Source organism: Bacteroides sp. OM05-12 (assembly GCF_003438995.1).
Taxonomy (GTDB): domain Bacteria; phylum Bacteroidota; class Bacteroidia; order Bacteroidales; family Bacteroidaceae; genus Bacteroides.
In genome coordinates, this window is record NZ_QSUN01000012.1 from 1 (window position 1) to 57671 (window position 57671).

Sequence of the window (57671 nt, forward strand, 5' to 3'; positions counted from 1 at the left end):
TGTAGGCTAAGCACCCAGCGCCTTGTCGCATTTCTGCGGTAGGTTTCCGGGCACTCGCCCCCGAACCGGACTTACACCTCTCAGCGTATCCGGCTCTCCACTAATATTGTCAGTCTTACACTTTGCCTAAATGCCTTAACCTATGACAGCTATGACAGAGAGCAACCGTTTTCCTCCGGCGGGCTATCATGTGCAGTTCCCATTTGTCCTTGCCGGGCAAGTCCTTGAGTTTGCGAACATGGTGCATAACCAGATTGTCCGTCGCCCCGCATACCTCGCACTTTTCGGCTTTCAGCCTGTCTATAAGGCTTGTCGCACCCGTGTCCGGCATGTTGTTCGGTAGCTTGTCGAAGTAGGCATCTTCCAAAGGGTTCTTACGTTTGAACCCATCGCTGTAAAAGCACCTTTCAGCCGTTTTGCCATGTTTTAGTGAGTACCTGACGGTAAACACCCCGTTACGCTTGTACTTTTTGCAAATCTTGACAACCGTGGTACGGTATTTCAGGGCAAAGGTTTTGTACATACTGTATTCCATTATGTACTTGAAAGTGTGCATCTCCGAGCAGTTGTTGGCTATCGAGAAGTAGTTGTAAAATCCCCGTATCTCCGCATTGTAGCGGTTAAGGATTTCGAGGTCGTCGTTATTGATGAACTCCAAACGAGCCTTCGGTTTCCATTGCTCCTTACCGTTGTGGGACTTGAATTGAACCACTCCGAGTTCGAGCAACTTCAGTTTCATGGCCTGTGTGGAGAGTTTCAGATACACCTTTTTGTTAAAGGCTCTCTTTAACCGCCCTCGCTTATCCCTCTTGGTCAGGTTGGACTTACGGACGTATATCTCATATCCGAGGAACATGGCCGATTTCTCCGTGTGTGTAATCAGGGTTTTCTCTTCCGACAGTTCGAGGCCGAGTTTATCAGCGAGGAAAATCTTAATATCCTCTTTGATGCGCTTTGCATCCTCTTTACTGCCGATTACCCCGATCAGGAAGTCGTCGGCGTATCGCACGTATTTGAGCCGTCTATATCCGCAGTCCATTTCATCACTGCAAGGAATAAGTGCCCTTTGCTTGTCGAATGCCTTGATCTGTCGGATGACCTCTTTCCTTTCGGATAGGTCAGTTACAGATTTCAGCTTTTGCACGGCAAGTCGTTTCCCATACTCATACTGTATGCGGTCTTTGTTCGGCCCTCTGAAATCCCCTTTGTCGAAGTTGTGGATGTATTCTTTCACGTACTTGTCTAATTTGTCGAGGTATATATTCGCCAGTAGTGGGCTGACGATACCTCCTTGCGGCGTTCCGCTGTAAGTCTTGTGAAATCTCCATTCTTCAACATATCCGGCGTTCAAAAACTTCCGAATCAGTCGGATAAAGCGGTCGTCCGAGATGCGTTCTTTCAGGATGTCGATTAGAACATCATGCTTGATGTTGTCAAAGAATCCTTTAATGTCGCCCTCGATAAACCAACTCGCACCGTTGAAAGTCTTTTGAATCTGGGCAAGTGCGGTGTGGCAACTTCGTTTGGGTCTGAAACCATGCGAGTTGTGTTCAAAACTTCCCTCGTAAATGGCACTCAGAATCATTCTCGTTACCTCTTGCACCAGCTTGTCATTCATTGCCGGTACGCCAAGCGGTCGCATTTTCCCATTTTTCTTCGGGATATACACCCGCCGTGACGGTTGGGGCTGATAGCTTTCGTCTTTCAACGATGCTATCAGTTTTTCAATGCGGTTTAGGCTCATTCCGTCGATGGTCTGACCATCTGCGCCCGGTGTCATGTTGCCCGGCTTCGCATAAATGCGCTCGTAGGCCACATACCACATTTCCTCATTGAACAGAAGCCGGTAAAGACGCTCGTACTTGTAGTTCGAGTCCTTACTATGCTCTGTCAGACTGTTTAATACTCTTGCGGGACTTCTCATAATGTCTCACACATTTTCCGTTAATTGTATTAATAAATATTAGCTGCCGCCCTTCGCCATGTACGAGGCTTTCCCTCGCTCGGACTACTACGGCGGCTCCGTTGCCGTGCCGGATATTCATAGGTCTGCACCTAATAGCCTTTCGGCGTTCCGGTTTAGGCAATCCCCGTTTGCGTGCATAACAACTGTTAGCGTGATAGATTGTCGGATATGGCTTCCGTCCTTTACCGCTTACTGCGGTTGCGCCATGATACGTTCTTGCTCCCTCTCCTCAAGGACTGGAAAAGGAGTATCATGGTACGGCGAGTTCAGCTATCTTACGCCGCAGGTACAACCTGATACCGCTCGGACTACCATTCAATCAATTCGGACTTTATCCTCATATCTATCGTTTCATCATGCTATTCAGTCGCAGTCTCGATAGCTGACTGACTTATAGCTTTTACCGACATGCTACACTCCCTGTCCGGTTTCCCTTTCAGATAAGTCGGTTGATGATAGGTTTTTCAAAGAACACTTACCTAATCTCTTGCTAAAGAGACGTTTGTTATGCCGCCTTGACGGGCGCACCCTTCACCGCGTCAATCTCGAATACGATAAACCGTTTGGAAAGCAGGTCGATATTCTCCGCCGAATTGAGCAGGAAGTCGAAACGCCCGCCCCGGTAATACTGCCTGAGGGTGGTCAGGAAGTTGTCGATATTGAAGTCCTCCCGGCTCACCTTGATCTCCCGCCCGTCCAGTTCCTTGCGGTAATCGTCCCGGATATACTCGTAGAAGGTATTAAAGGACGGCACGATACCACGGTCTGCCGTGATCCGCTGGATATAGGAGGAAACGGCACTGCCGAGTTCCCCGCTCTCGGTCTTGCTTATCCGGTCGTCATCGGATTTCCACAGTGTCAGCAGCAGGGTCTTGATGCTGTCCTTCTTTTCCACGTCGTACTTGTAATCGTCGGTATAGAAAGGGTTAAAACTGATCGGGTTCTCTTCCGTGTACGTGTAATAGATCCCGTCCCGCCCTTTGGTTTTCCGGCGTACCATCTCGCAAAGGCCCTGATACGAGTTACCCGTATCGACCAGGACGACGTGCGTGCCCTGCTCCCAGTATTGTCTTATCATGTGGTTCATGAAAAAGGACTTGCCCGACCCGGAAGGGCCCAACACGAATTTATTCCGGTTGGTGGTTATTCCGCGTTTCATCGGAAGGTCGGAAATATCCACGTGCAGGGGCTTGCCCGAAACCCGGTCGCACATCTTTATACCGAAAGGCGACGGAGAGGACCGATAGTTCGTTTCCTCCGTGAAGAAACATAACGCGGGTTCGATGAACGTGTAAAACGTTTCCTCCGAGGGGAAATCCCCGCCGTTTCCGGGCATACCCGCCCAATAGAGGGTGGCCGCGTCAACGGTATTGTGCCGGGGCTTGCACTCCATCAGTGCCAACTGACTGCCGACATCGTTACGGATATGTTTCAGTTCCTCCGCATCTTCCGACCACGCCATGACATTGAAGTGAGCCCGCACGGAGGTAAGCCCGAAGCTGTGCGCCTCGTTCAAATACTTGTCTATCCATTCCTTATTGATCTGGTTGCCCCGCGAGTAGCGGGAAAGGGAGTGCATATTACGGGCGGATTTCTCAAAACGCCGCAGGTTCTCGGCCGAATCGTCCAGGAAGATGTACTGGTTATAGATATGGTCGCAGGACAGCAGCAGGCCGACAGGCGCGGCGAACGACAAACGGCAGTCGCTCCGGTCGGTGGACAGACGTTCGTAACGCATATCCGTAGCGACCGTTCCCGGCAAGTCCTCCACGTCGGAAACCGTATGCAGGCAGACCTTTTTATCCCCCACCCGCAAACCGTCCGCCCCAAGTTCCATATCCTCCAGGCAGGTCGTGTCATCAAGCGACAGGGCAAAGTATTTTTCCACCAGCCCCGCACTTTCCGGCGTGCCCGTTATTTCCTCTGATGTCAGCCGGGTTAATCTCACAAAACCGCTGTCGTTTACGATACGCTCGAACTGGCCGGACGCCTCCAGGAATCTTACCGTTGTGTCCCTGTTTACCTCCCTGGGGATGATGTTTCCCCGGCAAAGGCTCGAAAAGGAGGACTGCATACGCATCCGTTCTTTTGTCGTCTTTGTCAGGTAGAGGAAACAGGTATGGTTTAAATAGGGCCGCTCGTTAAAATGCCGCTCGAAGCTGCGGGAGAGGAAACTCATATCTCCCTGATCGGCGGCGGGCCGGTAGTTTTCCCGTATAAACCAATCCTGCTTATGGATAACGGTATAATCGGGAAGCACCTTTACGGCCTTGTTCCAGGCGGAGTGTATCGCCTCGTACTCGGCACCGGTCACCGTATAGAGTTCCGGCAGATCCACCCGGTAGGCTACCGTGATGTCCGCGTCCTTGCTGATGATGCAATCCCCCTCGACGACCAGCAGCGGGAACTTGCTCTCGATCGTGGCGGCTTTCATTACGTTACGCATGGGCCGCCTCCTTTCTCTTCGGGCATCGGAACAGGAGGCGTGCGTTGCGCCGGTTGATAAGGTAACGCGGATGACGGCTTTTGGCCATGATCTTCATTAATCCGTGTTCCCCGTACCGGGCGTTCAGGCGGAAAGTAAACCATACCAGCACCGAGGCGGCGACGAGTCCGAAACCGATACATATCCATTGGCCGATACCGATCATGTACATGATGATAAAGACCACGAATACGGATAGCAGGCCTCCCGCGAAGATGAACAGATATTGCGATTTAAGTCCCCTGAACTCGACGCTTTTTCCAATACCCTTATTTACATTATACTCCATAACTTACAGTGTATAATATTGGCTTACAGGAAGAAGGAACGAAGAATCGTTGCCGCTACGATTAAGAAAATACATGCGCCAAACCAACTGGCGGCGGTTTTTGCGGTGTCGGGATCGCCGGACGAGAATTTACCGTAGACCTTGACGCCGCCGATTAAGCCGACGACCGCGCCGATCGCATAGATCAGCTTTGTGCCCGGATCAAAATAGGAGGACACCATATTGGTGGCGTCGGTAATGCCGCCTACTCCGTTGCCTTGCGCGAAGGCGTTCGCCGCGGCAGCCATAAGAACGACCGCCGACAAAAAGAATTTCTTTTTATTCATTGCTTGATTTTTTAAAGGCGGCAGGGGGTGGGATGATTCCCCTGACCGCCGAGATTCTTGTTTACTGATTACTTCTCTGATTTTTTTAATGGTCGAACGGCGCGAGGCTATCCGTAATCTCTCTGTTTCATTGTTTCTTACTTTTTTGATTTTACTTAATTCAGGCAAAGCCGCGCACGTCAAAATCGGCAGGGGCTTTTACCGCCGGTGCGGGGTCGGCTTCCCGCAGGCGGTAGTAGGCGGCGAAGTAGTCGTCCATAAGGGCGGACACCACTTTCTTTTTAGGCTCGTCAGGCGCGATCTGGCCTATTATGTCAGTCATCCGCACCTCGGCAAGTACCCGCCCGGCTTCCTCTCTTTCCCGTGGGGTGGCACACCCGGCGTTCGCCACCATCCGCGCCATTCCCGCCAGTTCCTCGAAGCCGATGCCCGTTGCCCGGCCACCCGCGCTTTCATCCTCCGTCCCTTCGGTTTCCCAAACATCCAAATCCCCTTCTTCCCCGGTATCTGATTCCCCCTCCGGCTCGTTTTCGATAACTATATCTATCTCGCCTGAATCAGCTTCCGAGTTTTCGGGAACAGTGCCCGTTTCACCTGCGGGTCGAAGGACTGCCGCCGGAATGCCCCGCGGGTCGGTTTGCCCGTTATCGCCTGCAAATATAACCGCATTTTCAATCGCTTTTTCATTGATTTCCAAAGTGGTAGCTTGTGGCTGCGAGTGGCGCAGGGTAAATTTGCTTTTTCCGATTATATCCTCTTTCGGGACAGGGTGGAAGAGGTTATAACCCTTTTTTCGTGCGGTGTTCTTCCCGCGCTTTACCTTTCGCTCCCACAACAGGTAAATTACAACCACAAGGGCGTACAACAGAATCGCATAGATGAAATATCGTCCCATGGCTATACATTATTATAACAGGTCGCCCTGACGTTCACGGTACAGTGCGTTGATTTCCTCTTTATGGAGTTGTAGATGTTCATTCATTACCGTATCAATGTAGCCACCGACGGTTATATCATTTCCGGCATCGGCCAAAGCCCTGACAAGTTTCGTGATAACCGAATGTACCTCATGGCTGATATAGACACATTGACGCAACTTCATTTCATTGCGTTTTATGAATGTCTCTTTATAGTTTGCCACCTGGGTGCGTTTACGCTTGGACCGCTCCCGCTCTTTTGCCCCCTCGCTCTCCTTTTCAATCTCCGGCAATGGTTCGGATACCAACTCCGGTTCCGACAGGGGATCCGGAGCCGGCACGGGAGAGGTTACCCGGTTACTCTTTTTGGCCTGACCGATAACCATTGCCGCATCAATACCCGATGTATCCACTTTTTTACTCATGGCAGTCATTTAAAGAGTCCTAAAAGTTCATCTGCCAGTACATCCAGGTTGGACCCTTTCACAAGGGATTTATCTGCCGGGAACAGCGTAGACCGGAATAGGGATTTATGGCTTGCGGATTGTTCGCGCCGAAAGCGTTTGCTGTCCGGGATAAACGTTTTAAGCAAGGGTAAATCCAATTCCTTAATTACCGATTCATAGACTTCGTACAGTTCTGATTTCTCCCTCCCGTCCACAAGATTCCAAAGAAGGTAAATACCCTTAATATTGGATTTTCCGGTATTGACTATGTTATCTCTCACGGAAATAAGATAATCCAGGGTACTTTCCAGCACAAGGCGGTCGGCGGAAATAGGAGCCACGATATAATCCATACTCGCAATAGTACGTACCAGACCTTCGTTATTCAATGTTCCGGGCAGGTCGAAAAATATAAAATCATAATCTCCTTCTTTTATCAGATCCTCGGCTTCATTCAGCGCTTCTTTCGTATCACTTTCAATCACCGGATAGGCTTTCTTTTCTTCCAAACGCAGAAACTGTTCATACAGCATCCCTTTATAATACTCATCATTTTCGCAGGTTTTAAAATCCCGCTCGCGCATTTCGGCGATCGAATGCTGCGGATAATCGCAGTCGATCACGGCTACCGTATAGCCTTTGACATAATGCAGGTAACTTGCAACCAAAACGGTAAGTGTGGTTTTACCCGCTCCACCCTTCTGTGTAGAGAAAGCTACATACATCGGTTCTTTTTTACTTTCTTGATTTTCCATTGTTCCAATGTTTTTAATTGTTATTGAATTATTTTACCGTACCATTCAATCGGCACTTTTTTAAACCAGTTTATAAATAGCAAGACAAGGCTTCATTTATTCGTTTCGGTTCTGACGGACACCCTTTAGCCGATACGACAGTACAGCAGTACGACAATACGACAATACGGGAGTCTGGACTTCAATCTCCAACTAACTGTTTCCCGACCTGTTTACTCATTAATCGCCCTGCCAAATCAAATCATTAATTCATTTCCCAAGGCAAATAAAACACTTCTTTTTGGCACTTTCACTATGTTTTTTTGAGGTGGTCGCTTGTGGCTTTGAGTGGCACACTTCTTTATGATACAGCGTATTAGATAAGCCGATAACTTTGCGGCATGAAACGTTACGGCTAATCGTCCGGGGCATTTTAAGTTGTAGTACCCCTCCCTACAACACCCTTCCCGGAACAAATCTTACCCGTTAATATGAAGGGTAATCTTTGCCCCTCCGCAGGGCAAAATCCATTTGCATTTGGGCAAATAGCAAGATGTGTTATTTGCATCGCAAAACAAGTTTTGCAGCAAATAACCTCTTGCCCCTGCCGGGGGGGCGTCGCTACCTTCCGAAGTCAGTCGCTTGATTGGACGGCCGGGCCGTAACGGATTTATGTATCACTTAAAAAAATCCGTGTTATGAATCAAAAGAATGTACCCCGCAAGCGGGGTAAAGGGGGACGCCCCCCGAAAGACGATCCGGCGTTCCGCCGTCTGACTGTGAACCTGACCGGGCAGCAACACGCCGCTTTTCTCTCCATGTATGAACAATCGGGACTCGCCTCGCTCTCCGCTTTTATCGCCGCCCGTATCTTCGGTGACGAGTTCCGGGTAGTGAAAACGGACGCAACGGCACTGGAATTCGTCACCAAGCTGACCGCTTTTTACGGGCAGATCCGTGCGATCGGGACGAATTACAACCAGGTCGTTAAACAGCTTCACACCGTTTTCGGGGAGAAAAAAGCGTTGTCGTTGCTCTATAAACTGGAGCAACAGACTATCGAACTGGCCGGGATCGGACGCCTAGTACTGGCACTTTGCGAGGATTTCAAAGCCAAAATAGGATAACGGTATGGTGGCAAAAATCAATCACGGGAGCAACTTATACGGCGCGCTGGCTTACAACCAACAGAAAGTGGACGGGGATAAAGGGAAGGTTTTGGGGTGCAATTTAGTCCTGGAACCTGCCGACGGGAAGTTCAACGCGTATTCCTGCGCGGAGGATTTCGAGCGTTTCATGCCTTCGCATATACGAACGAAAAAGCCCGTCGTACATATCTCGCTCAATCCCCACCGGGACGACAAGCTGACCGACGCGCAGCTCGCCGACCTGGGACGGCGGTATCTCGAACGCCTGGGCTACGGTGACCAGCCGTATATGATCTTCAAACATGAGGATATAGACCGCCGGCATATCCACCTGGTCACTACCCGCGTGAAAACGGACGGTTCCCTTGTACCCGACAAATTCGAGAAAGACCGAAGCACCCGGATTGTGGCGCAGTTGGAAAAGGACTTTAGCCTGATACCGGCCAAGGGGCAGAAGCAGGGCGAGGCGTGGCGGCTCACCCCGGTAGACGCTGCGGCGGGGAATCTTAAAAAGCAAATTTCCGGGGTTATAAAGCCGCTTTCGGAAATGTACCGTTTCCAATCCTTTGCCGAATACCGAGCCCTGCTCTCCTTATATAATATAGGTATAGAGAAAGTCGAGGGGAATAACAAGGGGAACAGATACGAAGGGCTGGTTTACTCGGCCCTGGATGCTGACGGAAAACGTGCAGGCAAGCCGCTTAAATCCTCCCTTTGGGGAAAAACGGCAGGCATCGCCGCGCTGGACAAACGTATGAAGGAATCCGGTGAGATGATAAAGTCAGGAAAGGCAGTTGCCGGGACAAAGGCCACAGTAGCCGAGGCCCTGCAAAATGCCCGTACCGAAAGCCAGTTACGGGAAGCCCTGCAAAAGAAAGGTATCGACCTGGTATTGCGTCGAAATGATACGGGCCGCATATACGGGGCTACTTTCATCGACCATAACAGCCGCACGGTGACAAACGGCTCCCGTCTGGGAAAGGAGTTTTCGGCCAATGCCCTGAACGAACGCTTTGCTAATGATACGCACCGTGAGGATCTGCACGCTCCGGCGCGGAAGCCTGCGACCTCCCCCGCCGGTAAGAAGTCCGTAACGGAACTGCCGGACATGATCGCTGCGGGCGGCCTGCTCTCCGTATTTACGCCCGAATTTGAAGGGCAAAATGAAAATCCGCCCGCACCCCGTCGCCGGAAAAAGAAGAAACGGCGGTACGGCAGGCAGATGTAAACGACAAGTATTTCAAACCATTAAAATTTTAAGATTATGCAAAATGAAGATGATCTTCGCGGACTGGCTAAAGTCATGGACTTTATGCGTGCCCTATCCATATTGTTCGTAGTGATTAACGTCTACTGGTTCTGTTACGGGGCCATACATGAGTGGGGAATCAATATCGGGGTAATAGATAAAATCCTGATGAATTTTAACCGTACCGCCGGACTTTTTACCTCAATCCTCTGGACGAAACTTTTCGCGGTGGTTTTTCTCGCGCTTTCCTGCCTCGGGACACGGGGCGTCAAAAACGAGAAGATAACTTGGGCGAAAATTATTGCCGCCCTTACCGCGGGCTTTATCCTGTTTTTCCTGAACTGGTGGCTGCTCTCCCTGCCGCTCCCGCCGGAAGTCAATGCGGGATTTTACGTCTTTACAATGACCGCCAGTTATATCCTGCTGCTCATGGGCGGTATATGGCTTTCCCGCCTGCTGAAAAACAATATGTTCGACGATGTATTCAATACCGAGAACGAATCGTTCATGCAGGAAACGAGGTTGATAGAGAATGAATACTCCGTGAATCTGCCGACCCGGTTCTACTATAAAAAGAAGTGGCACAAGGGTTTCGCCAATGTCGTTTCAATTTTTCGTGCGTCCATCGTTCTGGGAACGCCCGGTTCCGGCAAGAGTTACTGTGTGGTCAATCAGTACATCAAGCAGAATATAGAGAAAGGATTCGCCATGTACATCTATGATTTCAAATATCCCGACCTGTCCACCATTGCCTATAACCATCTTTTGAACAACCGGGAGGGGTACGCCAAAACACCCACGTTTTACGTGATTAATTTTGACGACCCTTCCCGTTCGCACCGCTGTAACCCGATCAATCCCGCCTTCATGGAGGATATTTCGGATGCCTACGAGTCCAGCTATACGATCATGTTAAATCTGAATCGCACCTGGGTAAGCAAGCAGGGCGACTTCTTTGTCGAGTCACCGATCATTTTATTCGCGGCGATTATCTGGTTCTTGCGGATATATAAAGACGGGAAATATTGCACGTTCCCCCACGCAGTCGAGTTCCTGAATAAACCCTATGAGAAAATCTTTCCGATTCTCACCTCATACCCGGAACTGGAAAATTACCTGTCGCCCTTTATGGATGCATGGCTCGGTGGGGCGGCCGACCAGCTCCAGGGGCAAATCGCAAGTGCGAAAATCCCGCTCTCGCGCATGATCTCCCCACAGCTTTATTGGGTCATGAGCGGCGATGAGTTCAGCCTGGATATAAATAACCCGGACGACCCGAAAATACTTGTCGTCGGCAACAACCCCGACCGGCAGAACATATACGGGGCGGCATTGGGGTTATATAACAGCCGTATCGTAAAGCTCATCAACAAGAAAGGACAGCTAAAGTGCAGTGTCATAATAGACGAGCTACCGACTATTTACTTTAAAGGACTGGACAATTTGATTGCCACCGCACGAAGCAACAAGGTTGCCGTGCTACTCGGTTTCCAGGACTTTTCGCAGCTAAAGCGCGATTACGGGGACAAGGAGGCCGCCGTCGTGATGAACACCGTAGGCAACATCTTCTCGGGGCAGGTTGTAGGAGATACGGCGAAAACACTCTCCGACCGCTTCGGGAAGGTATTGCAGAAACGCCAGTCCATGACCATTAACCACAATGATAAATCAACCTCCATTTCCACACAAATGGACAGCCTCATACCTCCGTCGAAAATATCCAATCTGACCCAGGGTATGTTCGTCGGGGCGGTGGCGGACAGCTTTTCGGAGCGGATAGAGCAAAAGATTTTTCATGCCGAGATCGTGGTGGATAATGAGCGGGTAGCCGCAGAGGAAAAGGCTTATAAGAAAATACCCGTCATCACGGACTTTACCGACGAGAACGGCGTGGACAGGATGAAAGAACAGATACAGGAGAATTACGAGCGTATCAGAGCCGAGGCCAGGCAGATAGTCGAGGATGAGATACAGCGAATAAAGGATGATCCGGACCTTTGCCACTTGTTACCGAAAGAGGAATAAAGACAATTAGAGCCGCAAAAATGCGGCTCTAATTATTTTAAGTAAAATCCCTATTATAGTACTTTATCTAATTAACAACAACAGCATTATTAGCCGCTTCATTCATAACTTCCTCCAATGTGCTGGCATTAGACAATTTAGCACGTTCAATCTTTAATTTTTCCAAGAGATATTTTAACCGTCTCTCCACCTCATTAGTTATTTCGCTCCATTTCTTTACATATAGACAATAATTATCGTGTTTACGCAGTAGCCCTGATTCTTGATTTTGAATATCTGCCTTTACTATATTATCATAATCTTGCCCAATAAGATAAAAAGACCAATATTCATTTTGATCATTAAAGGAATCAACATTCAAAATAACATCAATATACTGCTTTAGCTGTGTAACTTCTTTCGATGTGAGTTTCTTAATTGTCGTTGGATTCTTAATCTCAACAATAACATTGTGAGGCTTGCCGTCTCTAAAATCAGTTCCAGCTAAAAATAAATCCATCTCTTTATATTTATCAGGATGATCTATAAATTCTTTTTCTGTAACACCGCGTAGAATATAAACATATTTCCTTAGAGCTTCTTCAAATTTAACCTCTTCAGCACAAACCAGTCTATATTCTTCTCCAAAAATCCAATAATGCTTTTCTATAAATTTTTGAAGATGATCTCTTTCATTTGCTTTCAATTCGTGATTAAAAACAAGTTTCTTCAAAGTTTCAAGAGTCAATAATCTATCCGATATTAGTTTTATAGTGGATATAACTTGCTTAAGACGAGTTGTTTCCAAAATTTTAGCAAACTCTTTTCTGTCATTTGAGTCTAATTCTACGACTGCATCCAATATTTTAAACAAATTATCTCTTTCTCCCGAATCCATTACAAGATTTAGGAGTTCTAAAAATACCCTCTTTTGCTCTTTATTCAATTTCATAAATACAGCAGGCTCAACTTCGTATAAGCCTTTTACTAAATCTTCCAAACCTTGTTTACGAGCTTTATCCCATTCGTTGTCGCTAAATACAGGAAATACCTTTTCTTCCTCATATTTGTTCACTAAAGCAACAGCTTGCTGTCTTAGAAATGGTCGTCTTTTACCTCTAAGAAAATCATTAAGTTTCTCAACCAAATCCTTAAACAATTTCCGATCTGCTACCTCACTAAATAATTTTCTTTGAGCAGTATTTTCATCCTCAATATCACAATTTATTTCATTAAAAAAATCATCAATAACAATTACACTGTGCCAAAATTTATCTCCTTTCTTATTCAATAAGGTGGTTTTTGTATTTTTTAATTCCAAATCATTATTAAGAAAATAGAATCTGGAATATTCATCATTCATTTTTGTATTCCACTGTATATACTTGCAATTGAACGTTTTTTTCTGATTATACAGTCCACTGGCAACGACTGGAAAATTCTCGTTTTTCTCTATTATTGAAGAATAATCTAACTCTGTATCATTAATAAATATTTTATATTCGTCTTTAAGTTCAAGAAACCAAGCAAATTCAGCCTTCAAATAAGGAATAAGGACTTGCTCAATAAAAGAAGTTGAGATAGCTGACGTAATTTCATTAAATATAACACACGTTCCTGTTTCGGGTTCTTGTGATTTAATTGGAATTGTCGGAGTATAATCCTTTAGATTATCGTTACTTATATCTATCTCATATGACATTATGTCATTCCCTTTTTGATAAAAAGTTTGCCATTGGGCGAAACGAGCAAATTTATGGAATGTAAAACGCCCATATCCATTTTTTCCGCGCGTCAAATCGGCATTATTATCATTGGCTATGCTTTTTTGAGATTCATAAAACTGCTTAAACTTACTTGGTAACTCTTCATAACATATCCCTATACCATTATCACAAACTCTGATTTCTTTTACCGTATCAAACTCCTGGTTATCAAATTCAAAATTTATTTTTACAATCGTAGCTTTAGCATCAAATCCATTCCATACATATTCTGAAATAGCACGCTCCGGCGTGTATTTATTCAGCATTTTACGGATTCCATTAGACGTAATCTCTACAGACTCAACAGTTTGTGATTTCATAATTTATAATTTACTAATGAGTTACAAAGATATATGATTTAGTTGAGAATATTAGAAAAACGACAATTCAAGTGGTCTTTTGTTTCAAAACTTTAACGCCACTCCCAGTCACAAGCTGCCACCCTTCAAAACCCTTGCAATCAATTCATTACTAAGCCATATCTTCGTTCCGCATTAATAGTGATGCAGAATTAAAAACCATTTTAATCATGGACGAGAACATCAAAAACGAAGAGCCTAAAGTCTTACTGGCCAAAGGCGAGGACGGCAAGCTGAAAGCCGTCAGCGGAATGGAGAAAGACGGTAAATTGAACACCGTCGATCCCACTAAAGAGAACGCGGACAAATTCTTTCAGATCAATCCCAGCGGAAACCTGATAGAGAATTTCATGCAGAAATTTTCCGGGCAATACCGGCAACCGTCACACACGGGGCTTTATGCCGTTGCCGGGAGCGCGGTCGATAAGATTGCGGCTTTCCTGGACAAGATCATCAAGATGAATCCCGACGACAAGGTGCTTGTACCCTACAAGGTAAAAACCGACGGGCAGATGCAGGAACAGTCCCCGGGAAAGTACCAACCACTCGACCTGAATAAAGTCGACTGGAAGGATGCCGAAAAGCTGGGGCTTTCGGGCGATCAGTTACAGGACACGCTCAAAGCTATGGCATACGGGCATAAATCCCCCGGTCTGGTGGATATTAAGGCCGAGATTAACGGACAGGAAATAACGGTCAAAGCCCGGCTTTCCTTGCAGGAACAACCCGACGGCTCCATCAAGATCCAAACACATCCCTTTCAGGAACAGCCCGATTTCGAGAGTCCCTATATGGGGGTAAAATTCACGCCGGAGGATATAGAGCAGTTCAAACAGACGGGTAACGGCGGACGGGTATTCGATTTGGAGCCCGTACCCGGAGGCGAGAAAATACCCTCGCTTATCTCACTTGACAAGCTGACCAACCGCTTCGAGTACATACCTACTTCCGAGGTCAAGATCGGCCCGACCATAAAAAATGCCGTACTCTCCCAAGAACAGATAACCACATTTGAACATGGCGGAAGTATATTGATAAAGGGCATGGACAAACGGGTAAAACCGGGCGAGGAGCCGTCCAAGATAGACCGTATAGGACAATTCAACGCCGCCAACCGTAACATAGATTTCCGCTTTACGCCTGAACAGATACAGCAGTATCAACAGGAACGGCAGGCCAGACGGGAACAAGCCGAAGAGAATGGCCCGCTGAAAGCCCGTAAAGTCGGGGATATTTGGATTCGCCCTGTTCAGGGCGGCGTGGAACTGACCCGCGAACAGTTCCAAAAAGTTTGTAAAGGCATACCGGTATGGGTGGAAGGTATGCAACAAGCCCCACCCAAACAGAAAGAGGGGGCACAACAGATCGAGACAGCCGACTGGAAAGGACAGAAATACAACGCCTGGGTATGGCCCGACCCGGAAAGGGGGCATGTGCGCCATACCTCGAAACATCCCGACGTATTACGGGCGGGACGCAAGGTCACACCCGCGGACAGCCACAAAACGCAAGTGGCCGTGAACAACGAGGGCAAGACCAACGAAGCCACCAAGCACGCCCAAAGTAAAGGCGAGCCGTTGAAGTCCGGGCAGACTAATCCCACTGCCCGACAAGACGAGAAGAAAAAAGAGCGGGAGCAGAAGCAATCCCCCGCAGCCCCCAAGAAAAGCACGGGCAAGGGACGCAAAATGTAATCCCGATTAATAACCACTAAAAAAATCAGAGAATGAAAGTTATAATAGCAGAAAAGCCCAGCGTGGCGCGGAGTATTGCCGCCATTGTGGGTGCGACCGTCAAAAAGGACGGATATATGGAAGGTGGCGGATACGCCGTAACCTGGGCGTTCGGCCACCTGGTCGGACTCGCCATGCCCGAAGCCTACGGCTTTACGGGTTTCAGACGGGAAAACCTGCCGATACTCCCGAAAGAATTTACCCTTATTCCCCGGCAGGTACGGGAGGGTAAAGAGTATAAGGCCGATTCCGGCGCACTCAAACAGCTAAAGATTATAAAGGGATTGTTCGACCGGGCCGATGAAATTATAGTAGCCACCGACGCGGGCCGCGAGGGTGAGTTGATATTCCGCTTCATATATAATTATGTGGAATGCCGTACCTCCTTTCGCCGCTTGTGGATAAGCTCGCTCACTGACCGGGCCATCCGTGAGGGGATGCAGGCCCTTCGTCCGGGAAGCGATTACGATAACCTGTATCTCTCCGCCCGCGCACGCAGCCAAGCGGATTGGATCGTGGGCATCAACGCCTCGCAAGCCCTCTCCATTTCCGCCGGAAGCGGCGCGTGGTCACTGGGCCGGGTACAAACGCCCACGTTGGCCATGATCTGCTCGCGTTACCTGGAGAACAAGGACTTTATCCCGCAAACCTATTTCAGGCTAAAGGTGCATACCGGGACAGACGCGACGGCGTTTGCCGTTCTTTCGGCGGATAAATATGACAGCCGCGGCGTCGCCGATCAGACGGCCGCCATCGTGAAAGCTGCCGGGGAACTGAGCGTTACGTCCGTCGTCAAGAAGGAAGTCCGGCAGGAGCCGCCGCTCTTATACGACCTTACAACCCTGCAAAAGGACGCTAACAAGCGGCACGGCTTTTCCGCCGACAAGACACTGACCATAGCGCAGGGATTATACGAAAGCAAGTTCATTTCCTATCCACGTACCGGCTCCCGATATATATCCGTCGATGTCATGGAGGAAATACCGCACCTGATCGCAACCCTGCGGGCGCATCCCAAATTCGGCGGCTATATCGACGCACGGCCCGATACCCGGCCGGGGACACGTCCGGTAAACGACGCGAAAGTGACAGACCATCATGCGCTGATTATTACGGAAGATCCCGCGAGGGGATTATCCGAAGATCAGCAGCTTGTTTACGATATGATAGCGGGCCGTATGCTGGAAGCCTTCGGAGAGGGTTGCGTCAAAGAGAACACCGCCGTAACGCTGAAAGCCGGCGGCGTACACTTTGTCGCAAAGGGCAGTATCATGTTACATCCCGGCTGGCGTAATGTTTTCGGAGCCGACCGGGAAGAAACAACGGACGAGGATTTAACCGTACTGCCCGATCTGACGGAAGGCGATAAGCCGGCCGTCCGTGATGTCGAAGTGCAGGAGAGACAGACCAAGCCCAAGCCCCTGCATACCGAAGCCACGTTGCTCTCGGCGATGGAGAGCGCGGGCAGGGAAATAGAGAATGAGGAAGAACGCGAGGCCATGAAAGACGCGGGGATCGGGACACCGGCCACCCGTGCCGCCATTATCGAGACACTCTTTTCGCGGGAATACATCGTGCGGGAGAAAAAAACGCTTGTACCTACCAACAAAGGGCTGACCGTTTATCTGGCTGTACACGACAAGAAGATTGCCGATGTCGCCATGACCGGACAATGGGAAGCGGCACTGGCGAAGATCGGCACGGGAGATATGGATGCCGGAGCGTTCCATCGCTCGATAGAGGTGTACGCCTCACAAATCACAGCCGAATTGCTGGATATGGCTTTCGCACGGCAGGATAACCGGCAGTCATGCCCCTGCCCGAAATGTAAGAGCGGCAACGTGGTTATCTTTAATAAGGTGGCCAAATGTCAGAACGAGGCCTGCGGGCTTACCGTATGGCGCACCATCGCAAAAAAGGAGTTATCCGATACGCAGCTTATATCCTTACTGACAAACGGCAAGACCGGGATCATTAAAGGACTCATTAGCGGCAAGACCGGTAAGCCTTTCGATGCCGCCATAGCTTTCGATGCCGATTATAAGACCGTGTTCGATTTCGAGCAGAAGAAAGGAAAGCCCGGAAGCAAACGTAAATCCAAGTAAATCATTATCTTTGCCACCGAAAGAATCTTTGCGGTTATTGCTGATAGGGATGTTTGCTTTAACTTCACTGATTTTTTTAGTGGTGGCGTCCGGGGCTATGCTTCGGACGCTTTTTTATTTGCCCGTTTCACGGACAAGCCTTGCGGGGACTCATCCGAGAGAAGATTGTCATTGCCTCTTTTCCGGATCGGTACTCCGGGACGACACCATACGTCGGAATCCTCCATATCTTATCGCTTTCCATGGTCAAGGCGATTTTTCAAAAAGTTCCGCATATAGAACGGCTTATGCCGGGTATCAATGTTCGTATGAAACCGTAACAGCCGTCCTTTATATCCATTCCGGCAATCGTCTTGACGCCATATATACCCGTCATATCTTTTCTTCCGTCTCCATAGGCTTCCTTTATAAGCCCTTGAAAGGCAGAATACGTTTTCGTCCCGTTCCCAGCTATAATTTCCTTGAAGGTTATCCCGTGCGCTTTCCCCATTATAGGACGGCAGAGCAATCCCGGATATTCCATGCCCCGGCCTCTTTGCCGCCGAAAGGCAAGCCTTCTTATTACTTCCATCGGTATTTATGGAAAGGTCTTGCCACTTTCCGGAAACCTGTAACAAAACATAAGTGCCGTTTCTCCCTCTTTCTGCCAGTCCATAACCTTATCCGCCTTCCTCCCGGCAAGGGTTGTTATTTCCGCGGGCAAAAGTGCTTACGTGGTCTTAACGGGCAGTAAAGTTCCTTCGGCCGGAGGTTCACCCGAAAAATCTTCCGACATCCCTTCGGGACATGGCGTATTTGTTCGGTGAAAACTTGACAGTCCCTAACCACTGCACCGAAAGAGGGCCCGTAAAAAACAACTGGCCCAAGGGTCGGTACTAAAAATTAAGGTTATGGAGAATTTATCAGAAGCAAGGATTTATGTAGGCACTTATGCCAAGTATAACAACGGTTCCATTTATGGAAAGTGGCTGGACCTATCGGATTATTCCGATAAGGAAGAATTTTATGAGGCTTGCCATGAGTTACACGGCGACGAGCCGGACGCCGAGTTTATGTTCCAGGATTGGGAAAACATACCGTCCTCCCTTATCGGGGAAAGCTGGTTATCGGATAACCTCTTTGAAGTGATCGAGGCCGTCTCGGAATTGGACGAAAATGAACAGGAAGCCTTTTATGTATGGCTGAACGACGGCAACCGTGATATGGATACGGAAGATCTAAACGGACTGATCGATTCGTTCCGCGACGATTACCAGGGTAATTACAAGGACGAGGAGGATTACGCTTATGAGATTATCGAACAGTGCTACGACTTGCCGGAGTTCGCTTTAAGCTATTTCGATTATGAAAAGTTCGCCCGCGACCTGTTTATGACCGACTATTGGTTTGAGGACGGACACGTATTTCGCCGGGCCTGACAGCTTCGATACCAACCGGAAGGCGGGAAATTCCCGCCTTTTTTATGGCATATCCCCTTATTAAAAACGCGTCCCGCCCAATCTCACGACTGTACGGGACGCTGACAAAGCACAAATAAAAACCTATTCCTCCGCGGAATCATCCTCGCAGGTCTCATCGTCGGCTCCATTTTCGCCTTTGGCGAAGTTCGCATTAATGAAAGCCTCCACGTCACTCTCGCGGTAATAGGTTTTATGGTAGATGGTCTGGTAGGGCAATTCGCCCGACGACCGGTAACGTTGCAAGGTACGTTTACTCACATGGAGCAACTGGCACACTTCCTGATTGTCCAGAAAGCGTTCGCCGCCTAAAAAATGATACCTGCCCGACATATTTTCCAAATTGGTGTCCAGCCGGTCAAACCGTCCCATGAAACGTTCAAACCATTCCTGTAACCACGTCGTTAATTCATTCTCTCCCATATCGCACGATTATTTAGAGGTTGTCACTCTTTTCCCTACGGGGAAAGACACGGCCGGCGATAAGCCGCTCGATCTCCGAAAGGCGGTAGCGTACCCGGCCGCCCCGAATTGAATAGGTTACTTCCCCGGCAGAACGCAGGCGTTGGAGGGTACGGGTACTGACCTCCAGTAATTCGGCCGCCTTCGCGTTATCTATCCATACCGTCGAGGGATCGGACGGCACGGCCTGCTTTTCGGTCTGCCGCTCGATATAATTATAAATCCGTTCGATCTTTTCTGCAAGTGACTTATAGGCATCACTGTCAATGGTGATTCGTTTCATATCTGATTCGTTTTTGATTTCGCAAAGGTCGGGAGTTTATAATTACCTTAAACTGTGGCACATATCACTTTTTTATCAATACGTCCGGGAACGGCTTCGGGAGGGGATTCTGAAAGAGGATTTTGTGGAAATTTGCAGTAAAATACACAGAAAAGACACAGTTACCGTTTTTATCAGAGGCGCCGAACGCCTCGTGTTTTTTGGGGATAGCGAGCATTTTTTCCTTACGGCCGAAAAACAGCAAATCCCCGCCGGGCACTCAAAAAAATATTACCGTCCGCATCTTTTATCCTTCACGGGAGTAAAATGCGGATAGTAATAACACGCTTTACAAGACTGTTGTTATGTCCCGGATTCTTTTTAACGAGTCCATAGTCCGTCTCTATGCCGGGAAGTGTATTTTTCCGCATATGCTCGTCGCACGGCGGAGAAGGAACACTGCGAACCTGTAATTATGAGTAAATATTTCCGGGTTTCTAACGAGGCCCGGAGGGATTAAATGTATATTCTATTAAATTCCGGTCTCGGTTAAATATAAAGAGGGGTGCTTACCGGCTAAGTCCGGGGAACGTAACGCATCTGCATCACGCCGTTATCGAAACATTGAAAACAGGCCATATCCCAAGACTGTTCCATCCGGTTACGGCTGAAAAGCGTATATCCGTTTCCGAGTATAACGGGCACTACGTTTACCGTTATCTCGTCTATCAGCCCGCGTTCCATAAACTGGGATAACAGTTCCCGGTCACCGGCCAGCCATATATCCCCGGAGATCTCACGCCGGATCGCCTCGACAGCCTCCACATATCCGAAACCGCTCTCCGGCCTCAAAAGCACAAAATCGGGCCTTTGCCCCGGTGTCAATACGGAGTGGTCCGGTAACAGCACTTTCGTCCGTATTCCTCGTGGAGGCCAAATATCGGTGGCCTGGAGCATTGCATAGTAAATCCCGTTTAAGACGGCACAACCTACCGTCTCGGCAAATCCGCCGAAACCGTAGTCCCTGTCCGAGGAAGGCCGGGGATAGCCGGTAAGCCAGTCGATACTTCCGCCCATCTTTGCCGCATACCCGTCCAACGATACGAAGGAAAAGGTCTTAATTTTACCTGTTTTATCCATTTTTCTGTCAGTTTTCCCCGACGATGTAAAAGAGGCGTGGAAATTACGCCGCCGAATCGGGAGGTACTGACAAATACCTTAAACGAGAACAACGCAACTCCACGCCAAATTAAGCATGAATATCGCGCCATGTTTTCCTCGTTTATCCGTTTAATTGTCAGTTTCCCCGATAAAAAGAATACAGCGTATATTCAGTTTCCGGCATCCGCAGGCGGATAGGCTTCGCAAGATCGGACGCCGACAGTTCATTTTTACCATTTATTACATCATAGGCATTATTCGTTTATATTCTATCCGTTACCACTTACGCGGTATCGTTATCTCCTTCTTTTCGTATGGCTCCGTTCTATCCGGAGCAAAAGCGCGTCTTTCAACAAATCGAAAATCTCCGTTACATTATCCAGGTCTTTTATCTCGGAAAAGACGCTGGTATAATTTCCCAGGTCAATACCCAGCAAGTGCTCCATCGCCTTGACCACCCGGGAAAGGGGTATCTTGCCGAAGGCCCGGAATGAATCCAGGGCGTATAAAAGCACAATGAGGTATTTCTTCTTTGTATTCCAGAGCAGCTGCGGCTTCTCGTCGGGATGTTCCAGTTCGTCCAGTTGGGATTTCAGCAGGATTTCCAGTCGCTCGTTCGCCAGTATCTTCGCCAGCTTGTAATCGCAGTTGGTGGAATATCTCGGCTCACGCTCGCTAAGGGTAGGCTCCAGGTATTGCAACCCGATCCGGAACTTGCCCCGCGTAAAATAGCAGACGTCGTTATGCGTCGAGCCCAGGCGGTAGTAACTGTAAAACTCCGGCCGGCGGTCGATATAGTCCTGCAGGTTCTCCAGTTCCTTGTTCAGGTATTCCCGCTGAATATCCGTGCCGCCATGCGGACGGTTCATTTCGATGTTATACACCTGGCAATGATAGATCAGTTGCGACACAAGCTGCGGCTTGGTCTGCTTGAAGAAATAGATCTCTTCTTCCTCGCTGGAAAACTCATAATCCATTATAAAGGTTTTCAGCCTCGAATTGGCATCCGCCAACGCGAGAGCCGTGGCAAAGGAACGTTTCAGGGTGTCTTTCTCGGTCGCCTCAATTTGTCGTACCTTCGCCGACGTTTCTTTCATCAATTCCGGCAAAAAGCCGTTCATAAATTACTTCTTACGGATATTAGGATGTCAGTTACTGAAATGCTTTTATAATATATCTCCATCATTAATTTGTTTTATATTTCTCCCACCGTTTCGTTCTCATGCAGGAGCGGAAAAAAGAGCGTAGCCAGTTCCCCGGACGTATAAAATGACCGCATAAGCATCAATACCGCGTCATAGACGGCGGGGTAATGACTGTCATCCGTCAAATAGGCGAAAAAACTTTTTAATACCCTTCCCAGCTTTTCACGTATCGGTAGGGAGGTATTTTGCGGTTTCTCCCGGAAAGGGATGTTTCTTAATTCTTCCATGAACGACACGTTACCGTCGGTTTGAAGGCCGGTACAGCCCAATATGACATAATTCGAGGACAGCAGTGTCGCGCAACTTATCTCACAATGCGGGGGAAGCAATATAAATTCCCGCTTGTCAAGCAGGATTCTTCCCAAGAACGCGCCTTTGAGGTATATCTTGCCTTCCAACAGAAAGAACAGGCGGTGGTGATTGCTGCTGCCTATGTATTCCACCCGCCCCTTTATTTGTCCGCGGCAGACCATATCGTTATCCTGATCCGCGTCAAATCCGTTCAGTCGTTCCAATAACATCCTTGTTATTCCTCCCGAACTGTTATATGCAATTTTCTCTTTTAATATATTCATACTGTCTTTTCTTAAGAGGGATAACCCCGTTTATTTTTTCGGCTCCGTTAAATGTCTGCCTCTGTTTCCCTATGCGTCCATCCGTTGACGGTTAGGCCGATAACGGAAGATGCTTTTTCCAGCATAATCTCAATATCGGACGATCCGGCTTTCAATAGCCGCGTACAGTTTCCAACCCACAGGTAGGGATTGTCACCTGCCCGGGCGGTGGCCGTTACCTCACAGTAATGCGTTTTCCCCGGCTTAAAGACCTGAGGGGTTATGGTATAGTCCTCCGTGTTTATGAAAACAAGGATATAGTGCGTTCCGCTTTCGGTATTCAACCTGATGCCGTTACCAGTTATTTGGTCGGTATAGCGGCTCTCAAAATAACCGTCAGCGTCGAACAGAAGTATCTCCGATGTTCGGGTATCATACTGTTCGGTGGCTCGCAGGGATACATTTACCGCTGCGGGTAAACGTTCCTCCGCTTCTTTGTCTGTGCAGGAACAAAGCAGGAACGCTAATACAGAAAATGTTATTATGCCTTTTTTCATAATTTATAAATTATATTCCGGCTGTTAATACCGGTATGACTTGTTCTGTTACCGCGTCCCGAAGCAACACCCGTTTATTCCTGTCAAGCAGATACAGCGAAGGGATTGCACGGATAGCGTACAGTTTACTTTTTATTTTTTTCGCCGCCGTACCGTCGCAGGCGTTCAACCATGTGGGAGGGATAGCAGACCGGTAGGCTTTCCAGGTTTCTATATCCTCATCGGGATATAGGGCAAGAATCTTTAGTTTTCCACTATTTACCAAATCTGTGACTTGCTCCGATTGCTGCAAGAATTCCCGTGTATGCCGACAGTCCGGACACTCCGGGTCATAGAAGAATAAAAGCGTATAATCGGCTTTTATCCCGTGGAGTGTTCCTTTTTTGCCGTTGGCAAGGGTGTAGGTAAAATCCGAGGCCACGTTGCCGGGGCGGTTCTTGTTTATCTGTTCCAGTTGTGCCTTAGGGCGGAGTTTATAGATTTCGTCCACGTCCGGGCTGTTTATGATATGTTCTACGACTACTGCATAACATTCTTCGTCACGAAACGGGGAATTGACGTCGTAGAGGTATTTGTCGAACATACCGGTAAACCAATTAAAAATGCTTTGCTGTGCGAGGGATTTATCCAATATTCCGCCGATTGAAGCAGTTGCTACTTTCGGTGTGGTATGCGACAGAAGGGAAAGGTAATCCGAAAATGCCTGCTCTATCTGATCTGGGTTTGCCAGCCAGGTAGTATCGGCAAAAGAGAAGTTATCCCAATAGTGCGATATGAGATATTCGGCCCTCTCTCCGGGATTGGTTATTGTAGCGGGGATTTCAGGTAGTGTAAAGGGCTTGTGAGCTATTTGAGTTGCTTGCTTTGCACTCACTTCGGGTTGCTTCGCTCTAATACGGGTACAACCTGCTGCTAATAGCGTACCGACTCCGAACAAACAAATGAAGCATCCGGCAAGCATTACCGACCATCCGCAGATTATATCCCAGCGGTATTTTCTTAGTATGTTTCCTATTACTTTCATTTACTGTTTAGTTATTCATCTTTACTATTTTTGTACATAAGTCCAGATGGTACTCCGAATCGGCGTTTTACTTGCAACCACAAGGGAATGAGCATCACCGGAGCGAGAATAGCTGACAGAGGACTGCCGAGTGGTATTCCTTCATACAGCGGCAAACTCCTGCACCACGCGGCAATCGCTCCGACATACTTTTCTTTGAAACTGCGCGGTACGTACCGCAGATTCAATAGATCCCGATAGGCTAACTGACAGCCTGCGATAATATCCCGATGGGACACCGACGGATAGAACCGTTTGATGTCCGTGCGGATGAAACAAGGGTATTTTACCTTGTGTCTACGGACAAAATTCACAATGAAGTCGTGCCAGTATCCGCCCAAGTGATGTCCGGGTAGCAGGCGTTTGACTTTGGGGACAAACTCCCGTCGCAGAGCTGCCGCAAGGCGATAATCATCGGGGCTTCCGGCACTGTTAAAGTAGGGAAGCGGACGAATTTGCGACGGATATGCTTTGTTTTCTTTCATTTTTATCCTTTTTTGCAGGGTCGGATTGACATTATATCCTGAATAATAATATATTAGCATTATCTTCGGAATTCTTTATCATTTCCTTCCTCTATTTTTTTGTTTTTCCAGTTCGGTAAAGAAAGCTAAACGCTTGGCTTGCAGTCTTTACCCGCGAGGATGTATTTTTACTGTTCTGAATTGTTTATTAAGGTATGTTTGTTCGACCCTCAATTTTGTTTATATACCAGGGCTTTTAATGCCCCGGTATATAAAGTAAATGAAACGAATCTATTCTCGGATGCACCTCACGGCTATGCCGTGTGTTCGATCTATGCTTTGGCTTGTACTGATAGACGATGTTGTAAATAGTGTGACACCCCCGTAGCCGTTGGATGCAACCCCGGCGTTTGTCCATAAGTATCCTTCTTTGTTTGCGACAAGCAGCCTCGCTTTTTGCGTGGTATGTCGGACGCCTTCCGCGGGTAGGAATATGCCCATAGTCGGATTACTTTTGTCCAGTGATGTATTATCATTTGTACCGACCCAATACCCGGCATTGCATTTGTAATAGCCATAGGCATTGTCATCACCATCGGGAACAGTAACCGTGGAAAAACCGCCAGTGGAAACATTGCCCTCGTTATTCAACTTCGTATATTCGGCAGGCGACGGCAAACGCCAGTTGCCACTTACCCAATGCCTGGCAGAAATATAGCGGCAAATATCACCTTTACCAACTGTAGCATTGAAGCCGGAACCGTCCTCGCCGTAATCTTTGAAAGCATCCTCATAGTATGCTCCGAACTTACCAGTTGTTTCACTGATATAAGGAATGTTTGTCCATGCGTAATTATAGGTAGTACCGCTTGGTCGGGGATCGAAAAGAATATGACCGCTCGGATATTTACCAGCGTTATAGCCCGTATCTGTTGACCCTGGAAGCGGTGCCGGACTAATTGCCACCAATGACCCCCACTGGAAGAACACGCCCTGTGAGTTGGCGGGTATCGTGGCATTGTCTGCCGGAGTTACGGCAAAGGTTAGGTAACCTCCTTCCGGATAGTTTGGATCATTCGGCTTAGAAACCCAAACAATATTGCTGCGTGCCCAAACATTGTTTACAATATTTAAGGTAACAGTAACGTCAGAGAATAGACCATCGGGGCTTGCAAATACAACGTCAATAGTTCCGGAAATGGTCTGGGTCGGATCGGTAATTACACTGAATGTAATTGTCTCCCCATTAGTGGTATTGTAACCGCCGGTTTCTCCTTCAATCATATTGTCGCCAGGCTGGAATTGCAGCATTGGGGTAGAACCGCCTTTCGGATGTTCCGTAATTCTCTCGATTCGCCAGCCGGTATTACTTTTCACATTGAAACTATATGTACTACCATCTAATATGTAGTCGGTTGTTCCACTTACTACAAAATTGTAATTGATCTGTCTAAGAAAGATACTGGCATTCGCAAATGAAATGCCATTAGTGGTTGTAAAATCAATTTTCGATACTTTTTCCAGGAATGGATTGCCGCCCTTCGATTCGTCCAGTTCGTCAGCCGTGAACGCCAATGGCTGGATAGTATAGGTTTTCGTTCCACCATTTCCTGCTGGTACCATTCCGCTGGTTGGCGCACCACTATTTGAAGGGAAGGCCTCTGTACCTACCTGCGCATTAATGACTGTCAAGTCTGCATCTTTCGGCTGCCAGTTTACCGTAAATGTCTGCGTTGCAGGATTAACACCCGCAAAAACCAATTCCGTTATCGGCTTGTTATTGCCATCCACTACCTGAATGCCCAATGCAGGGGTAAGCGACTGTGTTACCTTCACCGGATAGCGGAGCCTTCCGGCTGCAATCCAGATAATCGCACTACGCTCCGTAGTGGTCTTATTTTCTTCAACCGTTAGGAAAACTTCCGCTGGATTGTCTGCCACGCCCTGATCCGGAGAAAGGTCGACCCAACCGACCTTGGTAGTCCCATCCGTTGCGTCTACAATCTTTTCTACATACCAGCCCGACTTGCCTGCTGTTGCGGTAGTCTTATAATCGGTCATAATGCTCAGTACGTTATCTTCCTCTTTAGATATTTTTGCATCACGGGAAAAGAAATAGCTGTCCTGACTTACACTTAGTATATTCTGACCGTCAAAAACATTGTTACCTAATCCTGCTTCATTCCAGTATAGAATTTCAGCAACCATATTAACCGACTTACTTTTATAGGCTACGTCCACCGATTCGTGTCCGCGCCCCTTTACATCGGTGATATTAACCACGTACTGATAATTACGAAGAATATCCCGCAAGGTCTTTCCGTCGCTTTCAAAGAAGTCTACCCGGTAATAGGTCTCGTTGGTATCATCACCGTACAGCCCGCCGATCACAAGGCAAGTTGCCTTCATCCGATCTTCGTTTGACGGAGCCTTGGTCTCAAATGTATAGATAGCCCCTTTCATGGCAACATCCGGTGTTCCGGGCGCAGTGAAATCGGTGTATTCAATCGGCCCTTTCGAAAGGACTGCGTCGGAAGGGACGGTTGGCTCTTCAACAAATAAATAACGTTGGCTGGTATTACGTATTTCTTCTTTTACTGCCGCTATCGACGGTACTACATGACCGCTTGTATTCGTATTGTAGAGGTGTACGCTTTTCATCTTGAATTTATTCGTAAGTCCCGATACCGTTTCATCCAACTGAACGTTTATCTTGGCAATCATACGGAGCATGGGGATAGCCATTGAAAGACTATTGGTGCTTCCCGTTATCTTTTCCGCACCGCTTTCCCCCCACATCGGGAAAGCGGTATAATCGGATGCGCTGATTACTTTCCAGCGATCTTCCGTTTGACCTAACGATACTTTCAGATTGGCCAGCATATCTGCCTTATCTTTACCAATCCATGTATTAGGGTCGCCCGTAAGAGCGGTTACCGCATCTTCGGCATTGGTAATAACTACGAAACGTTGGTCATAGTACTTTACTTTTACTTTGACGGTAAAACTCTGCGAGGAAGCTCCTTCGGTATTCGTTGCTGATTTTATGCCGATTGCCGAATAATCGTAGGTTTCGCTCTTGATTGTACCGTTCTGTTCATATTCCACCTTGAACGCCAACACATAAATATTATCGATTGCATTTTCTTGGTCTGTCTCTATCGCACGGCTTTGTGTCCCGGTTTGCGTCCCGGTAGGTGCGGCATAGGGAACGGCAATTAAAAAGTTCACTTCTCTATCCGTTTGGCTACCACCGGATTCCGAAGGATAGATTTCTTCTTCGGATATGCAGGAGGCAGCTAACCCCATCATACCCAACAGCAATAAAGATATGGATTTACGCAGTCCGTTCCGCTTTTTACTGAAAGGGCCGGAAAAAACAGTCGTTATTCTTTCTATTCGTCTTTTCATTCTATATATTTTTTTTTTTCATCCTTTTAATAATCAGGGTACAGTTCATTACCGGAATCATTTACATTCCAGCCGTCCACCGTAACGGTAGCTTCCATGTTCGTGTCGAAGTCGAGCGTGATATGGAAAGTATGGCGGCGGTCAAAGTTGACTGTCTTGCCTTCATACGCCTTTAAGATTAGCTGTATGAGATCTGTTTGTTGACCGGCATAACTGGGATACAGTGTTTCCCCGGTCGTCTTATTGACAAGGGTAAACCGTGGATTGCGGTTACTGCCAAGCCGAAGAACGGTCATCGTACCATCCAGTACATCAGAGTCTGCCGGGAACAGTGCCCCGGTAGTATATTGGAACGCTTTACATGAAGCGTAATTATTGTCAAAGTCATAGGAGCCGTTATCGTCGGCTATGCTGAACGAATAGGTGTTGTCCGTCCGTTCCAACCCGTTTACTGTGAATATAAGCGTGTTGGTATTCTGTATCAAGTCGAAGTCGATTATCTGGTCATCGCCGGTAATCTCTTTGTTATCCACCTTTGAAAAGAGTAACCGGGGAAGTGTGAAATCCACTATCCGGTTAGCGGGTATATCCAAATTCATTGTGCTTTCTTCCTTGCCGGGTTTAACTGCCGGAAAGTCTGCGAAAGCGGGCAGAGTGTAATAGGGTGCTTTTTCTCCCACCCACACCACGAAATTATAGATGTCGGGAGCAAGGTCTATATCCAGTTCATATTCCCTGCTCACCACAATATCATTACGGGAGGACATGGCTACAAACCGGTTGTTACGGTCAAAAATATATAGGGTAGCTTTTTCTATAACCCCGGCATTGGACAGCCCCGTTTCGTCGTCCTCCGTATTAATCGCAAAGCGTACTTTTACAGATGCGCTTCGGGGCGGACACTCCGACAAATCCTCTTTGATGCAGGAGGAAAAGGCAAGCAGGGTACTTATAATCACAAGTACGGCGGTTATGTTATATAGCTTTCTTTGATTCATTTTTTATTTGCTTACATTTTTTCTATGATTGCTTGAAAGGAGCCGGACGGAAAGAGGGTACGGCCTGTTTTCCACCCGGCTTTTCTTTATTTACTTTGATATGTCAGACCTTTAGGGTTCCAGCTCATAATTAGAAAGAATCGGAGTGTTCCAATTCATAATATCAATATTCGTAAAGATATTGGTTTCCGCATCCGGCTTTTGAGTAGGATCTTTCACATCGGGCGTTGCGTTACCCGGAGCAACGATGCGGGTAATCTGACAGCGGAAAAATTCGTTGCGTACAACATCCCACTGGGCACCTTTTTCCCCGGTTTCTTTGTTGAGGTACATATTCCAGTAACACAAGCCATTGGCATAAGTTGCTTTCGATGTGTTGTTAGCTTGGGCATACGCATCGGCAGCATTGGCATCGTAAAAATAAGCCGTACCCGAAGTAGCACTGGCTGTAACGGTATAGAATGTTGTTGTCGGATTAGTAATGTTTAAATCACTCACTCGGTCTTTGATTTCATATCCACCATGACCATCAGATACAGTAATCTTATCCGGCATAAAGGTCGCACGTACCGTAACACGGGTAATTTCACCCATCGTTTTACCCTCCGAAGTGTTTTCAGCGGCATAGTGAGCATCGAGGTCTTTCACGTCAGTAACAGTCGTTACAACAGTTTTCCAATCCGCAGTTGTGGCTGCATCCGAAAATTCAGAGGACAGGTAGCTACCCGAAGCCCAGTTAGGATCTTCAAAATTTGGGGAAGCTTTTTGTACCAGGTAGGATCTTTCGTTGAAGTTGTTAATGGCAAACTCCAATGTGCCAAGTTCTCCTTCAACACCATCTTGTTTCATACCGGACGATTTTTCTACTGTTACCTTTGCCACCATACGCTGTACGGTTGCGATAATGGTGTTGCGCGAATCAGTTTCGTCAGCAACGAAATTAGCATCTACCACAGCAGTTGAGAACATCGGAATACCGTTTGTTAAATTCGTCAGTTGAGCACGGGTAAGTGTCTGGGCTGTCGTCAACACCTTGCTTAAAGTTTGATTTTCCAATCCTGTTGCTATCGCAGAGGGGAGGTTAATACCCACCAATATGGATTTAGGGCCCGTTGTGGTTGGAATCTTCTTTTGAGCTTCGTATAAATCACCGTTAGCAGTAGCCGCACCCTGCTGGAAATCACTTGCACCAAGATTTGTATGTGACAAATACGCACCACTGGAAGTATAGATATATACATCCACTCCTTTTACGGCCGCCTCAGCATCCGTTGCGTTCACATCCTCCGTTGTTGCACGTGTCTGCGGTGCATTCGTACTTGGGAAGTTAATGGAAACCTTCATGTAAGTTTCCGTACCGTTGTCGGTTTCTCCACCCGTTACCTCATCGTTATTAGAACAGCTTGTTAAGCCCAGCGTGAGGGCAGCGACAGCCATAATCGCATACTTGAATTTTACTTTCATCGTTTAAAAATTTAATTGTAAAAATTGTTTTAACTTGTTACCAATCACTTATTTATTATTCATTGTTTCTATCTGTCTGTTGAGCTCCAGTAAACCCGGATGAACGTTCCGTTACGCAGTTTGGGGAAAAGATTCGTTTTCATATATTCCCAACTACGACCACCATTTAATTGGTGTAGCAGGGTTTGCCGTCCCGTTTGCGTCCGACTGTCCCATATCGGGCGGGTGTCGATTATCTCCAGCACTTCACGCTGTGAGGGAACATTACTGTCAGCGGCAACAAGCCGTCGTAATCCCTGCCAGTCTGCCGAGCCGTTATGCAAGAGTATCGTTTCCTTGCTTACCGGGGTGTTTGCCAGTATATAATCCCGGACGGCCGCGGCCCTTTCTCCGGCAAGTTGTTCGTTTACACTCGCAGAGCCTTCCGGTGAGGCAAAACCGGCAATCACAATACGGCAGATCTTGGTTTCTTTACTATTAACTATGCTTCTTACGGCATCAAGTAACGCAGCCAGTGTAGCGGAATTTCCGGCAAAATAGCTTTCGATTACGCTCTTATTGACGGGATAATAGACCGTAAGTACATTATCTCGCTCGTCATTATAATACCGTATGGGATTTGCCGGGTCAAATTCCGAGGCCGGAAGTACGAACGGGTATTTCTCGGACAGGATTTCGATTTCTGATTTCTCCGGCAGGATAGTTACTACCTTCGGTTCTGTTTCTTCCACAGGTATAACCGGTGTCGTTGTTTCAGAAACAACCTCCGGTATATTCAGCGGGGCAGGACTTACAGTGGCCTTTTTCTTCCCTCCAAAAGTATAGATAAGGGTTATGCCCGCTTTGGTAGGGCCAAAATAATGCCGGGTCGCGTCTCCCAGCTTCTTGCCGCAGGTTACACACTCGTATTTACTATAATTCAGATAAGCGTAGCCAACCCCTAAAGTGGCCTCCATTCCCCAATTACGGGTAAAGTTCCAACGATAGCCGTATGAAAGCCCCGCTCCGGCAAGCCAGCCCTGGAAGCGGTGTGTCGCCATATAGTCGGAAAAAATGGAATTTGGAAGGCCGCCTATGTTATAGTAGGCATAGTGCGCGTGGAGGCCGAGGAAGTGGCCGGAAAAGGTTTCTTTCGTCCAGTAACGAAACTCCGGCTGGATCAGTAAGTGCTTCCACTTGCGGTTATCGGAAAAACTGAACGGATTCCAGTTAGCCGACATATCGAACGAAGTACGCCTGCCCGTGCGAAACTCAACGCCCAAGTTCAGCGTACTTGTCGCATCGTACAGCAGGTTTGTCTTTATGCCGACCGCAGGGGGCGGACTGACAATTTTCTCCTGTCCGTGCACTTTCTGTATCACCAATAGAAAAACAAGGGTAAGAAATACCCATTGCCTTAAATACAATCTGTAATTCACCATTAAATATTTGTACTTTGTTTAATCTCTTGAATGAATAATCGTTACCGACACTTTAGAAGTGTGGGTAACAATTTTAGAGAAAATAATACGCCTTAAATATCAATCGCTTACATAGCTTTTAGTTTTAATAAAGCAAGGGCTTGTTAAACATTAGTAAAACATGGCGTTTGGATTCCGGCCATAAATAGCAGAGACGATAACCCGTAAGGGTTACCAATTACCGGGTTAATGGTAAGTCTTTGATGTAGATTCGGTTTCTTAATTTGTAAAACATTAGTAAAACAATCTAATAATCACATAGTTATGGATATTTTATATAAAGCGGAACATTTGGCTTGCCCTTACTACGAACAAGGGGAAAGGCCGGTTATTGAGGTGGCAAAAATGGTAATAGGAGAAAAGAAAAAATTGTCAGTTGCCAATAATGAGATCGTTTGCATGATTGAAGGACGGATGAGATTCTATTTCCTGGAAATTCGGACATACGAGGCTGTAAAGGGAGAGATTTTATTTCTTCCCGTTGGAGGCAATTATTCCTATGAGGCTTTGACAGAGTGCATGGTTGTGATTTTCAGAGTGCACAAGCCGATCCAATTTTGTGAAAATTATTCCATTGAAAAACTGTACGGAAACAATAAATTCATATCCCCGGAAGATTTTGATACACTGCCACAGACCGTACCTGCCGGGATTTTGGAAATCAATTCGCGGGTATGGTATTTCTTGGACGGGGTTATCGACTGCATAACGGACGGACTAAAGTGCCGTTGTTGGTTTGATTTGAAAGTCAAGGAATTATTTGCCCTTTTCCGTGTTTACTACACAAAGGAAGCATTATCATGCTTTTTCAATACGATACTCTCCGGAGACACGGCTTTTTCCGAATATGTCCGGCTGAACTGGCGGCTCTATCATTCTATTGATAAGCTGGCCGAGTCCATGAACTTGACCCGCAAACAATTCACAAAGCGATTTGTGAAAATATTTGGAGAACTACCTAATCGTTGGATGATAGAACGTAAAGCGCAGGCGGTACATAAAGAGATCACTTCGACAAAAAAATCATTCAAGCAAATAGCGATGGAAAACGGTTTTAATTCGGACACGGTATTCATTCGCTTTTGTAAAAAAGAACTCGGAAAAACGCCTACCGAATTACGGGAAGATGCGGAGTAAGGGAAAAAAGGTAAGGAGAAAGTGAAAAAAAGTCAGGTAGCGGTAAGGAAATAGTGCCTATTTTTGCACCCGTTATGCTGACAAAGCACGAGTAGAGGGTATAAGGATTCCCACACTTCTAAAGTGTCGGTAACGGCACAATGCCATAACTACAATACAAAGGTACTAAAATCTCAAAGTTCAGACTAATTGTTTCCCGTTTTAACACTCATGTGTAAATTATCGGTTTCTCTATAAGTATAAGCACATGACATCCTTAACCTGCCGTATAGCGACAGGCTCTAGTGGGAGTTTGGAATGATAAAACAGTTATCCTTTGTTCGTGCCGCAGCACTAAAAAGGGCTTACCCGTAAACGGCGGATGTTATCTTGTCATTAGCTGAATCCAACAGAGAGTTATCCAACTGATCCAGGTAGATTAACGTTGTTTTTTCCGATTTATGCCCCAGGCACTCACTGATTACCCGTAAAGGTAAATCCTGCTGCTTACCCATATTTGCCCAGGAATGCCGCGCCCAGTGCGTACTTAGCTGCCGGGGAATGTCAGCCATGGCAGCCAGTTTCTTCAACCGCAGGTTTTGAATACGCAATCCGTTCTCGTATTGCGGCCTGTAATCTTTTCCCATATCCCGGATTATAGGAAATAAAAAAGGTGTTCCGATGGTTTCCTTAGAAAAGCTGTCAATGATCGCTTTCATTTCGTTATTGACCTTCACCTCCATTTGCTGACCGGTCTTTTTACGTACATACTTGATAACCCCGCTTCGGATATTACTTTTCTGCAAATAGGCCAGGTCGATGAAGCACATACCGCGAGCGTTGAAGCAGAAGGCGAAATAACGTTGCGCGGTGTAGAGTTTTTCCAATTCGATGCGCTTTGCGTTATCCGGCTCCTGCTCTTTGACAAGGCCGTTCAAATCCAGAGAGAGCAGCTTTTGTACTTCTTCCAACCTCAACGCACGTTTCATGGTTTTGGTTACGCCGGTATATACCCCGGCAAAGGGTTTCTCGTCCCGGCCGCGTATGATCTTCTCGGCAACCGCCTTGTTGTAAATCGCCCGCAGGTTCCGCATATAATACGAAATCGTATTGGGCATACAGCACGTTTTCAAGTATATCTCAAATTCCTTTATCAAACGGGCGTTGATCTCCCGCAGGGGAATATCCTGTCCTTTATTAAATTTGATAAGTCCGCGTGTTACGGTACGGTACGCGTTGGCGGTGCGGCCCTGCCCCAGCCGTTTGAGTTCAGACGCGAGCGTATCACAGTAACCCGAAAGCGTACTGTTGTCTTTTCGCTGGCGGTAGAGTCTTACCAAATCCTCCACACTATACCGCCCTTGCTTTTCCAGCGTCTGCAGGTGGGTATTCAGCAACTCCACCTCATCGTTCACACGCCGCGCCAACAGTTCCAATGCGGCCAAGCGGCGGGGATTGTTGTCGGGGTAAATCACTTCCTGCGTTTCCTTGTTCCATTCTTCGGGGTAAAGACGGCAACCCGGAAGGGTTACGGTCTTTACCTGCCGGTTGTGAATTACACGCAGGGATAGGCTTCCTGGATGGTGGCCTTCCTTTGTGGAAGGACGCAACACTAAATTCATGCTTGTCATACTAAATATTATATTAAAAATCAGTCACAAAAGTATAGTATGACCGCAACAAATATCTTCCTATGCCATATATAAAGACTTTATAATTAAAAGGTAAGGGGGTAGCATATCATCCTGTTACTTTCTTGAATAGACCATACCCATAACTCAGTTACCATGTATTTTGTTTTCGGTTACCTCCCAAACCGACCGGGTGGACTGCCCCGGAAATAAGGCTATATCCTTTCCGAAAATTACTAATTACAGCAGATATTAAAGTTTACCAAGTCCTATCATCCGGAAGCGGGATTGCAATTCCTCGATACGGGAAACAAGGGCATCAAATGTGAGCTTGTCTCCGTAAATCATAGAGGCTTTCATTGCTTCGTAGTCGGTACGCATTTTGTCGCGGATTTCTCCAGTGGGGCAGAAAGCGATTGTCGCAGGGAGATTGAGATTGTAGTTCACGCCTCCTACATGGTAGAAGCGGCAACGGTGCGCTATAATTTCCTGATAGAGTAACATATCGGCAAGAGCTACTGTGGCGAAGGGGGTATTCATCAGTCGTTCCAAGTCGTAGAGGTGACGGCTCATACGTTCGGTACGTGGGTTCTTACGTTGATACTCCTCGTTGAGCAGGAATGCTTTTTCGAGAAATGTACGGGTCGGGCTAATCGTCGGTATATCGGCCGCTGTCTCGTTATCGATTTGAGGAAATTTATCACCGACAAGAGAAGTTATGCGCTTAACTTCATAAGGCTCTTTCATCGAGAGGCAGCTAACTTCGATTTTTATTATCGGGCGCACATACAGGTCGGATTTAAGTCTCGGTATATAATGTACCTCTATCACAACCGGATCGCTGTCATGGTCGATAGGTGTGCCATCGTCCTTATGTGTCACCGGTAATACTTTACACTCAAGACCAGCTTCGTCAAGTCTCGTTTTCAGTTCATCAACGAACTCTCCTATAATGTAGTCACGATTAACGATACGCAAATTCTTAACTTGGTTATTTGTCGCAGCCTTTGCACACTCTTTACCAAGTTCGACCAAGTAAAAGTCACGATATAAGGCTATGTCAATGTCTTCTGAAAATCGGTCAATTAAATTCCAGCCTTTGCTCAAACTTGTACCGCCTTTGAAAAACATATATGGAGCAGGAGACAGCGTAAATAACGCTTTGAGAACGGCGGTTACCCACCAGTCTTTTTCTACTGCACCTTCGCTTATCATCTTTTCCTCGGCAACAATATGTGCAGATTGCTGTCGATCAGGAGCCGATGCGTCAATCCATTTACTCATGGTCGTATATCTTCGCTTTAATATTGATTATTATTAACCTTATCCAGTTTGGTGCGTGAGCAATATCTTCTTGCCATGTACTTTCTTCCGGATTCTTTTTCAGCACACCGTACACAACATCGAGTGTCTTATCGGTAATGTTATCTTGCCCAATGGATTGTAATGCCAATACAAGAATCGGCAAAATTTTTCCTTTATAGGCGAAAGTGCTTGGAACACGATGCTTGAATGTTATCGTGCGGTTCCCTATTTTTAGTTTTCTCGAAGTACCGGAGGTCAGATATATTATGTTCATCGGCACCTGTGTCGAGAAGCCGAGATAGTTTTCGGCTGTCGTACCATGAGGCAATAATTGGGCGTCATCACGCTTAGCCACAGCCTCAGCTATTTCATATGGCGTCGGCATCACCGGCCCGAAACTCGACATCACAGGTTTTACGTAAATACCGAATGCTACTCTCACAAGTTTTCCAGCTTTGGCAAGTTCTGCTAAAACATTTGCTGCATGACGTGTGTCAATAGGCATAAAACTGTCAGGCAAGAAGATAGTACCCTTCTTGCTTCGGTTTATCTTTGATATGATAGCCTGCTTCTGTTCCATATTCATGCTTCAAAAATGAAAATAAACATGTTATTTTCATTTTTATGGAATACAAATTTAGGTGTTTACTTCCAATGTACCAAATAATTATATCGAATATTTGGTAATTTCACATATAAGATAATCAGACGGTCTTTTAATAGTCTTTTGGAGTTTGCTTTGTTTAAGGTAGGGAAATCATTATATATGTGAGGCCGCTACAATGCTCTGAAATCATAATAGAATCTATATTGCCACTGTTCTAACGTTTAATTCGCCTAATATTGACAACCGACGAGTTATAAATACCTTATTAATTTAATTGTTAGTTTTCTTATGTTAGGAAAGAAATTGCTATACATAAAAACGATTTTTTCATTGATAATCAGATATTTTTCTTTATATTTGTATCGTATTGGAAATGGAAACAGTATTGCCAAGCAAAATGCCGAAAAAAGCACTATGTTCATTCATTTGCACGGTTGTTTTGATACTCTATAAGACATTGATAACGTGATAGTTGTAAAACACAACTGCGTTCTGGTGGCACCACCTTGAAAGAAATAAAAAAGTCCTGATTTCAAAACAAGATCAGGACTTTTTATTTTTGAGTTTATCGCCAAATGAATTCTGTTTGAAACTTTAAGAAATTAAGTAGAAAGCATACCTAAGGAACCTTTACTCTATTTTCTACGTTTCTATACTTCCTGCTATAAATCAAAACAAACAACGTTTTACAACACAGCTTTCAGTCTGCAAAGAAATTCTTGTGCTTCTTCCATATTCAGGCAAAGAGGAGGTAAAAGACGAATGACATTGCTACCACTAGCACCGGTAAATACTTTTTGTTCATAAATGAGCTTACTGCGTATTTCCTTGACAGGCTGATCAAACTCCATCCCTATCATTAAACCTTTACCACGTACTTCCTTAATCTGAGGTAACTTCTTCAACTCTTCCATTAGATAAGTACCAACTTTAGCAGCATTTTCCACAAGATGCTCTTGTTCGATAACATCCAGTACGGCAAGTGCAGCAGAACAGGCAAGATGATTACCACCAAAAGTAGTACCTAGCTGACCATAAACAGGCGTGAACATTGGACTGATTAGTACGCCAGCCATAGGAAAACCATTGCCGATACCTTTAGCTACCGTTATCAAATCAGGCCGTATACCGCTATATTGGTGAGCAAAGAACTTTCCGCTACGCCCGTAACCCGATTGTATCTCATCGAGAATGAGCACGGTATTAGTATCTGTACATATTCGACGAAGTTCCTGCATGAAGGTAGGGGTAGGAATCTGAATACCACCTACACCTTGAATGCCTTCAATTATAACAGCGCAAACATCCCCTTTACCCAATTCCGTTTCAATAGCATTAATATCATTGAGAGGCAAATAGGTCACATGTCCGTTAGCATTGATAGGAGCTATAATTTTAGGATTCTCAGTTGCTTCTACAGCAAGCGATGTACGTCCATGAAAAGCCCTTGCAAATGAAACAATCCGGGTACGCCCGTTATAGAACGATGCAAGTTTCAAAGCATTTTCATTTGCTTCGGCACCGGAATTGATAAGGAATAAGGAATAATCTTCATAACCGGATATTCTCCCTAGACGATATGCAACTTCCTGTTGCAGTTTATTAATAACCGAATTAGAGTAGAAGCCTAATGTAGCAACTTGTTTACTAACCTTTTCCACATAATGTGGATGTGCATGACCAATAGAAATTACCGCATGACCACCGTACAAGTCAAGATATTCTGTACCATTCTCGTCCCATACGTGACGACCTTTTCCTTTTACTATATTTATATCGAATAATGGATATACATCAAATAAATTCATGATAATATACTTTATGAATTTAGAAAGCCGAAGGTTTCAGACAGAGTCCAACGGTTTCTTCCAAATTAAATAACAGGTTCATATTGTGAACAGCTTGTCCGCTTGCACCTTTCAGCAGATTATCTATACAAGAAATAATGAGTAGCTTGTCACCATGTTTTTCTAGATGAAGCAAACATTTATTCGTGTTTACCACCTGCTTTAGGTCAATATTCTTATCTACGACATGAACAAAAGAGTCTTCTGCGTAATACTCCTCATACATACGAATAATTTCATCCAACGCCACTTTTGTTTTTACCACTAATGTAGCAAAGATGCCGCGAGGAAAATCGCCACGATAAGGAATAAAATCTATCTCTGCATCAAAACTGTTTTGTAACTGTTTAAGCGATTGTTTGATTTCAGGCACATGCTGATGTTCAAAAGCCTTATATACACTTATATTATTGTTACGCCAGCTAAAATGACTGGTAGCTCCCGGTTTCACTCCGGCTCCCGTACTTCCGGTAATAGCATTTACCATAACGTCATCATTCAACATCAGGTGTTTGGCAAGTGGAAGCAATCCTAACTGAATACAAGTAGCAAAACATCCGGGATTCGCTACATGCTTACTATGACAGATGGTTCGACGGTTCAGTTCCGGCAAACCATAGATAAAATCATGATCCTCAGAAGCGATACGATAATCCATTGATAAATCGATTATCTTCAATTCTTCCGGTATATTGTGACTTTCCATAAACTTACGGGTATCGCCATGCGCAGTACAAAAAAACAACACATCTATCTCGTCCAGCGGCAAAGCATCCGTGAATGCAAGGTCACACTCTCCATAAAGTCCCTCATGCACATCAGTAATCTTATTACCTGCATTGCTGCTACTGTTCACGAAAACAATCTCCACATCCGGATGATTGATGAGTAAACGGATAAGTTCGCCCGCAGTATAGCCTGCTCCTCCTATAATTCCAGCTTTTATCATACCTGTTGAATTAAATTTCTTCGTCTTTATGATTAGCATAATATACGCGTAATGGGGTGGAAGTCACTTTGATAAAACCTTTAGCATCCTCTGCCGTCCAACCTTTTTGCATTTCTCCGTATTCACCGAATTTGGTTTTTACAAGATCATCTTTAGACTCTACTCCCACTGTTGAGAATGACAACGGACGTAGTTCCAGAATGGCCGTACCGTTTACATTACGTTGGGACTCCTGAAGCATAGCTTCTATATCACGCATCACAGGTTCTAAATACTGGCTTTCATGCAGAAACATACCATACCAGTTAGCAACCTGATCTTTCCAATATTGCTGCCATTTACTCAGTGTATATTTCTCAAGAAAACGGTGTGCACCAATAATTAACATTGGAGCGGCAGCTTCAAATCCGACACGACCTTTGATACCGATAATTGTATCACCTACATGCATATCACGACCAATACCGTAAGGAGCACCTATTTCCTCCACTCTCTGAATTGCCTTTATTTTATCTTCAAAGACCTCACCGTTCACAGCATGCAGTTCGCCCTTTACAAATTCAAGACGGAGCTGTTCACTTCCTTTTTTCTCTACCTGCTTCAGATACGCACTTTCAGGCAATCCTTGAGCAGAGTCGAAAATTTCACCTCCACAAATAGACGTTCCCCACAAACCTACATTATATGAATACTTCAGTTTGGTGAAATCGGCCTCAAAGCCATGCTCTTTCAAGTAATTAATTTCATATTCTCTAGTTAGTGCCATGTCGCGTGTCAGAGTGATGATTTCTACACCCGGAGCCATGACAAGAAAGGTCATATCAAAACGAATTTGATCGTTGCCTGCACCGGTAGAACCATGAGCAATAGCATCTGCACCGATTTCGTTGGCATAACGTGCAATAGCAAGAGCTTGAAAAATACGTTCTGAACTTACGGAGATTGGGTAGGTGCCATTTCGCAGTACATTACCGAAAATCATATATTTCAGGCTTTTTTCATAGTATTCCTGAGTAACATCCAACGTAACATATTTAACAGCACCTAATTTATAAGCGTTCTCTTCGTTCTGTTTTAACTGTTCGGAACTGAATCCACCTGTGTCGGCACAAGCCGCGTAGACTTCATATCCTTTTTCCTTTGCCAGATACATAACGGTGAATGATGTATCCAATCCACCGCTGAAGGCCACTACAACTTTCTTTTTCTCTTCCATATTGTTCTATATTTAATGAAGAATGGCGATAAGGATCTCCACCTTCTCCTTTATTATTAATAATTAATTGCCAGTTTGTTCATCTTCTCTCTCCGGATCATATAACATAGCTGTACAGATACAGTATTTCCGATCCGTACGTTCCAATACATCATGATTGATACAGCCCTCGCATCCCCTCCAGAATGCCTCATCATCCGTGAGTTGTGCAAACGTCACGGGCACATATCCCAATTCCGTATTGATACGCATGACAGCTGCCCCACTCGTCAACCCGAACAATTTAGCGTGTGGCCAACGCAAACGCGACAAGGTGAATGCCGCTTTTTTGATACGTTTGGCAAGCCCTTGCCCGCGAAACTTCTCTACCACAATCAAACCGGAATTGGCTACATATTGCTTATTTCCCCAGCTCTCAATATAACAAAATCCGGCAAATTCATCTCCGCATAAAGCAATTATCGCTTTGCCCTCTTTCATTTTCTGGGCTACATATTCGTGGGTACGTTTGGCAATTCCCGTACCACGAACCTTTGCTGCGGCAGTTATAGTCTCCAAAATAGTGTCAACGTATACCTCATGTGAGGCGTCGGCTACCATAACATCTATTTGTTGAGTCTCCATTTCTTCCAATTAGTGTATATTATCCTAGTTTATTGTATATTTGGTATGACGTGAGAGAGTACCCCTTTGATACCTGTTCTTGATACTCCTTCTCTAAGAACCAGCATAATTGTGTCATCTCCGGCAATAGTACCAAGAATTTCATGAGCATTCAGGTTATCAATGTCGTAAGCAAGACTACTGGCATAACCCGGACGTGTTCTGATAACGGCGAGGTTGGAAGAAAATTCAATAGAGATGAATCCCGTATGTTGCATCATTTCAGTTACACTGTGTGCATCCGTCATGCGTTTGTACATAGTATTATTAGGAAGCACGTAGACGTAATTGCCGTTCATGCTTGCCGCTTTTGCTACTTTCAGTTGCTTCAAATCTCTGGAAAGTGTAGCCTGCGTGAGACTGAATCCTTCTCTTGATAGCTCCTGCAATAATTCCTCCTGACTTCCCACTTCCTTGCTGGAAATGATAATCTTGATAGCATCAAGTCTGTTATTCTTATTCTTCATCTGTATAATTATTCTAATTCGCTACAAAAGTATGCATAAATTTGAATATTATAAGTATAAAACGATAACTTTTTAAATTATTTATGCATAAATGCACTCTCACACCCCACTTTAATGAATAAATATAACGCCCAGCCACTTCAAGATGATATGAAAGTGCCAAAAAGTATAGCTTTTCCATCAAATATTACAATCTTTTCTTCATCGACATACCTTATTTTTGTATTGTCATAAATCTTTTAAATCAATAGTATGATGAATACAGCACATTTCTTTGCCGTAGACCTCGGCGCAACAAGCGGACGAACTATAATTGGAACAATCAATGGTTCTGCACTGGATATGCGGGAATTAACTCGTTTCTCTAATCCCATAATTGAAACCAACGGGCATTTTTATTGGGATATTTACGCCCTTTTTAATGAAATAATTAAAGGATTAAAGCTTGTAGCGAAAGAGGGCATACACATAGAATCCATCGGTATAGACACATGGGGAGTGGATTTCGTATTTATAGGAAAAGACGGTGAATTACTCCGTCAACCTTATTGCTATCGTGACATTCATACAGTGGGAGCACCTGATAAGTTCTTTGAACGGATCTCTCGTGAACGGGTTTATGAACTGACCGGAATACAAATCATGAATTTCAATTCACTTTATCAGTTAGATACAATACGTAGAAACAATTCATCCGTACTACCGATAACAGATAAAGTTGTATTTATGCCGGATGCACTTTCTTATATGCTCACCGGGGAGATAGTGACGGAATATACCATTGCTTCTACTTCTCAGATGTTGAATCCCCGTACAAAGAAGTTCGACAAGGAGTTATTGGATGCGATCGGTATGAGAGAAGAACAATTCGGACGATTTGTTTATCCCGGAACACGTATCGGTACACTCAATGAAAGTGTCCGCAAACAGACAGGATTAGGAGAAATTCCAGTAATTGCTGTTGCAGGACATGATACAGCCTCAGCAGTAGCAGCAGTCCCAGCTGACAATGAGCGCTTTGCTTATCTAAGTTCCGGTACATGGTCATTGATGGGGGTAGAGTTGAACGAGCCTATTATTAATAAGGAGAGTTTCGACATGAACTTCACGAATGAAGGTGGAGTAGATGGTACGGTACGCTTTCTGAAGAATATCTGTGGTATGTGGCTGTTGGAATGTTGCCGTCGTGAATGGGCCATCAGCAATGACTACTCCTATCCGGAGTTGATTGAAGCTGCAATGAAAGCTCCGGCTTTTGCTTCTTTGGTAAATCCGGATTCTCCATGCTTTGCAAATCCTCCTTCCATGATAAAGGCTATTCAGGAATATTGTAGCCGGACAGGGCAAGCAGTACCGGAAACACACGGAGAGATTACACGCTGTATCTTTGAAAGTCTCGCCCTCCGTTATAAACAAGTATTCAGTTATCTGCAACGCATATCCCCATTCCCGATTGAAAAGCTCCATGTCATTGGTGGAGGTTCTAAGAATAATGTATTGAATCAATTCACAGCAAATGCCGTCGGAGTAGAAGTTGTGGCCGGCCCGTCCGAAGCTACGGCAGTAGGCAATATCATGTTGCAGGCAAAGGCATCCGGAATGGTAGAAGGTATTGCAGGTATGCGTAAACTGATACGTAGTTCGGTGTCGGTGAGTACATTTACTCCGGCAGAACAGTCTTTATGGGAGAAAGGCTATGAAACTTATTTAAAAGTAGTTAGAGAAAATATATAATCAATTTAAAGAAATCCATATCATGAAAAAAGAACAATTAGTAGAAAAAGCGTATGAGATTGCAAAAGAGCGTTATGCAGCAATCGGTGTAGATACAGATAAGGCTATTGCAGATTTGCAGAAAATATCCTTGTCACTTCATTGCTGGCAAGCAGACGATGTTACGGGATTTGAATCTGCCGGATCTTTAACCGGTGGTATACAGGCAACCGGAAACTATCCGGGCAAAGCACGTAATATTAACGAATTACGTCAGGATGTATTAAAAGCAGCCTCTTATATCCCCGGTACTCACCGCCTGAATCTACATGAAATCTACGGTGATTTCGGAGGTACATTCGTTGACCGTGACCAAGTAGAACCTAAACATTTTGAAAGCTGGATGCAATGGGCTGCCGAAAACAATATGAAACTGGATTTTAATTCCACTTCTTTTTCTCACCCTAAAAGCGGCAATCTGTCTTTATCCAATCCCGACAAGAGTATCCGTGACTTCTGGGTAGAACACACGATACGCTGTCGTGCCATTGCCGAAGAAATGGGTAAGCGTCAAGGTGATCCTTGTATTATGAATTTATGGGTACACGATGGCAGTAAGGACATTACCGTAAACCGCATGAAATATCGTGAACTGCTAAAAGATTCTCTCGACCGTATTTTTGCCATTGATTATAAGAACATGAAAGACTGTATCGAATCAAAAGTCTTTGGTATCGGTCTTGAAAGCTATACGGTCGGTTCCAATGATTTTTATATCGGTTATGGCGTTAGCCGCAACAAGATTGTCACACTTGATACCGGGCATTTCCATCCAACAGAAAGTGTAGCCGATAAGGTTTCTTCGTTACTGCTTTATATTCCTGAAATCATGTTGCACGTAAGCCGCCCTGTACGTTGGGATAGCGACCACGTAACCATTATGAATGACGATACATTGGATCTTGCCAAAGAAATCGTTCGTTGCAATGCATTGGATAGAGTGCATATCGGTTTGGATTACTTTGATGCAAGTATCAACCGTATCGGCGCATACGTTATCGGTAGCCGTGCTACGCAAAAATGTGTAATGCAGGCCTTATTGGAACCACTTGCCAAATTGCGCGAATATGAAGCTAACGACCAGTTATTTGAACGTCTGGCATTACTCGAAGAAGGTAAGTCTTTGCCTTGGAATGCAGTATGGGATATGTTCTGTTTGAAAAACAATGTTCCGATAGGTGAAGATTTTATTGCGGAGATTGAGAAATACGAGGCAGACGTAACCTCTAAGAGATAAACGTAATGAATACGATTCTCGGATTATTAATCATAGCGATAGGCAGTTTCGGGCAAAGCAGCTCGTACGTGCCTATCAATAAAGTGAAACAGTGGAGCTGGGAAAGCTTCTGGCTGGTGCAGGGAATCTTTGCATGGTTGGTTTTCCCACTATTGGGAGCATTGCTTGCCATTCCCGAAGGTAGTAACCTGTTCGATTTATGGGCATCGGGTGGTGCGGGAGGCAGTATCCTTTATGGTATCTTATGGGGCGTAGGAGGATTGACTTTCGGATTGAGTATGCGTTATTTAGGCGTAGCATTGGGACAATCGATTGCTTTGGGCACATGTGCCGGTTTCGGAACAATCTTTCCGGCGATCCTGAAAGGAGAAGATTTATTTCATGGCTCCGGACTTATATTGTTAACGGGGGTATGTATCACATTGGCGGGTATCGCTGTTATCGGCTATGCCGGAAGTCTTCGTTCCAAAAACATGAGCGAGGAAGAAAAGAAAGCTGCCGTAAAGGACTTTGCCCTGACAAAGGGTTTACTTGTGGCATTACTTGCCGGTGTGATGAGTGCTTGCTTCGCACTCGGTCTGGATTCCGGTACTCCTATTAAAGAAGCAGCTTTATCCGGTGGAGTAGATGCATTGTATGCCGGACTTCCTGTTATTTTCCTTGTGACACTTGGCGGTTTCTTTACCAATGCTGCATATTGCATCTTCCAGAATGTAAAGAATCATACGGGAGGTGAATACTTTGCAGTAAAAGGCAGCGTGCTGTTGAACAACATCCTGTTCTGCGCTCTTGCTGGGGTACTATGGTACTCACAGTTCTTCGGATTGGAGATGGGCAAAAGTTTCCTGACAGACGCTCCTGTCCTACTTGCCTTTTCATGGAGTATCCTAATGGCACTCAACGTGACATTCTCTAATGTTTGGGGAATTATTCTGAAAGAATGGAAAGGTGTGAACGGTCAGACTGTCGCCGTACTGATATTGGGACTGATTATACTTATATCCAGTATCGTGGTAGTGGCTATCGCACAAAATTAGAATAGATAGTTTTAAAATAAATAGAAATGAAATCAGTATTAGAAAATAATCCGGCACTTGCCAAGCAAGTGGCAGATGTGGCAGAAGTAGCCGGATATCTCTGGCAAAAAGGATGGGCCGAACGTAATGGCGGCAATATCACCATCAATATCACTGATGTGGTGGATGACACCATAAAGAATTTGGCTCCCATCGCAGAAAAAGCACAGATCGGTAAATATTTGCCTAACCTTAAGGAATGCTATTTCTACTGCAAAGGTACAAATAAGCGTATGCGCGACCTAGCCCGTTGGCCGATGGAAAACGGTTCTATCATCCGCATCTGCGACGATTGTTCCAGCTATGAGATTATTGCAGACCAACCGGTTCGTCCTACGTCGGAACTACCGGCCCACTTATCCATGCATGATTATCTGATAGGCAGCGGTTCGAGCTATAAAGCGGCAATGCACACGCACCCGATAGATTTAGTGGCAATGTCACACAACCCAGCTTTCCTGAAGAAAGATGTCTTGACAAACCTGTTATGGAGTATGATTCCCGAAACCCGTGCATTCTGCCCGAAAGGATTAGGTATCGTGCCTTACGAGATGCCAAGCTCTATCAAACTGGCAGATGCTACAATCGAACAACTATGTGACTATGATGTTGTGATGTGGGAGAAACATGGCGTTTGTGCCGTAGGCGGAGATATCATGGAGGCATTTGACCAGGTAGATGTGCTTAGCAAGTCCGCTCAGATTTATCTTACGGCAAAATCCATGGGATTCACACCCGACGGTATGAGCGATGCGCAAATGAATGAATTAAAAGAAGCATTCAATCTTTAACCAAATAATTGACTCCTAAATTGTTGTTATTCATGGATTATTCTTATTTTTGTTCACGGTTAATGTGGTGAACAAAGATATAGGACTATGGATTACAACGATTTAGGAGTAACTTTTAAGTATCTTATTGTAAATGCGATGGACCAGAAATATGGTTTGTCGGTCAATACAGTAGGCTTCCAATCCATCCATCCGGATACCCCTTATCCACTGAAAGACCATCCTTCCGGCTATTTCTTTAATGCGCAAAAAGGCAGAGTCCTGCGTGAATACCAGTTTGTGTATATAACCAAAGGTCATGGTGTATTTGCATCCGACTCTACTCCGGAAACTGCCGTATCCAAAGGAAAACTTCTGGTTCTCTTTCCCGGTCAGTGGCATACATACCGCCCGCTACTGCAAACAGGATGGAATGAGTATTTCATCGGCTTTGAAGGAAGCATTATCGATAATCTGCTGAAAAACTCTTTTCTTTCCAAGGAGAATCAACTATTGGACGTGGGAATGAATGAAGAGTTGGTCAACCTGTTCTCTAAAGCATTGGAAGTAGCGGAGAAAGACAAGACATTTGCGCAGCAGTATCTTGCCGGGATTGTCATGCACATGCTAGGGCTTGTGCTCTCTGTCTCCCAGAACAAGATGTTCGAGGTGGGAGACGTGGGACAAAAGATAGAATCCGCTAAAATAATCATGAACGAGCATGTCTATAAAGATGTGGACGTGGAGGAGCTGGCACTCAAACTGAATGTCAGCTATTCTTGGTTTCGCAGAGCATTTAAGGAATATACAGGATATGCTCCGGCAAAATATTTTCAGGAGCTGAAACTCAGGAAAGCAAAGCAACTGTTAGTTGAAAGTTCCAAATCTGTCAAGGAAATCTCTTATATACTAAACTATACCTCTGCTGAACATTTTTTCTCAATCTTCAAAAAGCGCACTGGTTTCACTCCGATTGAATACCGGAATTACGGCAGGGAAACCGAGCATGAGAGCATGGAAATCAATTAATAGTCGAACGTATAAAGACATACGGTCGATTGAAGACAAAGGTACGGTCCTCTGTTCACAAACTCCTATCGTTTGCAAACAAACGACCGTATGTTGCAAAACACATAACCTATTCGACGAATTGCTACATCTTTCGGTAATCTCCCGGCGTCATACCAGTCTGTCGTTTAAAGTACTTCCCGAAAAAGGATTGATTGGGAAAATTCAGTTCTCCAGCTATTTCCTGTATACTTAAAGTCGATGTTTTGAGCAGGGCTTTAGCTTCAAGAATAACCTGGTCATCTATCCACTCTCCCGCCGACTTACTACTGATTTCTTTAACCGTAGCAGAAAGATGCTTGGGGGTGATGAATAACTTCTCAGCATAAAAAGCAACACTTCGGTCTATCTTGAAGTATTGCGAGACCAGCTTGACAAATTTGCTAAAGAGTTCTTCTTTACGGGTTTTCTTTCTTTCGTTATTGGGTATATGGTTCCGAAAAATATTGCTTACCTCATAAAAGAGGGCTCTAAGTAGATTCTGGGTTATTTCTCTGCGATAAGGATTCTCGTTTATCCGGGCACATTTCCATAAGAATGTATGATATTCTTTCAGTAATTCCACTTCTGCGTCATTGATGTCGGTACATGGATGATCTATCGTATAGAAAAATATAGGTAGAATCTTATCGAGCGTAGGAAGACCTCTTTCCATGAAAGAAGGAGAAATAACGATAAACAGCCCTTCAAAATCATCGCTTTTCCCTGTACTCTGAATAATGTGTTCAGGCAATATCAAGACCAGTTGGTTCTGATACATTTCGTATTCCCGAAGATTGATTTTTACATTTGCGGTTCCTTTCAAGCAAACAATAAGGACTGCCGGTTCTATCCTGCCCGGATATTCAAAGATAGGAATATCGGAAATGTCATTAAAGATAGCAAATTCATTACCGATAAAATCTATTTTATTGAAATATTTACTAGCCTCGAGTTTTACTCTCGCTAATTCCTGTTTTCTCATAAATCATCTTTTTGAGAACAAATATAGCACCAATTTTCTTTAAATAGACATATAAATCCGACTTTTAGAACAGACATGGGGTAAATAAGGACTTTCCCATCTGAATGAAATTTGTGTACTTTGCAACATAGTCATAACTATTCGGATAAATATTAGAAATAAAGATGAAAGATAATACCACTTTGATAGATGTACACCATCATTATAATCCCTTGTTCAATACAAAATTGCCGGAACCATTAAATAGCCGTCTGAAAAACGAAATGCAATGGAACTGGAATATCCGGGAAGATTTGGAGTTTATATCGGAAAACAAGATTTCTTACGCCATACTTTCCTATCCGGTAATTAACAGTATGCTTTCCGCATCGGAAAATATTCATTTGGCATCTATGATAAATGAAAGTTTTGCCACGTTAATGGCAAAGCACCGTTGTTTGGGAGCATTCGCTTATCTGCCGTATCAGGATATGCAATCAGCATTAGAAGAAGTGGAATATGCCTTGGATACATTACACCTGGATGGTGTTTTTCTACCCACAAGTATTGCCGGGCTTGAGTTGTATGACAGATATTTCGATGATTTTTACCGGGAGCTGAATAAGCGCAAGGCATTGGTATTCATCCATCCTACAATGGAGATGAAACAGGCTGATGATAAATATGAGAATCTGTTGATGGGACAAATGAATGAGGTGACCAGAGCTGCATGTGAATTGGTTTACGGTGGAGTTCTCCATCGTTATCCCGATATTCGTTTCATTCTCTCGTATGGCGGAGGAAACGTATCGTTCTTTTCTTCCCGCATTATCAAAGGAGTTGTCTACCCCAACTTAGCGCAACATTCCGAAAAGATGAACTATCCGAAAGGTATCGAGTATTATTTGAAACGATTTTATTATGATACGGCTCTTCCGGTACACACTAACATATTAAATTGCTTGAAGATGTTCGTTTCCCGTTCACAAATCCTGTATGGTAGCGACTATCCTTTCTCGCCGGTCTCTAATATCTTGCAGAATATATCTCATGTTAAACTGACGAAATATGTAGACGGCGATAATTTAGCCGATTGCTGCGAGAACAATACCGTGCAATTATTGAGAGCTGATTAGAAAGATAAAGGGGGAAATAGCGTCATTTAAATAATTTCTGAGAAAACTCAGTCAGATAAATACGCCAGTTACGCCAGATGTGTCCGCCGTCGGTTTCCACATAAGTATACTTGTATCCTTTTTGGTCAAGAAGTTGGCGATAGTTACAATTATCCTTATAAAGGAAGTCTGAATTTCCAATGCCGATCCAATAGAGTTTAGGAGCATCTTTGAATTGTTTGGCCAGTTTTTCCTCCAGATTTTGATAAACATCTATATTAGCACCCTCTTTAACCCTTCTATTGATAGCAGCGGAAAACAGCCCTACATAACCGAAAAGCGAAGGATTATTGGCTGAAATATACAAGCTATGGAATCCTCCCATGGACAATCCACAGATAGCCCTATGAGCTTTATCATTGATTGTCCGATAATGTTTTTCCACATAAGACATGACATCGGGGAATGCTTTTTCTATGCTCCCGTCCATACATACCGGATTTGAGAAAGAGGGCTTGTACATTGAATTCGGGTACTCTCCCGGAGCAGCTTCCTGAGCTCCATTCCCATTGGGCATGACTACAATCATAGGTTCTACTTTACCTTGGGCAATCAGGTTATCTAGAATTTGGGCCGCACGACCTAATTCTGTCCATGCATTCTCGTCACCACCGGCTCCGTGCAACAAATATAGAACAGGATATTTACCCTTACCATTCTCATAACCGGCAGGAGTATATACAGTCATCCGTCTCATTTTCAAATCCAAATGATTACTCGGATACCAAACCTTAGCGATTGTTCCATGAGGTACTTCCTGTACCTTATAAACATCTGCTTTCCCATCTCCTACGATAAAATAATTACTATATGTAGCAATATCACGCAGTTGGTAAACGTTTGAGGGGTCATATATCTGCTGTCCATTAGCTATCAGCCGGTAAGTATAAAGCTCTGACTCAAGTGGTGCGGTAGTATATTCCCAAACTCCATCCCGATTCTCAATCATATCGACAGAGGATTCCATTTCACCGAGGGAAGTCAAAATCTTATGTTTCGGCAAAAAGTCTCCGGTCAGTATCACACGTGATGCTTTCGGAGCATGGACTTTAAATGTCACCGTATGATCGGGATTGATAGCCGGAGAAACAATATTTGAAGTATTTGATATCAATTTTTCCTGCGCCGTTGCACCGAACGCTATCATCATAGCTACCAACGCAACCAATACTATACGAATTTTCATGGTAATGATTATAACAGTGAATATTTATTTGTAACAAATATAATTATTCTATCCGTAACAGCAAAAATCTTTCATCAAATAAGCTCAAGCAACATTACGACGATTCATTTTTCTTATCTTTGCAGCCGAAAGAATCAACAAGATTCTTATAATCATATGAAAATAACCCAACCACGAATAGCCAAAGACTTAAAAGAGAATGCAGACCTCGTCACTACCTTTTGTTGTGACGACGACATGGAAAACTGCCTATGCAGAAATCAAGTGATTACCTATATTGAAAAAGAACATTTCTCAATTCAATCCTGCACTTTTACAAACTGTAGCTTTAGCGACTGTAAAATAAAGAAGTCCCAATTCACTGACGTTATTTTCAAGAACTGTGATCTATCTAACATTAATCTATCGGGATGCAGCTTCTTCCGTGTAGAATTTATTGATTGTAAACTGACCGGAACCAATCTCACGGAAGGTACATTCAATCAAATCTTATTCAAGCAATGCAAAGGAGATTACATTAATCTTTCAACCGGTAAGCTGAGGACTGTTTATTTCACAGAATGCAACCTGCAAAGCGGAAGCATGGATAATTGTCAGTTCACTTCCGTAGCATTTGATACTTGCAATCTTGTAGAGACAGAATTTCACCGTACCAATCTGAAAGGAATCAACTTTACCTCTTCCAATATTGCGGGAATCAGAATCAGTACACTGCCCATAAATGAATTGCGCGGTGCAAAAGTTACTTCTTTACAAGCAATCGAAATCGCCCGTATGCTCGGAGTTATTATTGAAGATATCTAAGAAGCCCTACCCATAGCTTCTTCGGTTATTTTACCTTTCAATTCATAATTTGTTTGTATCTTTACTGCCGTATTTTCTAATTAAACGAGCTATGAATCAAAAATTATCAGCATGTCTGCTGTCAGCATTATTGCTATCAACAAATGTCTATCCTTACAATTTATCCGAACCAAAACAAAAGCAGGAACAAGTTTCTACCATAAAGAATCAATGGGAAGGGAAGCGGGTTGCCTTCCTCGGAGATTCCATTACCGATAAGAACCGCATCGGCACAAAGAAATGCTATTGGGAATACCTTGCAGAGTTATTGGGATTAAGTCCTTATGTATATGGCATCAATGGAAATCAGATGAGCGATATATTAAAACAAGCACAAAAATTATTGGAAGAACAGGGAGATAATATTGACGCTATTCTGATTTTTGCAGGGACAAACGATTACAATGCAGGAGTACCACTTGGCGAATGGTACACTGAAACGGAAATCGAGACAGAAGTTTCAGGCCGTAAAATGGAACGCCGTAAACATCGTGAACCTGTATTGAGCGAAACCACATTCAAAGGAAGAATCAATCAGGCGCTAACTTTCTTGAAGACCCACTACCCTACCAAGCAGATTATTTTATTGACACCTATACATCGGGGATACGCTTGCTTCGGAGATAACAATATCCAACCGGATGAATTGTTTCCTAATAAAATAGGTATCTACGTAGACGAATATATCCGCACGGTAAAGGAAGCGGGCAATGTTTGGGCTGTTCCTGTCATTGATTTAAACAGTGTCAGTGGTTTATACCCGCTTAATGACTCGCACGTCCGTTACTTCCATGACGAGAATAAAGATCGTTTGCACCCGAATGCAGATGGACACTATCGGATGGCAAAAGCTTTACAATACCAGTTACTCGCTTTCCCTGCTTCATTTGAATAAGTAAGGTTATACCGATTAATTTATTGACTAATTAAATAAATACGAAGAATCTGTATCTGTCCAATGGATATATACAGATTCTTCGCTTTAAGGTTATACGTATTTCTTACGCATATAAATATAAGAGAATACGAAAAGTAGGACAACATAGAGATGTTCTGCCGTCCAATAAACAGCAAGCGGAACATTCATACATGAAGAAATCAGGTAAAGATAAAACAAATAGATAACGATTGTCATCACCTGAAAGCCAAATGCCAGTCGTGTATGCCCCGTCCCGATAACCGCATTACAATAAGTATATCCCGGTACTGCCAGAAAATAATTGGAAAGCATCACTAGGAAAGGATAATATGCCAGTCTTATCAGAGCCTCATCATTTGTATAAATCCGCAACACCCAATCCGAGCATATAAACGTTAGTACGATTAACGGCAAACCTGTTCCATAGCTCAAACGGATAATCTTACGGCAAACCGATAAGACTTCTGTCTGTTTTCCCGCTCCTATCAGATTACTGACCAGTGCACTGGTGGTGGTTGCAAAAGAATTGACCACGACAAAAAAGATGGTAGAGATACTCCTTACAACATTGGCTACTGCCAACTGGCTTTTACCTAAATGCTCTATGGCAATAAAGAATAAGAACCACGGAGCGACACAAAAAAAGGAACGAACCATCGTCCAGAAAGAAAGATTAAACAACTCTTTCAACACCTGAAAATCCCAAGTCGCACTTAACCCGTATTTATCTTTAGGCAACCGTCCGCACATATAAATGACAAAAAACAGAAGTGACACCAAACCTGATAACGATGAGGCCATTGCCGCACCCGAAATTCCAAGCGCAGGCATTCCCATCTTTCCAAATATTAACCAATAGTTAAATAAAATATTGGCAACAAGCATCACAATCGAGTTCACAGTTAAAATTCCTGTTTTAGTTATGCCCACAAAGAATGCCCTGTAAGCCAACACGGGAAAAGCAAACAGAAAGCCATAATCTCTCCAACGAATATATTCTACCACTGCCTGATATACGTCGTCTGATTTAATCAACGAACGCAAAAGCAAAGGAGAGAATAACTTTGATAAGACAAAAACAGCTACTGCCAGCACCAACAGGAAATAAACGCCTTGAAAAAAAGTCCGCCCGGTATCCGTCAATCGTCCTTCTCCATTACGGCGTGCAATCAGCACTTGCAGTCCGAGGCTAAAGCCAAAGCCAAGCATATAGATTGCCATATAATAAATTCCGGCGAGGGCAGAAGCTCCTAATTCCACTTCTCCCACATGTCCCAGAAATATGGCATCGGTTATATTGATCAATTGTTCGATCAAAAGGCTCATCATCACCGGATAGTTGATGAGCCAGATTTGTTTATATGTAAAATTCATGATTCAACTTTTTGAATAGCACACGTCGGGACACGACACTACGATGCCATGCCACACAACGGTTGTTAATGTGTATAATAGGGATAATTAATTCTCAGACAAGAGAAGCTATATACAAGTTTGCCATTTCATAAGTTGAACACTTTGAGATTAACTTTGACAACGCAAATGTAGCCATTATTTTCGACTGAACAAGAGAATAAGGCGGATTGTTGATGAAGACAGAAAAGGGAAACGGATCAACGAAATAACCCTTATCCCAATTATAAACTAACTTGATGAACCATGAAACGAGAAGGAACAACCCGTCAATCAGACCGATTGACAACAGAAGAGAGAAAAGAATTAGATACATCCGAATTCGGCATACCCGAAGATCGTTCTTATCCGATGCCCGATGCAGCCCACGTACGTTCGGCAGAAGCATATTTCAGATATGCCCCTGACAGCGAAAAGCCCGAACTGGCACGCAATATTTTGCAAAAAGCGCAGGAGTTCGGGGTGGATGTAAAAAGCCCTACCGTATTGGAATGGGCGGAAAGATGAAATGCAGTCTATTTCTTCCAACGTTTAAGGGTCGGAAAGAACTGTCTCATCTGGGCAATTGCCTGCTCTTTGGTCAGTTTCTCTTCCGAATCCTTATTAAATTCATCCAAAAACTGAATGCAAGTATCAATCATTTCATCCATTGTACAGTCTTTTGTAAAAGCACCTTCTTTATAACAATAACAGCAATATTCTTCATTTCTGCTACCATCCTTGTTTGTACCGAAATCTGCATCCGCCTGTAAAGGCATACCGCAACTCTGACATAATTTCATTTCCATAATTTTATCTTTTTAATCTACAACAGCATCCTTTGCAGGAGCCTTTTTATACTCAAACATTAAATCAATCTGTTCTTTTACTACCCGTTCCAATGAAAGAGGAGGTAAATTATCCTGCCGGAAGAACCCTTTACCCTGAATATCGAATACTTCATTGAATTCACCGCCCATGATTCGGCATAGTATGAATATCTTATAAGCATAATGTAATGCAGGAGGATGATTATGGCATTTCTTATCATGGACAGCCAAAAGCCTCAAGGGCTCTACATCTAATCCAGTTTCCTCCTTTACCTCTTTTACCGCAACTTCACACGGCGAATAACCAACGTCCGCCCATCCACCCGGTAGCGACCAGCATCCGTCTGCTTTTTCCTGAACCAGCAATATTTCATTTTCATTATTAAAAACCACCGCACGCACATCCACCTTAGGGGTTACATAGTCTTTCTCCAAAGAAAAGCAAGCACTTATCTCCGATAGTGAATGCCCTGAAAGTCCGGCAGCAATACGGTTACTGATTTCAAGCAACTCCTCATACCGCTCGGTATCATACTCATTCGTAGAATAAACCAAACCATTCTGCGCCAACACGCGAATGCGGTTTACCGTATCGATCAGTTCTTTTTCTTTCATAGCACGAACATACTAAAAAAGAATGTAAAAGATACTGTTTTAATGTTTTTTAGAAGTATCTTTTACTGCGATACGCACACAATAGTTTATAACTTTTTCTACTTTTGCAGTCATGAAAACGATTACGGATACAGACTACATACACAGGTTGATAGCAGAGGGGGAGCATCAGACACAAGACTTTAAGTTTGAAATATCAGATGCATGTAAGATAGCCAAATCATTATCCGCATTTGCCAACACTGAAGGCGGCAGGCTATTGGTAGGCGTAAAAGACAATGGGAAAATAGCCGGCATACGTTCTGAAGAAGAAATTTACATGATTGAAGCTGCTGCACAAGTATATTGTGTTCCCGAAATACAATGCCGGATGCAAACTTATTCCGTAGAAGGGAAAACAATTCTTGTCGCACAGATAGAACCCAACAAACAGAAACCGGTCTGTGCAAAGGATGAAAACGGTAAACTCTGGGCTTATGTCCGTGTAAAAGACGAAAACATTCTTGCTACACCCGTACATCTGCATGTATGGAAGCAGTCGGATTGTCCCGCCGGAACACTGATGAAGTACACCGAACGGGAACAATTATTGCTAAACCTGCTTACCGAAGAAGATTATATCTCACTGAACCGTTACTGCCGTAAGGCCCGCATCACCCGTCGGGAGGGAGAACATCTGTTGGCTCAATTCATCCGTTTTGACATTGCAGAACCGGTCTTCATCAGCCATAAATTCTATTTCCGCCTGAAAAGCGATACTATTCAATAGGAATACAAATCTCTGTTATCAAGTCTTCGGGACGGGTATTTTCAGGATTATTGATATAATTCTCGAAACCTCTGGAATCTCTTACTTTATAACTGCTTTCCGGAAGCCAATGCCCGTAAATCGTATCATAAACCGCACTCAGATTACTGTAAGGACCCTGATAACGGAAGATAGCATACTTTCCTCCCGGAATTTCTCTGACGCCTACTTCTCCCTTGGGCTGCGCAGGTTTCAGTAAAGTCAGACAGACATCGGTACGGAGATTTTCATTTGCCGTCACTTTCGGGTCGTCATGATAAACACAAATAAACTCAATTCCCGGAGGACAGCCCTCCTTTGCATTATCAGACAACAGATTCTCCTGATACATATAAGTAAACAGGCGTTGCCACGCTTCACAATAATTCAACTTCATATACTCCCCGGATAAACGAATATAAATCACTTGTTTCGGGTCCAGCTCTTTCACTTCCACACTTACATTCAAACTCGGATTAATTTCTAATGGTTTCATAATTACATGTTCTTTATTGTTACGGTAATCATTCGGTGAAATGCCATAGAACTGCCTGAAAACCTTCGACAGAGAAGAAGGAACGTTATAGCCTATCCTATAAGCAATATCACCAATCGACATATCCGAATAACGCAATAATCGAGCTGCAGTCTCCACCCGCGTACGGATAATATAAGTACCAATCGGTTCTCTCAAAAAAGCCCTCATGATACGATGAAAATGGTAAGACGAAAAGCCTGACATTTCTGCCAGCTTATTGAGATTTATATCTTCTCCCAAATGGTCATTGATATATTCTATCACCAGATTAACTCTTCTGAGATACTCTTCTTTTGTTGAGGGTCTTTGTTGCATATTCTTTTTTTATTTCACATGGCAAAGATAAGCGCTTATTTCACGATAAACTTTTCCAAACTTGCTAACTTGCATAACTTTTCGTTATGCTTCACAACAATTTTTGATGGATAAGCTAACTTTTTTTGCCCTATCTTTGTTGTGCAAAGAAAAGAGATTTTAAACCTTTAAAACAAAATAGTTATGAGTTTCTTAACAGACAAAAAACTGACGACTGTCGGTGCAGCCGGAATGATCGGTTCAAACATGGCACAAACAGCATTAATGATGAAGCTAACCCCGAACATCTGTCTTTACGATCCCTATGCGCCTGCATTGGAAGGCGTTGCAGAAGAGATGCTTCAATGTGGTTTTGAGA

52 protein-coding genes and 1 pseudogene (1 of these 53 running past the window's edge) are annotated in these 57671 nt (G+C 44.7%); 19 read left to right on the plus strand and 34 right to left on the minus strand.

Annotation, left to right across the window (positions count from 1 at the left end; translation table 11 throughout):
- Positions 1-115: 115 nt before the first annotated feature.
- The 7 genes and pseudogenes from ltrA to DXB63_RS10545 all read right to left on the minus strand — a co-directional run bounded on the left by ltrA (position 116) and on the right by DXB63_RS10545 (position 7184).
- Complete coding sequence (gene ltrA / locus DXB63_RS10515; RefSeq protein WP_122126378.1) at positions 116-1924, minus strand: group II intron reverse transcriptase/maturase; 1809 nt, start codon at positions 1922-1924, stop codon at positions 116-118.
- Between the two features lie 571 nt (positions 1925-2495).
- Positions 2496-4412: pseudogene (locus tag DXB63_RS10520) on the minus strand (TraG family conjugative transposon ATPase); the annotation flags it as partial.
- On the minus strand, positions 4405-4740 hold the full coding sequence (locus DXB63_RS10525) for a DUF4133 domain-containing protein (RefSeq protein WP_122126380.1): 336 nt from the start codon (positions 4738-4740) through the stop codon (positions 4405-4407). The pseudogene DXB63_RS10520 and the gene DXB63_RS10525, both read right to left, overlap by 8 nt.
- Before the next feature lie 23 nt (positions 4741-4763).
- Positions 4764-5066 (minus strand): DUF4134 domain-containing protein, encoded by a 303-nt coding sequence (locus tag DXB63_RS10530; protein WP_122126476.1) that lies wholly within the window; start codon positions 5064-5066, stop codon positions 4764-4766.
- 160 nt (positions 5067-5226) lie between these two features.
- Positions 5227-5961 (minus strand): hypothetical protein, encoded by a 735-nt coding sequence (locus DXB63_RS10535; RefSeq protein ID WP_122126381.1) that lies wholly within the window; start codon positions 5959-5961, stop codon positions 5227-5229.
- Positions 5962-5973: 12 nt separating this feature from the next.
- Positions 5974-6408, minus strand: a complete 435-nt coding sequence (locus DXB63_RS10540) for a DUF3408 domain-containing protein (protein WP_233522845.1) — start codon at positions 6406-6408, stop codon at positions 5974-5976.
- Between the two features lie 5 nt (positions 6409-6413).
- Complete coding sequence (locus DXB63_RS10545; protein WP_122126383.1) at positions 6414-7184, minus strand: ParA family protein; 771 nt, start codon at positions 7182-7184, stop codon at positions 6414-6416.
- A gap of 677 nt (positions 7185-7861) precedes the next feature.
- On the opposite strand from DXB63_RS10545, the gene mobA reads away from it, so the two are divergent.
- From mobA to mobC, 3 genes are read left to right on the plus strand one after another with little or no spacing between them, the layout of a single operon-like run.
- Positions 7862-8290 carry a conjugal transfer protein MobA gene (gene mobA / locus DXB63_RS10550; RefSeq protein WP_122126384.1) on the plus strand — a complete coding sequence of 143 codons (429 nt, stop codon included), beginning with the start codon at positions 7862-7864 and terminating at the stop codon, positions 8288-8290.
- Positions 8291-8294: 4 nt separating this feature from the next.
- Positions 8295-9539 carry a conjugal transfer protein MobB gene (mobB, locus tag DXB63_RS10555; protein ID WP_122126385.1) on the plus strand — a complete coding sequence of 415 codons (1245 nt, stop codon included), beginning with the start codon at positions 8295-8297 and terminating at the stop codon, positions 9537-9539.
- Positions 9540-9575: 36 nt separating this feature from the next.
- Positions 9576-11585 (plus strand): conjugal transfer protein MobC, encoded by a 2010-nt coding sequence (mobC, locus tag DXB63_RS10560; RefSeq protein WP_122126386.1) that lies wholly within the window; start codon positions 9576-9578, stop codon positions 11583-11585.
- 67 nt (positions 11586-11652) lie between these two features.
- Here the strand turns inward: mobC and DXB63_RS10565 are convergent, their stop codons facing one another.
- Positions 11653-13650, minus strand: a complete 1998-nt coding sequence (locus DXB63_RS10565) for an ATP-binding protein (protein WP_122126387.1) — start codon at positions 13648-13650, stop codon at positions 11653-11655.
- A gap of 209 nt (positions 13651-13859) precedes the next feature.
- Between DXB63_RS10565 and DXB63_RS10570 the strand changes: the two genes are divergently transcribed.
- The 4 genes from DXB63_RS10570 (at position 13860) to DXB63_RS10585 (ending at position 18945) form a co-directional block, all read left to right on the plus strand.
- Complete coding sequence (locus DXB63_RS10570) at positions 13860-15383, plus strand: DUF4099 domain-containing protein (protein ID WP_122126388.1); 1524 nt, start codon at positions 13860-13862, stop codon at positions 15381-15383.
- Between the two features lie 32 nt (positions 15384-15415).
- Positions 15416-17527, plus strand: a complete 2112-nt coding sequence (gene topB, locus DXB63_RS10575; protein WP_122126389.1) for a type IA DNA topoisomerase — start codon at positions 15416-15418, stop codon at positions 17525-17527.
- A gap of 10 nt (positions 17528-17537) precedes the next feature.
- Entirely contained in the window at positions 17538-18260 is a 723-nt protein-coding gene (locus DXB63_RS17800) for a hypothetical protein (protein ID WP_147332284.1), read from the plus strand.
- A 157-nt stretch (positions 18261-18417) separates the two neighbouring features.
- Entirely contained in the window at positions 18418-18945 is a 528-nt protein-coding gene (locus tag DXB63_RS10585; RefSeq protein ID WP_122126391.1) for an antirestriction protein ArdA, read from the plus strand.
- Positions 18946-19068: 123 nt separating this feature from the next.
- Here the strand turns inward: DXB63_RS10585 and DXB63_RS10590 are convergent, their stop codons facing one another.
- The 12 genes from DXB63_RS10590 to DXB63_RS10645 form a co-directional block, all read right to left on the minus strand.
- Positions 19069-19407, minus strand: coding sequence for a helix-turn-helix domain-containing protein (locus DXB63_RS10590; RefSeq protein ID WP_122126392.1), 339 nt, complete (start codon positions 19405-19407; stop codon positions 19069-19071).
- A gap of 13 nt (positions 19408-19420) precedes the next feature.
- Positions 19421-19729 (minus strand): helix-turn-helix domain-containing protein, encoded by a 309-nt coding sequence (locus DXB63_RS10595; RefSeq protein ID WP_122126393.1) that lies wholly within the window; start codon positions 19727-19729, stop codon positions 19421-19423.
- A 555-nt stretch (positions 19730-20284) separates the two neighbouring features.
- Complete coding sequence (locus DXB63_RS10600) at positions 20285-20806, minus strand: dihydrofolate reductase family protein (protein WP_158563670.1); 522 nt, start codon at positions 20804-20806, stop codon at positions 20285-20287.
- Between the two features lie 359 nt (positions 20807-21165).
- Positions 21166-21990 carry an RteC domain-containing protein gene (locus DXB63_RS10605; RefSeq protein WP_122126395.1) on the minus strand — a complete coding sequence of 275 codons (825 nt, stop codon included), beginning with the start codon at positions 21988-21990 and terminating at the stop codon, positions 21166-21168.
- A gap of 74 nt (positions 21991-22064) precedes the next feature.
- Complete coding sequence (locus tag DXB63_RS10610) at positions 22065-22649, minus strand: hypothetical protein (protein WP_122348236.1); 585 nt, start codon at positions 22647-22649, stop codon at positions 22065-22067.
- A 47-nt stretch (positions 22650-22696) separates the two neighbouring features.
- Positions 22697-23185 (minus strand): hypothetical protein, encoded by a 489-nt coding sequence (locus tag DXB63_RS10615; RefSeq protein ID WP_122126397.1) that lies wholly within the window; start codon positions 23183-23185, stop codon positions 22697-22699.
- A gap of 10 nt (positions 23186-23195) precedes the next feature.
- On the minus strand, positions 23196-24209 hold the full coding sequence (locus tag DXB63_RS10620; RefSeq protein WP_122126398.1) for a DUF5106 domain-containing protein: 1014 nt from the start codon (positions 24207-24209) through the stop codon (positions 23196-23198).
- 11 nt (positions 24210-24220) lie between these two features.
- The gene (locus tag DXB63_RS10625; RefSeq protein ID WP_122126399.1) at positions 24221-24793 is read right to left on the minus strand and encodes a hypothetical protein; all 573 of its coding nucleotides are present in this window, start codon (positions 24791-24793) and stop codon (positions 24221-24223) included.
- Between the two features lie 210 nt (positions 24794-25003).
- Positions 25004-28123: a BACON domain-containing protein gene (locus DXB63_RS10630; protein ID WP_122126400.1), complete on the minus strand. Its 3120-nt coding sequence runs from the start codon at positions 28121-28123 to the stop codon at positions 25004-25006.
- A 26-nt stretch (positions 28124-28149) separates the two neighbouring features.
- Positions 28150-29121 (minus strand): FimB/Mfa2 family fimbrial subunit, encoded by a 972-nt coding sequence (locus tag DXB63_RS10635; protein WP_122126401.1) that lies wholly within the window; start codon positions 29119-29121, stop codon positions 28150-28152.
- A gap of 111 nt (positions 29122-29232) precedes the next feature.
- Positions 29233-30585, minus strand: a complete 1353-nt coding sequence (locus DXB63_RS10640) for an Mfa1 family fimbria major subunit (protein ID WP_122126402.1) — start codon at positions 30583-30585, stop codon at positions 29233-29235.
- Positions 30586-30653: 68 nt separating this feature from the next.
- A complete protein-coding gene (locus DXB63_RS10645; protein WP_122126403.1) occupies positions 30654-32006 on the minus strand; it encodes a DUF3575 domain-containing protein in 1353 nt (450 codons plus the stop codon).
- A 303-nt stretch (positions 32007-32309) separates the two neighbouring features.
- Here DXB63_RS10645 and DXB63_RS10650 point away from each other — a divergent pair, with 303 nt between their 5' ends.
- Positions 32310-33182 (plus strand): helix-turn-helix transcriptional regulator, encoded by an 873-nt coding sequence (locus DXB63_RS10650; RefSeq protein WP_122126404.1) that lies wholly within the window; start codon positions 32310-32312, stop codon positions 33180-33182.
- 344 nt (positions 33183-33526) lie between these two features.
- Here DXB63_RS10650 and DXB63_RS10655 read toward each other — a convergent pair whose 3' ends face one another.
- The 8 genes from DXB63_RS10655 to argR all read right to left on the minus strand — a co-directional run bounded on the left by DXB63_RS10655 (position 33527) and on the right by argR (position 41846).
- A complete protein-coding gene (locus DXB63_RS10655; protein WP_122126405.1) occupies positions 33527-34792 on the minus strand; it encodes a site-specific integrase in 1266 nt (421 codons plus the stop codon).
- Positions 34793-35044: 252 nt separating this feature from the next.
- Positions 35045-36076, minus strand: coding sequence for a nucleotidyl transferase AbiEii/AbiGii toxin family protein (locus tag DXB63_RS10660; RefSeq protein ID WP_122126406.1), 1032 nt, complete (start codon positions 36074-36076; stop codon positions 35045-35047).
- Positions 36069-36677: a DUF6088 family protein gene (locus tag DXB63_RS10665; RefSeq protein WP_122348237.1), complete on the minus strand. Its 609-nt coding sequence runs from the start codon at positions 36675-36677 to the stop codon at positions 36069-36071. The genes DXB63_RS10660 and DXB63_RS10665 overlap by 8 nt, the downstream gene beginning before the upstream one ends.
- A 713-nt stretch (positions 36678-37390) precedes the next feature.
- Positions 37391-38512, minus strand: a complete 1122-nt coding sequence (locus DXB63_RS10670; RefSeq protein WP_122126408.1) for an aspartate aminotransferase family protein — start codon at positions 38510-38512, stop codon at positions 37391-37393.
- Positions 38513-38531: 19 nt separating this feature from the next.
- Positions 38532-39500 carry an N-acetyl-gamma-glutamyl-phosphate reductase gene (gene argC / locus DXB63_RS10675; protein ID WP_122126477.1) on the minus strand — a complete coding sequence of 323 codons (969 nt, stop codon included), beginning with the start codon at positions 39498-39500 and terminating at the stop codon, positions 38532-38534.
- Between the two features lie 10 nt (positions 39501-39510).
- On the minus strand, positions 39511-40716 hold the full coding sequence (locus DXB63_RS10680; protein ID WP_122126409.1) for an argininosuccinate synthase: 1206 nt from the start codon (positions 40714-40716) through the stop codon (positions 39511-39513).
- A 63-nt stretch (positions 40717-40779) separates the two neighbouring features.
- Positions 40780-41340, minus strand: coding sequence for a GNAT family N-acetyltransferase (locus DXB63_RS10685; RefSeq protein WP_122126410.1), 561 nt, complete (start codon positions 41338-41340; stop codon positions 40780-40782).
- Positions 41341-41369: 29 nt separating this feature from the next.
- On the minus strand, positions 41370-41846 hold the full coding sequence (argR, locus tag DXB63_RS10690) for an arginine repressor (RefSeq protein WP_122126411.1): 477 nt from the start codon (positions 41844-41846) through the stop codon (positions 41370-41372).
- A 255-nt stretch (positions 41847-42101) separates the two neighbouring features.
- Between argR and rhaB the strand changes: the two genes are divergently transcribed.
- The 5 genes from rhaB to DXB63_RS10715 all read left to right on the plus strand — a co-directional run bounded on the left by rhaB (position 42102) and on the right by DXB63_RS10715 (position 47731).
- Entirely contained in the window at positions 42102-43580 is a 1479-nt protein-coding gene (rhaB, locus tag DXB63_RS10695) for a rhamnulokinase (protein WP_122126478.1), read from the plus strand.
- Between the two features lie 22 nt (positions 43581-43602).
- Complete coding sequence (locus DXB63_RS10700) at positions 43603-44856, plus strand: L-rhamnose isomerase (protein WP_122126412.1); 1254 nt, start codon at positions 43603-43605, stop codon at positions 44854-44856.
- A gap of 5 nt (positions 44857-44861) precedes the next feature.
- On the plus strand, positions 44862-45893 hold the full coding sequence (rhaT, locus tag DXB63_RS10705) for an L-rhamnose/proton symporter RhaT (protein WP_122126413.1): 1032 nt from the start codon (positions 44862-44864) through the stop codon (positions 45891-45893).
- 26 nt (positions 45894-45919) lie between these two features.
- Positions 45920-46723 carry a rhamnulose-1-phosphate aldolase gene (gene rhaD / locus DXB63_RS10710; RefSeq protein WP_122126414.1) on the plus strand — a complete coding sequence of 268 codons (804 nt, stop codon included), beginning with the start codon at positions 45920-45922 and terminating at the stop codon, positions 46721-46723.
- Positions 46724-46810: 87 nt separating this feature from the next.
- Complete coding sequence (locus tag DXB63_RS10715) at positions 46811-47731, plus strand: AraC family transcriptional regulator (RefSeq protein WP_122126415.1); 921 nt, start codon at positions 46811-46813, stop codon at positions 47729-47731.
- 124 nt (positions 47732-47855) lie between these two features.
- On the opposite strand, the gene DXB63_RS10720 is transcribed toward DXB63_RS10715, so the two are convergent.
- Positions 47856-48734, minus strand: a complete 879-nt coding sequence (locus DXB63_RS10720; RefSeq protein ID WP_122126416.1) for a helix-turn-helix domain-containing protein — start codon at positions 48732-48734, stop codon at positions 47856-47858.
- Positions 48735-48898: 164 nt separating this feature from the next.
- Here DXB63_RS10720 and DXB63_RS10725 point away from each other — a divergent pair, with 164 nt between their 5' ends.
- Positions 48899-49849, plus strand: a complete 951-nt coding sequence (locus DXB63_RS10725) for an amidohydrolase family protein (RefSeq protein ID WP_122126417.1) — start codon at positions 48899-48901, stop codon at positions 49847-49849.
- Between the two features lie 22 nt (positions 49850-49871).
- Here DXB63_RS10725 and DXB63_RS10730 read toward each other — a convergent pair whose 3' ends face one another.
- Positions 49872-51074: an esterase gene (locus DXB63_RS10730; RefSeq protein WP_122126418.1), complete on the minus strand. Its 1203-nt coding sequence runs from the start codon at positions 51072-51074 to the stop codon at positions 49872-49874.
- Between the two features lie 156 nt (positions 51075-51230).
- Here DXB63_RS10730 and DXB63_RS10735 point away from each other — a divergent pair, with 156 nt between their 5' ends.
- A complete protein-coding gene (locus tag DXB63_RS10735) occupies positions 51231-51878 on the plus strand; it encodes a pentapeptide repeat-containing protein (protein WP_122126419.1) in 648 nt (215 codons plus the stop codon).
- 91 nt (positions 51879-51969) lie between these two features.
- Positions 51970-52812, plus strand: coding sequence for an SGNH/GDSL hydrolase family protein (locus DXB63_RS10740; protein ID WP_122126420.1), 843 nt, complete (start codon positions 51970-51972; stop codon positions 52810-52812).
- A gap of 93 nt (positions 52813-52905) precedes the next feature.
- Here DXB63_RS10740 and DXB63_RS10745 read toward each other — a convergent pair whose 3' ends face one another.
- Positions 52906-54210 (minus strand): MATE family efflux transporter, encoded by a 1305-nt coding sequence (locus DXB63_RS10745; RefSeq protein WP_122126421.1) that lies wholly within the window; start codon positions 54208-54210, stop codon positions 52906-52908.
- A 285-nt stretch (positions 54211-54495) separates the two neighbouring features.
- On the opposite strand from DXB63_RS10745, the gene DXB63_RS10750 reads away from it, so the two are divergent.
- A complete protein-coding gene (locus DXB63_RS10750; protein ID WP_122126422.1) occupies positions 54496-54756 on the plus strand; it encodes a DUF6582 domain-containing protein in 261 nt (86 codons plus the stop codon).
- An 8-nt stretch (positions 54757-54764) separates the two neighbouring features.
- On the opposite strand, the gene DXB63_RS10755 is transcribed toward DXB63_RS10750, so the two are convergent.
- Both DXB63_RS10755 and DXB63_RS10760 read right to left on the minus strand, forming a co-directional pair.
- Positions 54765-55037 carry a zinc ribbon domain-containing protein gene (locus DXB63_RS10755; RefSeq protein WP_122126423.1) on the minus strand — a complete coding sequence of 91 codons (273 nt, stop codon included), beginning with the start codon at positions 55035-55037 and terminating at the stop codon, positions 54765-54767.
- Positions 55038-55049: 12 nt separating this feature from the next.
- Positions 55050-55673: an NUDIX hydrolase N-terminal domain-containing protein gene (locus DXB63_RS10760; protein ID WP_122126424.1), complete on the minus strand. Its 624-nt coding sequence runs from the start codon at positions 55671-55673 to the stop codon at positions 55050-55052.
- 112 nt (positions 55674-55785) lie between these two features.
- Here DXB63_RS10760 and DXB63_RS10765 point away from each other — a divergent pair, with 112 nt between their 5' ends.
- The gene (locus DXB63_RS10765; protein ID WP_122126425.1) at positions 55786-56442 is read left to right on the plus strand and encodes a helix-turn-helix domain-containing protein; all 657 of its coding nucleotides are present in this window, start codon (positions 55786-55788) and stop codon (positions 56440-56442) included.
- Here DXB63_RS10765 and DXB63_RS10770 read toward each other — a convergent pair.
- Positions 56432-57313 carry a GyrI-like domain-containing protein gene (locus DXB63_RS10770; protein WP_122126426.1) on the minus strand — a complete coding sequence of 294 codons (882 nt, stop codon included), beginning with the start codon at positions 57311-57313 and terminating at the stop codon, positions 56432-56434. The two genes, DXB63_RS10765 and DXB63_RS10770, sit on opposite strands and share 11 nt — an antisense overlap.
- Positions 57314-57496: 183 nt before the next feature.
- Between DXB63_RS10770 and DXB63_RS10775 the strand changes: the two genes are divergently transcribed.
- On the plus strand, positions 57497-57671 hold the 5' end (the start) of the coding sequence (locus tag DXB63_RS10775) for a malate dehydrogenase (RefSeq protein ID WP_122126427.1). 827 nt of this gene lie beyond the right edge of the window; the window shows 175 of its 1002 coding nt (coding positions 1-175); its start codon is at positions 57497-57499; its stop codon lies off the right edge, out of view.

Excerpts from the sequence above, each read along its gene's own strand:
- DXB63_RS10540 (WP_233522845.1), bottom strand. The coding sequence starts at position 6,408 with ATGAGTAAAAAAGTGGATACATCGGGTATTGATGCGGCAATGGTTATC.
- DXB63_RS10770 (WP_122126426.1), bottom strand. The coding sequence starts at position 57,313 with ATGCAACAAAGACCCTCAACAAAAGAAGAGTATCTCAGAAGAGTTAAT.
- rhaB (WP_122126478.1), top strand. The coding sequence starts at position 42,102 with ATGAATACAGCACATTTCTTTGCCGTAGACCTCGGCGCAACAAGCGGA.
- DXB63_RS10720 (WP_122126416.1), bottom strand. The coding sequence starts at position 48,734 with ATGAGAAAACAGGAATTAGCGAGAGTAAAACTCGAGGCTAGTAAATAT.
- DXB63_RS10525 (WP_122126380.1), bottom strand. The coding sequence starts at position 4,740 with ATGGAGTATAATGTAAATAAGGGTATTGGAAAAAGCGTCGAGTTCAGG.
- DXB63_RS10725 (WP_122126417.1), top strand. The coding sequence starts at position 48,899 with ATGAAAGATAATACCACTTTGATAGATGTACACCATCATTATAATCCC.
- DXB63_RS10765 (WP_122126425.1), top strand. The coding sequence starts at position 55,786 with ATGAAAACGATTACGGATACAGACTACATACACAGGTTGATAGCAGAG.
- argC (WP_122126477.1), bottom strand. The coding sequence starts at position 39,500 with ATGATAAAAGCTGGAATTATAGGAGGAGCAGGCTATACTGCGGGCGAA.
- DXB63_RS10760 (WP_122126424.1), bottom strand. The coding sequence starts at position 55,673 with ATGAAAGAAAAAGAACTGATCGATACGGTAAACCGCATTCGCGTGTTG.
- DXB63_RS10535 (WP_122126381.1), bottom strand. The coding sequence starts at position 5,961 with ATGGGACGATATTTCATCTATGCGATTCTGTTGTACGCCCTTGTGGTT.
- ltrA (WP_122126378.1), bottom strand. The coding sequence starts at position 1,924 with ATGAGAAGTCCCGCAAGAGTATTAAACAGTCTGACAGAGCATAGTAAG.
- DXB63_RS10595 (WP_122126393.1), bottom strand. The coding sequence starts at position 19,729 with ATGAAACGAATCACCATTGACAGTGATGCCTATAAGTCACTTGCAGAA.
- DXB63_RS10755 (WP_122126423.1), bottom strand. The coding sequence starts at position 55,037 with ATGGAAATGAAATTATGTCAGAGTTGCGGTATGCCTTTACAGGCGGAT.
- rhaD (WP_122126414.1), top strand. The coding sequence starts at position 45,920 with ATGAAATCAGTATTAGAAAATAATCCGGCACTTGCCAAGCAAGTGGCA.
- DXB63_RS10530 (WP_122126476.1), bottom strand. The coding sequence starts at position 5,066 with ATGAATAAAAAGAAATTCTTTTTGTCGGCGGTCGTTCTTATGGCTGCC.
- DXB63_RS10730 (WP_122126418.1), bottom strand. The coding sequence starts at position 51,074 with ATGAAAATTCGTATAGTATTGGTTGCGTTGGTAGCTATGATGATAGCG.
- DXB63_RS10650 (WP_122126404.1), top strand. The coding sequence starts at position 32,310 with ATGGATATTTTATATAAAGCGGAACATTTGGCTTGCCCTTACTACGAA.
- DXB63_RS10645 (WP_122126403.1), bottom strand. The coding sequence starts at position 32,006 with ATGGTGAATTACAGATTGTATTTAAGGCAATGGGTATTTCTTACCCTT.
- DXB63_RS10665 (WP_122348237.1), bottom strand. The coding sequence starts at position 36,677 with ATGGAACAGAAGCAGGCTATCATATCAAAGATAAACCGAAGCAAGAAG.
- DXB63_RS10750 (WP_122126422.1), top strand. The coding sequence starts at position 54,496 with ATGAAACGAGAAGGAACAACCCGTCAATCAGACCGATTGACAACAGAA.
- DXB63_RS10670 (WP_122126408.1), bottom strand. The coding sequence starts at position 38,512 with ATGAATTTATTTGATGTATATCCATTATTCGATATAAATATAGTAAAA.
- DXB63_RS10610 (WP_122348236.1), bottom strand. The coding sequence starts at position 22,649 with ATGAATATATTAAAAGAGAAAATTGCATATAACAGTTCGGGAGGAATA.
- rhaT (WP_122126413.1), top strand. The coding sequence starts at position 44,862 with ATGAATACGATTCTCGGATTATTAATCATAGCGATAGGCAGTTTCGGG.
- argR (WP_122126411.1), bottom strand. The coding sequence starts at position 41,846 with ATGAAGAATAAGAATAACAGACTTGATGCTATCAAGATTATCATTTCC.
- DXB63_RS10565 (WP_122126387.1), bottom strand. The coding sequence starts at position 13,650 with ATGAAATCACAAACTGTTGAGTCTGTAGAGATTACGTCTAATGGAATC.
- mobC (WP_122126386.1), top strand. The coding sequence starts at position 9,576 with ATGCAAAATGAAGATGATCTTCGCGGACTGGCTAAAGTCATGGACTTT.
- DXB63_RS10680 (WP_122126409.1), bottom strand. The coding sequence starts at position 40,716 with ATGGAAGAGAAAAAGAAAGTTGTAGTGGCCTTCAGCGGTGGATTGGAT.
- DXB63_RS10590 (WP_122126392.1), bottom strand. The coding sequence starts at position 19,407 with ATGGGAGAGAATGAATTAACGACGTGGTTACAGGAATGGTTTGAACGT.
- DXB63_RS10715 (WP_122126415.1), top strand. The coding sequence starts at position 46,811 with ATGGATTACAACGATTTAGGAGTAACTTTTAAGTATCTTATTGTAAAT.
- DXB63_RS10605 (WP_122126395.1), bottom strand. The coding sequence starts at position 21,990 with ATGAACGGCTTTTTGCCGGAATTGATGAAAGAAACGTCGGCGAAGGTA.
- DXB63_RS10625 (WP_122126399.1), bottom strand. The coding sequence starts at position 24,793 with ATGCTAATATATTATTATTCAGGATATAATGTCAATCCGACCCTGCAA.
- DXB63_RS10735 (WP_122126419.1), top strand. The coding sequence starts at position 51,231 with ATGAAAATAACCCAACCACGAATAGCCAAAGACTTAAAAGAGAATGCA.
- mobB (WP_122126385.1), top strand. The coding sequence starts at position 8,295 with ATGGTGGCAAAAATCAATCACGGGAGCAACTTATACGGCGCGCTGGCT.
- DXB63_RS10660 (WP_122126406.1), bottom strand. The coding sequence starts at position 36,076 with ATGAGTAAATGGATTGACGCATCGGCTCCTGATCGACAGCAATCTGCA.
- DXB63_RS10585 (WP_122126391.1), top strand. The coding sequence starts at position 18,418 with ATGGAGAATTTATCAGAAGCAAGGATTTATGTAGGCACTTATGCCAAG.
- DXB63_RS10740 (WP_122126420.1), top strand. The coding sequence starts at position 51,970 with ATGAATCAAAAATTATCAGCATGTCTGCTGTCAGCATTATTGCTATCA.
- topB (WP_122126389.1), top strand. The coding sequence starts at position 15,416 with ATGAAAGTTATAATAGCAGAAAAGCCCAGCGTGGCGCGGAGTATTGCC.
- DXB63_RS10615 (WP_122126397.1), bottom strand. The coding sequence starts at position 23,185 with ATGAAAAAAGGCATAATAACATTTTCTGTATTAGCGTTCCTGCTTTGT.
- DXB63_RS10700 (WP_122126412.1), top strand. The coding sequence starts at position 43,603 with ATGAAAAAAGAACAATTAGTAGAAAAAGCGTATGAGATTGCAAAAGAG.
- DXB63_RS10570 (WP_122126388.1), top strand. The coding sequence starts at position 13,860 with ATGGACGAGAACATCAAAAACGAAGAGCCTAAAGTCTTACTGGCCAAA.
- DXB63_RS10745 (WP_122126421.1), bottom strand. The coding sequence starts at position 54,210 with ATGAATTTTACATATAAACAAATCTGGCTCATCAACTATCCGGTGATG.
- DXB63_RS10630 (WP_122126400.1), bottom strand. The coding sequence starts at position 28,123 with ATGAAAAGACGAATAGAAAGAATAACGACTGTTTTTTCCGGCCCTTTC.
- DXB63_RS10640 (WP_122126402.1), bottom strand. The coding sequence starts at position 30,585 with ATGAAAGTAAAATTCAAGTATGCGATTATGGCTGTCGCTGCCCTCACG.
- DXB63_RS10685 (WP_122126410.1), bottom strand. The coding sequence starts at position 41,340 with ATGGAGACTCAACAAATAGATGTTATGGTAGCCGACGCCTCACATGAG.
- DXB63_RS10620 (WP_122126398.1), bottom strand. The coding sequence starts at position 24,209 with ATGAAAGTAATAGGAAACATACTAAGAAAATACCGCTGGGATATAATC.
- DXB63_RS10545 (WP_122126383.1), bottom strand. The coding sequence starts at position 7,184 with ATGGAAAATCAAGAAAGTAAAAAAGAACCGATGTATGTAGCTTTCTCT.
- DXB63_RS10655 (WP_122126405.1), bottom strand. The coding sequence starts at position 34,792 with ATGACAAGCATGAATTTAGTGTTGCGTCCTTCCACAAAGGAAGGCCAC.
- DXB63_RS10635 (WP_122126401.1), bottom strand. The coding sequence starts at position 29,121 with ATGAATCAAAGAAAGCTATATAACATAACCGCCGTACTTGTGATTATA.
- mobA (WP_122126384.1), top strand. The coding sequence starts at position 7,862 with ATGAATCAAAAGAATGTACCCCGCAAGCGGGGTAAAGGGGGACGCCCC.